53 protein-coding genes and 1 tRNA gene (2 of these 54 running past the window's edge) are annotated in these 56,121 nt (G+C 72.5%); 43 read left to right on the forward strand and 11 right to left on the reverse strand.

Annotated elements, in window-relative coordinates; translation table 11 throughout:
• Positions 1–807, reverse strand: the 5' portion of a protein-coding gene (gene galK, locus ACFP2E_RS01345; RefSeq protein ID WP_378521830.1) for a galactokinase. Its footprint begins 372 nt before the window's first position; the window shows 807 of its 1,179 coding nt (coding positions 1–807); it begins with the start codon at positions 805–807; its stop codon lies off the left edge, out of view.
• 85 nt (positions 808–892) lie between these two features.
• On the opposite strand from galK, the gene ACFP2E_RS01350 reads away from it, so the two are divergent.
• Positions 893–2,272: a GuaB1 family IMP dehydrogenase-related protein gene (locus tag ACFP2E_RS01350; protein ID WP_378522003.1), complete on the forward strand. Its 1,380-nt coding sequence runs from the start codon at positions 893–895 to the stop codon at positions 2,270–2,272.
• A 13-nt stretch (positions 2,273–2,285) separates the two neighbouring features.
• Here ACFP2E_RS01350 and ACFP2E_RS01355 read toward each other — a convergent pair whose 3' ends face one another.
• Positions 2,286–3,158 carry a DICT sensory domain-containing protein gene (locus ACFP2E_RS01355; RefSeq protein WP_378521831.1) on the reverse strand — a complete coding sequence of 291 codons (873 nt, stop codon included), beginning with the start codon at positions 3,156–3,158 and terminating at the stop codon, positions 2,286–2,288.
• A 62-nt stretch (positions 3,159–3,220) separates the two neighbouring features.
• Between ACFP2E_RS01355 and ACFP2E_RS01360 the strand changes: the two genes are divergently transcribed.
• Positions 3,221–3,457 (forward strand): hypothetical protein, encoded by a 237-nt coding sequence (locus tag ACFP2E_RS01360; RefSeq protein WP_378521832.1) that lies wholly within the window; start codon positions 3,221–3,223, stop codon positions 3,455–3,457.
• A gap of 2 nt (positions 3,458–3,459) precedes the next feature.
• Positions 3,460–4,314 carry an FHA domain-containing protein gene (locus ACFP2E_RS01365; protein ID WP_378521833.1) on the forward strand — a complete coding sequence of 285 codons (855 nt, stop codon included), beginning with the start codon at positions 3,460–3,462 and terminating at the stop codon, positions 4,312–4,314.
• Positions 4,315–4,328: 14 nt separating this feature from the next.
• Here the strand turns inward: ACFP2E_RS01365 and ACFP2E_RS01370 are convergent, their stop codons facing one another.
• On the reverse strand, positions 4,329–6,089 hold the full coding sequence (locus ACFP2E_RS01370) for a BCCT family transporter (protein ID WP_378521834.1): 1,761 nt from the start codon (positions 6,087–6,089) through the stop codon (positions 4,329–4,331).
• 194 nt (positions 6,090–6,283) lie between these two features.
• Positions 6,284–6,865 carry a LysR family substrate-binding domain-containing protein gene (locus tag ACFP2E_RS01375; protein ID WP_378521835.1) on the reverse strand — a complete coding sequence of 194 codons (582 nt, stop codon included), beginning with the start codon at positions 6,863–6,865 and terminating at the stop codon, positions 6,284–6,286.
• Between the two features lie 88 nt (positions 6,866–6,953).
• Between ACFP2E_RS01375 and ACFP2E_RS01380 the strand changes: the two genes are divergently transcribed.
• From ACFP2E_RS01380 to ACFP2E_RS01410, 7 genes are all read left to right on the forward strand, one after another.
• Positions 6,954–8,345 (forward strand): acyltransferase, encoded by a 1,392-nt coding sequence (locus tag ACFP2E_RS01380; RefSeq protein WP_378521836.1) that lies wholly within the window; start codon positions 6,954–6,956, stop codon positions 8,343–8,345.
• Between the two features lie 211 nt (positions 8,346–8,556).
• Positions 8,557–9,549: a zinc-dependent alcohol dehydrogenase family protein gene (locus ACFP2E_RS01385; protein ID WP_378521837.1), complete on the forward strand. Its 993-nt coding sequence runs from the start codon at positions 8,557–8,559 to the stop codon at positions 9,547–9,549.
• An 11-nt stretch (positions 9,550–9,560) separates the two neighbouring features.
• A complete protein-coding gene (locus tag ACFP2E_RS01390) occupies positions 9,561–9,725 on the forward strand; it encodes a hypothetical protein (protein ID WP_378521838.1) in 165 nt (54 codons plus the stop codon).
• A gap of 121 nt (positions 9,726–9,846) precedes the next feature.
• Entirely contained in the window at positions 9,847–12,207 is a 2,361-nt protein-coding gene (locus ACFP2E_RS01395; protein WP_378521839.1) for a response regulator, read from the forward strand.
• A 31-nt stretch (positions 12,208–12,238) separates the two neighbouring features.
• A complete protein-coding gene (locus tag ACFP2E_RS01400; RefSeq protein WP_378521840.1) occupies positions 12,239–13,486 on the forward strand; it encodes an NAD(P)/FAD-dependent oxidoreductase in 1,248 nt (415 codons plus the stop codon).
• Positions 13,483–13,896: a hypothetical protein gene (locus ACFP2E_RS01405; protein WP_378521841.1), complete on the forward strand. Its 414-nt coding sequence runs from the start codon at positions 13,483–13,485 to the stop codon at positions 13,894–13,896. The genes ACFP2E_RS01400 and ACFP2E_RS01405 overlap by 4 nt, the downstream gene beginning before the upstream one ends.
• A complete protein-coding gene (locus ACFP2E_RS01410) occupies positions 13,893–14,849 on the forward strand; it encodes an NAD(P)/FAD-dependent oxidoreductase (RefSeq protein ID WP_378521842.1) in 957 nt (318 codons plus the stop codon). Before ACFP2E_RS01405 ends, ACFP2E_RS01410 begins: the two co-directional genes overlap by 4 nt.
• Before the next feature lie 16 nt (positions 14,850–14,865).
• Here the strand turns inward: ACFP2E_RS01410 and ACFP2E_RS01415 are convergent, their stop codons facing one another.
• Positions 14,866–15,891, reverse strand: a complete 1,026-nt coding sequence (locus tag ACFP2E_RS01415) for a sodium:calcium antiporter (RefSeq protein WP_378521843.1) — start codon at positions 15,889–15,891, stop codon at positions 14,866–14,868.
• A 76-nt stretch (positions 15,892–15,967) separates the two neighbouring features.
• A tRNA-Leu gene (locus ACFP2E_RS01420) sits at positions 15,968–16,056 on the reverse strand.
• Positions 16,057–16,167: 111 nt separating this feature from the next.
• On the opposite strand from ACFP2E_RS01420, the gene ACFP2E_RS01425 reads away from it, so the two are divergent.
• Positions 16,168–17,508, forward strand: coding sequence for a M20/M25/M40 family metallo-hydrolase (locus tag ACFP2E_RS01425; protein WP_378521844.1), 1,341 nt, complete (start codon positions 16,168–16,170; stop codon positions 17,506–17,508).
• Positions 17,509–17,529: 21 nt separating this feature from the next.
• Here ACFP2E_RS01425 and ACFP2E_RS01430 read toward each other — a convergent pair whose 3' ends face one another.
• On the reverse strand, positions 17,530–17,751 hold the full coding sequence (locus tag ACFP2E_RS01430; protein ID WP_378521845.1) for a DUF5703 family protein: 222 nt from the start codon (positions 17,749–17,751) through the stop codon (positions 17,530–17,532).
• Between the two features lies 1 nt (position 17,752).
• Positions 17,753–18,700 carry an aldo/keto reductase gene (locus ACFP2E_RS01435; protein WP_378521846.1) on the reverse strand — a complete coding sequence of 316 codons (948 nt, stop codon included), beginning with the start codon at positions 18,698–18,700 and terminating at the stop codon, positions 17,753–17,755.
• A gap of 34 nt (positions 18,701–18,734) precedes the next feature.
• On the opposite strand from ACFP2E_RS01435, the gene ACFP2E_RS01440 reads away from it, so the two are divergent.
• The 5 genes from ACFP2E_RS01440 to mshC are packed head-to-tail and all read left to right on the forward strand — an operon-like array spanning position 18,735 to position 22,913.
• Positions 18,735–19,556, forward strand: coding sequence for an undecaprenyl-diphosphate phosphatase (locus tag ACFP2E_RS01440; RefSeq protein ID WP_378522004.1), 822 nt, complete (start codon positions 18,735–18,737; stop codon positions 19,554–19,556).
• Positions 19,557–19,587: 31 nt separating this feature from the next.
• The gene (locus ACFP2E_RS01445; RefSeq protein ID WP_378521847.1) at positions 19,588–20,298 is read left to right on the forward strand and encodes an MSMEG_4193 family putative phosphomutase; all 711 of its coding nucleotides are present in this window, start codon (positions 19,588–19,590) and stop codon (positions 20,296–20,298) included.
• 10 nt (positions 20,299–20,308) lie between these two features.
• Positions 20,309–20,887 (forward strand): DUF3090 domain-containing protein, encoded by a 579-nt coding sequence (locus ACFP2E_RS01450; RefSeq protein ID WP_378521848.1) that lies wholly within the window; start codon positions 20,309–20,311, stop codon positions 20,885–20,887.
• A gap of 47 nt (positions 20,888–20,934) precedes the next feature.
• On the forward strand, positions 20,935–21,648 hold the full coding sequence (locus ACFP2E_RS01455; RefSeq protein ID WP_378522005.1) for an SCO1664 family protein: 714 nt from the start codon (positions 20,935–20,937) through the stop codon (positions 21,646–21,648).
• Positions 21,649–21,671: 23 nt separating this feature from the next.
• On the forward strand, positions 21,672–22,913 hold the full coding sequence (mshC, locus tag ACFP2E_RS01460) for a cysteine--1-D-myo-inosityl 2-amino-2-deoxy-alpha-D-glucopyranoside ligase (protein WP_378521849.1): 1,242 nt from the start codon (positions 21,672–21,674) through the stop codon (positions 22,911–22,913).
• 3 nt (positions 22,914–22,916) lie between these two features.
• Here the strand turns inward: mshC and ACFP2E_RS01465 are convergent, their stop codons facing one another.
• The gene (locus ACFP2E_RS01465; RefSeq protein ID WP_378521850.1) at positions 22,917–23,765 is read right to left on the reverse strand and encodes a PAC2 family protein; all 849 of its coding nucleotides are present in this window, start codon (positions 23,763–23,765) and stop codon (positions 22,917–22,919) included.
• A 204-nt stretch (positions 23,766–23,969) separates the two neighbouring features.
• Here ACFP2E_RS01465 and metH point away from each other — a divergent pair, with 204 nt between their 5' ends.
• From metH to ACFP2E_RS01515, 10 genes are all read left to right on the forward strand, one after another.
• Entirely contained in the window at positions 23,970–27,662 is a 3,693-nt protein-coding gene (gene metH, locus ACFP2E_RS01470) for a methionine synthase (RefSeq protein ID WP_378522006.1), read from the forward strand.
• Positions 27,663–27,694: 32 nt separating this feature from the next.
• Complete coding sequence (locus ACFP2E_RS01475; protein WP_378521851.1) at positions 27,695–28,399, forward strand: HAD family hydrolase; 705 nt, start codon at positions 27,695–27,697, stop codon at positions 28,397–28,399.
• Positions 28,400–28,493: 94 nt separating this feature from the next.
• On the forward strand, positions 28,494–30,143 hold the full coding sequence (locus ACFP2E_RS01480) for an ABC transporter substrate-binding protein (protein ID WP_378521852.1): 1,650 nt from the start codon (positions 28,494–28,496) through the stop codon (positions 30,141–30,143).
• 47 nt (positions 30,144–30,190) lie between these two features.
• On the forward strand, positions 30,191–31,195 hold the full coding sequence (locus ACFP2E_RS01485; protein WP_378521853.1) for an ABC transporter permease: 1,005 nt from the start codon (positions 30,191–30,193) through the stop codon (positions 31,193–31,195).
• Positions 31,192–32,139: an ABC transporter permease gene (locus ACFP2E_RS01490; protein ID WP_378521854.1), complete on the forward strand. Its 948-nt coding sequence runs from the start codon at positions 31,192–31,194 to the stop codon at positions 32,137–32,139. The genes ACFP2E_RS01485 and ACFP2E_RS01490 overlap by 4 nt, the downstream gene beginning before the upstream one ends.
• A 5-nt stretch (positions 32,140–32,144) precedes the next feature.
• Complete coding sequence (locus tag ACFP2E_RS01495) at positions 32,145–33,179, forward strand: ABC transporter ATP-binding protein (RefSeq protein WP_378521855.1); 1,035 nt, start codon at positions 32,145–32,147, stop codon at positions 33,177–33,179.
• Entirely contained in the window at positions 33,176–34,222 is a 1,047-nt protein-coding gene (locus ACFP2E_RS01500; protein WP_378521856.1) for an ABC transporter ATP-binding protein, read from the forward strand. The genes ACFP2E_RS01495 and ACFP2E_RS01500 overlap by 4 nt, the downstream gene beginning before the upstream one ends.
• Before the next feature lie 148 nt (positions 34,223–34,370).
• Positions 34,371–34,766, forward strand: a complete 396-nt coding sequence (locus ACFP2E_RS01505) for a hypothetical protein (RefSeq protein ID WP_378521857.1) — start codon at positions 34,371–34,373, stop codon at positions 34,764–34,766.
• A gap of 22 nt (positions 34,767–34,788) precedes the next feature.
• A complete protein-coding gene (locus ACFP2E_RS01510; protein ID WP_378521858.1) occupies positions 34,789–36,069 on the forward strand; it encodes a sensor histidine kinase in 1,281 nt (426 codons plus the stop codon).
• The gene (locus tag ACFP2E_RS01515) at positions 36,066–36,707 is read left to right on the forward strand and encodes a response regulator (protein ID WP_378521859.1); all 642 of its coding nucleotides are present in this window, start codon (positions 36,066–36,068) and stop codon (positions 36,705–36,707) included. The genes ACFP2E_RS01510 and ACFP2E_RS01515 overlap by 4 nt, the downstream gene beginning before the upstream one ends.
• Here ACFP2E_RS01515 and ACFP2E_RS01520 read toward each other — a convergent pair.
• The gene (locus tag ACFP2E_RS01520) at positions 36,704–37,576 is read right to left on the reverse strand and encodes a RecB family exonuclease (RefSeq protein ID WP_378522007.1); all 873 of its coding nucleotides are present in this window, start codon (positions 37,574–37,576) and stop codon (positions 36,704–36,706) included. The two genes, ACFP2E_RS01515 and ACFP2E_RS01520, sit on opposite strands and share 4 nt — an antisense overlap.
• Positions 37,577–37,653: 77 nt before the next feature.
• On the opposite strand from ACFP2E_RS01520, the gene ACFP2E_RS01525 reads away from it, so the two are divergent.
• The 4 genes from ACFP2E_RS01525 to ACFP2E_RS01540 all read left to right on the forward strand — a co-directional run bounded on the left by ACFP2E_RS01525 (position 37,654) and on the right by ACFP2E_RS01540 (position 42,126).
• Complete coding sequence (locus ACFP2E_RS01525) at positions 37,654–38,835, forward strand: site-2 protease family protein (protein ID WP_378521860.1); 1,182 nt, start codon at positions 37,654–37,656, stop codon at positions 38,833–38,835.
• 69 nt (positions 38,836–38,904) lie between these two features.
• Positions 38,905–39,861 carry a tRNA (adenine-N1)-methyltransferase gene (locus tag ACFP2E_RS01530; RefSeq protein WP_378521861.1) on the forward strand — a complete coding sequence of 319 codons (957 nt, stop codon included), beginning with the start codon at positions 38,905–38,907 and terminating at the stop codon, positions 39,859–39,861.
• A 131-nt stretch (positions 39,862–39,992) separates the two neighbouring features.
• A complete protein-coding gene (arc, locus tag ACFP2E_RS01535; RefSeq protein ID WP_378521862.1) occupies positions 39,993–41,741 on the forward strand; it encodes a proteasome ATPase in 1,749 nt (582 codons plus the stop codon).
• 19 nt (positions 41,742–41,760) lie between these two features.
• Positions 41,761–42,126, forward strand: coding sequence for a hypothetical protein (locus ACFP2E_RS01540; protein WP_378521863.1), 366 nt, complete (start codon positions 41,761–41,763; stop codon positions 42,124–42,126).
• Here the strand turns inward: ACFP2E_RS01540 and ACFP2E_RS01545 are convergent.
• Complete coding sequence (locus ACFP2E_RS01545; protein WP_378521864.1) at positions 42,120–42,824, reverse strand: sulfotransferase; 705 nt, start codon at positions 42,822–42,824, stop codon at positions 42,120–42,122. The genes ACFP2E_RS01540 and ACFP2E_RS01545 overlap by 7 nt on opposite strands.
• A 69-nt stretch (positions 42,825–42,893) precedes the next feature.
• Here ACFP2E_RS01545 and dop point away from each other — a divergent pair, with 69 nt between their 5' ends.
• The 13 genes from dop to ACFP2E_RS01610 form a co-directional block, all read left to right on the forward strand.
• On the forward strand, positions 42,894–44,402 hold the full coding sequence (gene dop, locus ACFP2E_RS01550; protein ID WP_378521865.1) for a depupylase/deamidase Dop: 1,509 nt from the start codon (positions 42,894–42,896) through the stop codon (positions 44,400–44,402).
• A gap of 27 nt (positions 44,403–44,429) precedes the next feature.
• Positions 44,430–44,627, forward strand: coding sequence for a ubiquitin-like protein Pup (locus tag ACFP2E_RS01555; protein WP_378521866.1), 198 nt, complete (start codon positions 44,430–44,432; stop codon positions 44,625–44,627).
• 47 nt (positions 44,628–44,674) lie between these two features.
• Complete coding sequence (gene prcB, locus ACFP2E_RS01560; RefSeq protein WP_378522008.1) at positions 44,675–45,472, forward strand: proteasome subunit beta; 798 nt, start codon at positions 44,675–44,677, stop codon at positions 45,470–45,472.
• Positions 45,473–45,483: 11 nt separating this feature from the next.
• A complete protein-coding gene (gene prcA / locus ACFP2E_RS01565) occupies positions 45,484–46,311 on the forward strand; it encodes a proteasome subunit alpha (RefSeq protein ID WP_378521867.1) in 828 nt (275 codons plus the stop codon).
• A 50-nt stretch (positions 46,312–46,361) separates the two neighbouring features.
• A complete protein-coding gene (gene pafA / locus ACFP2E_RS01570; protein ID WP_378521868.1) occupies positions 46,362–47,723 on the forward strand; it encodes a Pup--protein ligase in 1,362 nt (453 codons plus the stop codon).
• 122 nt (positions 47,724–47,845) lie between these two features.
• Positions 47,846–48,796 (forward strand): FKBP-type peptidyl-prolyl cis-trans isomerase, encoded by a 951-nt coding sequence (locus ACFP2E_RS01575; RefSeq protein ID WP_378521869.1) that lies wholly within the window; start codon positions 47,846–47,848, stop codon positions 48,794–48,796.
• 51 nt (positions 48,797–48,847) lie between these two features.
• Positions 48,848–49,822 (forward strand): helix-turn-helix transcriptional regulator, encoded by a 975-nt coding sequence (locus tag ACFP2E_RS01580; protein WP_378521870.1) that lies wholly within the window; start codon positions 48,848–48,850, stop codon positions 49,820–49,822.
• Complete coding sequence (locus ACFP2E_RS01585; protein WP_378521871.1) at positions 49,819–50,790, forward strand: helix-turn-helix transcriptional regulator; 972 nt, start codon at positions 49,819–49,821, stop codon at positions 50,788–50,790. The genes ACFP2E_RS01580 and ACFP2E_RS01585 overlap by 4 nt, the downstream gene beginning before the upstream one ends.
• A gap of 46 nt (positions 50,791–50,836) precedes the next feature.
• Positions 50,837–51,133: a Sec-independent protein translocase subunit TatA gene (tatA, locus tag ACFP2E_RS01590; RefSeq protein WP_378521872.1), complete on the forward strand. Its 297-nt coding sequence runs from the start codon at positions 50,837–50,839 to the stop codon at positions 51,131–51,133.
• 88 nt (positions 51,134–51,221) lie between these two features.
• Positions 51,222–51,992 carry a twin-arginine translocase subunit TatC gene (gene tatC, locus ACFP2E_RS01595; RefSeq protein WP_378539249.1) on the forward strand — a complete coding sequence of 257 codons (771 nt, stop codon included), beginning with the start codon at positions 51,222–51,224 and terminating at the stop codon, positions 51,990–51,992.
• Positions 51,989–52,417: a hypothetical protein gene (locus ACFP2E_RS01600; protein ID WP_378521874.1), complete on the forward strand. Its 429-nt coding sequence runs from the start codon at positions 51,989–51,991 to the stop codon at positions 52,415–52,417. Before tatC ends, ACFP2E_RS01600 begins: the two co-directional genes overlap by 4 nt.
• 28 nt (positions 52,418–52,445) lie before the next feature.
• Entirely contained in the window at positions 52,446–53,327 is an 882-nt protein-coding gene (locus ACFP2E_RS01605; protein WP_378521875.1) for a diacylglycerol kinase, read from the forward strand.
• Positions 53,320–56,121: the 5' portion of a DEAD/DEAH box helicase gene (locus ACFP2E_RS01610; protein WP_378521876.1), read on the forward strand. Its footprint extends 6 nt past the window's final position; 2,802 of the gene's 2,808 nt are visible here — the first part of the coding sequence; its start codon is at positions 53,320–53,322; its stop codon lies beyond the right edge, outside the window. The genes ACFP2E_RS01605 and ACFP2E_RS01610 overlap by 8 nt, the downstream gene beginning before the upstream one ends.

Here is a 56,121-nt window from a genome sequence, read left to right on the forward strand (position 1 = left end):
GTCGTCGTCGAGCCGGTCGAGGTCGGCCTCCGACGCCTCGCGCAGCGAGCCCAGCCCGAGCGCCGCGGCGGCCTTCTCGCACGACGCCCGGCGCTCCGCGTAGCCGCCGTCGACCAGCGCGTGGGACACGCGGGTGTCGGTGACGAGGAGCGCCAGGTCGTCCTCGGCCAGCGGCAGCGGCACGTCGTGGGTCGAGTCGTCGTCGAAGTCGATCAGGAGCGCAGTGCCGGTGGAGGCCAGCATCGAGACCGTCTGGTCCATGCCGCCGGTGGGCGCACCGGCCACCTCCGACTCCGCGCGCATGCACGCTGCGGCGACCCGCCGGCGGGCGGTCACGTCGAGGTCGAGGCCGACCAGGTCGGCCACCGCCACGGCGACGGCGCACTCGAGCGCCGCCGAGCTCGACAGACCAGCGCCGAGGGGGACGGTGCTGTCGATGGCGAGGTCGAGGCCGGGCAGGTCGTGGCCCTGCTCGCGCAGCGCCCACAGCACGCCGCCGGCGTACGCCGCCCAGCCGGTCAGGCCGTCCGGGCCGAGGTCGGCGAGGCGCCCCTCCCACACGTCGGGCGACTGCCGCGAGGCCAGCCGCACCCGGTCGTCGTCGCGACGGCGGGCGGCGGCGTAGGTGGCGTGGGGGAGCGCGACCGGCAGGACGAGGCCGCGGTTGTAGTCGGTGTGCTCGCCGATGAGGTTGACGCGTCCGGGAGCCCGGCCGACCGTGGTCGGCGCGGCGCCGAACCGGGCCTCGAAGGCGTCGGCGACGGTGTCGGCGAGGCGGGCGGGGGAACCGGGGTCGAGCAGCGACATGGGTACACCTTATGGATAGCGTCACCGTGTGCAGTTCCTCCACGACGCGGCCCCGCCGCACGACCTGACCTACGACGACGTCTTCATGGTGCCGCGCCACTCCGGCGTCGGCAGCAGGTACGACGTCGACCTCGCCACCAGCGACGGGACCGGCGCCACGCTCCCCCTCGTGGTCGCCAACATGACAGCGATTGCGGGCAAGCGGATGGCGGAGACCGTGGCCCGCCGCGGCGGCCTGGCCGTCATCCCGCAGGACATCCCGCTGCCGGTCGTCGCCGACGTCGTCGCGTTCGTGAAGTCGCGCCACCACGTCTTCGACACCCCGATCGAGCTCGAGCCGCACCAGACCGTGGCCGAGGCGCTCGCGCTCATCCCCAAGCGGGCCCACCGCGCCGCCGTCGTGGTCGAGGAGGGTCGCCCGCTGGGCGTGGTCTCCGCTGCCGACTGCGAGGAGGTCGACCGCTTCGCGCAGGTGCAGCAGGTGATGAACCCATCGTTCGTGCAGATCTCGGCGTCCACCGACCCCCGCGAGGCGTTCGACGCGCTGGAGTCGGCCCGGGCGGGACTCGCGGTGGCGGTCCGGGTGGACGGCACCATGGCCGGCGTGCTGACGCCGACGGGCGCCCTCCGGGCGACGCTCTACCACCCCGCGGTCGACGACCAGGGCGGGCTGCGGGTCGCCGCGGCGGTCGGCGTCAACGGCGACGTCGCGGCGAAGGCCGCGGGGCTGCTCGACGCCGGGGTCGACTGCCTCGTGGTCGACACCGCCCACGGCCACCAGGAGCGGATGGTCGAGGCCCTCAAGGCCGTCCGGGCCCTCGACCCCTCGGTGCCGGTCGTGGCCGGCAACGTCGTCTCGGCCGAGGGCGTGCGGGACCTGGTCGCTGCGGGAGCCGACATCGTCAAGGTCGGCGTCGGGCCGGGCGCGATGTGCACGACGCGGATGATGACCGGGGTGGGCCGCCCACAGTTCTCGGCGGTGCTGGAGTGCGCGGCCGCGGCACGCGAGCTCGGTGCCCACGTCTGGGCCGACGGCGGCGTCCGCCACCCCCGCGACGTGGCGCTCGCGCTGGCCGCGGGCGCGTCCTCGGTGATGGTCGGCTCGTGGTTCGCCGGCACCCACGAGTCGCCGGGCGACCTGATGCACGACGCCGACGGCCGCGCGTTCAAGGTCTCGTTCGGCATGGCCTCCGCCCGCGCTGTCGCGGGACGGACAGCGACGGAGTCGGCGTACGACCGGGCGCGCAAGGGGCTCTACGAGGAGGGCATCTCGTCGTCACGGATGTACCTCGACCCGGCGCGTCCCGGCGTGGAGGACCTCGTCGACCAGATCTGCTCCGGGGTGCGGTCGGCCTGCACGTACGCCGGTGCCCGCACCCTCGAGGAGCTCCACGAGCGGGCGGTCGTGGGCGTGCAGTCGGCGGCCGGGTTCCACGAGGGACGGCCGCTGCCGACCGGCTGGTGAGCCGGCGGGTGGGTCAGGAGCCCATCCGGTCGACGTACGCCACGACACGGTTGAACAGGGTCGTCGCCCCCACGGGGTCGAGCGGCAGCGACGGCGGCTCCTCCGCGAGCTCGTAGAGCAGCGGCGTCGCCTCGGCGACCCCGGCGGCCTGCGCGACGCGACCGCAGACGCGGGCCGCGTCGCGGACCGCGCGCGGCTCCAGGGTCCACATCGCCTCGAAGAGCCGCTCCCGGTCGGGGACGCCCTCCTGGCCGGGGAGCTCGAACGCCGTGAGCATGGCGGGCAGGTCGGAGGCGTCGCAGACGACGGTCCACTCGCGGCGCATCGGCGCGTCCTCGTCGAGCGAGGCGAGGTGGACGCCCTTCTCCTCGCGGGTCCCGTCGGGGAAGTCGGCGAGGGCCACGGCGGCGCGCGCCACCCGCGCCAGCTCGTGCCAGCGGGCCGCGGCGGCGCGGTAGTAGCGCTCCTTCTGGAACGAGCCGATCAGCACCGGCCGGTCGGCCCGGGCGCAGCACTCGTCCTCGAGCGCCCACGACAGCGCCAGCAGCGTGGACTTGCGCAGCCGGTGGCGCTCGAGCTCGGGGTGCCGTCGCCGCATCTCGGCGAAGACCGACGGGGTGGCCGGCTCCGCACCGGCGAGGGCCTCGGCGATGGCGACGTCGAGCCGGACGCCCGCCTCGCGACGGCGCTGCACCTGGCTGACGAGGTCGACGGTGTCGGCGGGGTAGCGGCGGTGGCCGCTCTTCCTTCGCTCGGCCTGCGGGAACCCGTGCCGGGTCTCCCACATGCGCAGCGTCCCGGCCGCGACGCCGGTCTTGCGGGCCAGGTCGCCGATCGTGAGCGAATCCTGGCCAACCCCTTGCTTTTCGGTCCCGTTCGTGGTCATGCTGGCATCCTAACTTCAACAACCCGTTGAAGTAAATGTTGAAATTCAACCCGGAGGTTCCGATGTCAGTCAGCAGCCAGCCCCTCGGTGGCAACAGTGAAGAGGTCGTCGACTGGGCAGACCTGGGCCAGCGCATGTGGTCCTTCCTCACCGGCCGTGAGGCAGCCATCAACTACACCTTCCACGACATGTTCGTCGAGGTCCCCCGCGACACCGGTAGCAACGCGCCGCGGGCGACGTGGAAGATCGACGGCACGCTGACGATCACCAGCAGCGACGCCGTGTCGGGTCGGTCCTGATCATGGCCACCCTGGTCACGGCAGACCTGTCCTTCGCCCTGGAGACCCCTGCCGGCAAGCCGGTGCAGGGCACCCTCAGGGGCCGCGACAGCCGGCTCGAGCTCGAGGTCGACGACCCCGGTGCCTTCGCCGGCAGCGGGGACGCCGCGGCCATCGCGATGCTGGCCGACACCCTGGCCCGGCAGCGCGTCACGGTCCGCGTGGTCCACCGGGGACGCCACCTCGTCACGCTCGGCGACGTGGTGGCCCCCTGGTGGCAGCGGCGGGCGACGAAGTCGCGCCACGTGCGGCTCGGCAGCCTGCGCGGCGCCTGGACGTCCGCGAGGTCGCGGGCCCGGAAGACCGAGGCGGTGCTGCCCGAGACAGGTGTCGCACCGCCGACGACTCCCTGGCCGCCCGCCCCCACGTTCGCGCGCCGGATGCGCCGGCCGGTGGGGCTGACCCACGACCCGGCCCGCGGCGGCAGCCCGCGCCTCGTCCTCGTGAAGCAGGACGTCTGGGGAGGCGAGCGGCAGCCGGTGTACTGGCTGAAGGACGGCGTGACGACCATCGGCTCGGACCCGTCGTGCGATGTGGTCCTGCCCGGGCTCGCGCCCCACCACGCCACCGTCGAGCACGACGCGGACGACGAGTTCGTGCTGCACAGCCCCGACGCGCTCACCCGGGTGCACGGCGCTCCGGCGGAGCGGTCCATCCTGCGCACCGGCACCCGTGTCGAGCTCGGCGACCACCAGCTCGTCTACAGCCGGGAGGAGTGGGCCGACCACGGTCGGCCCTACGGCGGCCGCATCGGCGGCGAGCTGGGCCACCAGCGCCCCCAGCCGCCGCGCGAGCAGGTGCAGCGGCCGGGGGACTGAGGGTCAGGCGGACGTCAGGCCCGGTCGCCCTCGGTGGAGCTGCTGGCGGCCGGGTCCTTGTCGACCGCGATGACGAAGTCGTCACCGTGCTCGATGACACCGGTGATGACGGCCTGCTCGATCGCCTCCTCGGCGTACTGCTTGCGCACCATGAGCGGATCGGTCCGCAGGTCCTTCACCAGGGCCGCGGCGAGTCCGATCATGACGAGCACGAACGGCAGCGCGGCGACGATGGTGATCGTCTGCAGGCCCGAGAGCGCGTCGGCTCCGCCCACGAGGAGCATCACGGCGGCCACGGCACCGGTAGCGACGCCCCAGAAGATCACGGTCGGCCGCGACGGCTCGATGGTGCCGCGCTCGGACAGCGTGCCCATGACGATCGAGGCGGCGTCCGCGCCGGACACGAAGAAGATGCCCACGAGGACCATCACCAGGATGCTGGCGACCGTCGCGAAGGGGTAGGCCTCGAGGGTCGTGAAGAGCTGGGACTCCAGGCCGCCGGCACCGGCGACGTCGGTGCCCTTCTTCTGCAGGTCGATCGCCGCGCCGCCGAAGATGGCGAACCAGACAAGGCTCACCAGGCTCGGCACGAGGAGCACGCCGGTGACGAACTGGCGGATCGTGCGGCCGCGCGAGATGCGCGCGATGAACATGCCGACGAAAGGCGTCCACGAGAGCCACCACGCCCAGTAGAAGACGGTCCAGCCCTGCAGCCACTCGCTGGTGGCGACGCCCTCGGCGCTGGTGCGCGCCGACATCATGGCGAGCTCCTGCACGTAGCTGCCGAGCGACGTCGGGACCAGGTTGAGGATGAAGACGGTCGGGCCGACGAGGAAGACGAAGCCGGCGAGGACGACCGCGAGCACCATGTTGATGTTGGACAGCCACTGGATGCCCTTGGCCACGCCGGTGACCGCGGACAGCACGAAGGCGGCGGTCAGGACGGCGATGACGCCGATCAGCAGGCCGTTGCCGACGCGGCCGAGGCCGGCGACGAGCTGGAGGCCGTTGCCGATCTGCAGCGCGCCGAGGCCCAGCGAGGTGGCCGAGCCGAAGAGCGTCGCGAAGATGGCGAACATGTCGATGACCTTGCCGGCCGGGCCGTTGGCCCGCTCGCCGAGCAGCGGCGCGAAGGCCGCCGAGATCAGCTGGAGCCGGCCCTTGCGGTAGACGCCGTAGGCGATCGCGAGTCCCACGACGGCGTAGATGGCCCACGGGTGCAGCGTCCAGTGGAAGAGGGTGGTCGCCATGGCGTGCTGGACGGCCTCGGGGTTGCCGGCCTCGCCGGTGCCCGGCGGCGGGCTCACGAAGTGGCTGACCGGCTCGCTCACGCCGTAGAACATCAGGCCGATACCCATGCCGGCGCTGAACATCATCGCGATCCAGGAGACGGTGCGGAACTCCGGCTCCTCGTCGTCGCGACCCAGCGGGATGTTGCCGAAGCGGCCGATCGCCAGCCAGATGACGAACACCACGAAGGCGCTCGAGGTGAGGACGAAGAGCCAGCCGGCGTTGGTCATCACCCACGTGAGCGACCGGCCGGAGACGTCCGCCAGCGAGTCGGTGCTCACGAAGCCCCAGGCGAGGAAGACCATCGCGAGGGCGGCGCTGACGCCGAAGACCAGCTTGTCGAGGCCACGGGAGTGGCGGGCCTCCTCGACGGGCACGTCGAGGGCGGGGTGCGGGACGACGTCGTCCACGGGGCTCGTCAGCGCCTGCTTGACGCGGGAGGCCTTGTCGGCCTGCTGGGGCGGTTTCACGTCCTGGGTCGTCACGTGTGTCGGCAGCCTGGTGGGCCGCCGCCTCCTGTTCAGTTCGGGATCGGTCGACAGCTTCGAAAGAGGTCCCCCGCGCACGCGCCGGGGCCCGGGCAAAGGGCGCACAGTACCGAGGGTTCTCTTCCCTGCGCCAAAGCGGTGCAACCGTGATCCCGCCCACGTCCAGTCCGCTTCCGGACGCGGGATCCCGCTCAACGACGGGAGCTTCGGGCCGTCCGTCCTCGCACGACGCCGATGAAGGCCTGGACCCTCTCGTCCTCGTTGTCGACCAGCCAGGCCAGCCCGACCGTGGTGGTCGGCAGGTCGGACACCGGCCGGTGGGTGACGTCCTTGCGGTGCAGCAGCCGCGCCACGGACATCGGCATCAGCGCGACGCCCGTGCCGCTCGCGACCACCTCGACCGCCTCCTGCGACGTCATCGGCGGGAAGTCCAGCTGGTCGACGGCGGGCGTCCAGCCGGAGCGGTGCGGCGCCACCAGCTGCTCCTCGTCGAGGTCGGCCAGCACCACCTCGTCGGCGACGGTGACGAGGTGGTCGCGGGGCACGACGACGACCGCCACCTCCTCGTAGAGGGGGATGCAGTGCAGGCCCTCCCGGTCGACCGGCAGCCGGACGAGGCACATGTCGAGTGAGCCGTCACGCAGCAGCGGCTCCTGTTGCTCCTCGGTGACCGGAACGAGCTCGAGAGGCTTGCGGGGCTCGCGCTCGCGCCACGTGCGCGCCCACTTGTCGGGCGTCGCGCCGGTCACGAACCCGACCCGGAAGGGGTCCATGCGCTCACCGTAGGGCAGGAGCATCGGACCGGCGACTCCGGGCCTTCGGCCCTGTCGCCGCCGACGCGGCAGACGTCCAGCATGGGGCATGGACCGCAACCGGGTGGTCGACCTGCTCCGTGCCACGGCGCTGGTCGCGATGGTCCTCGGGCACTGGGTCATGGCCGGGTTGTACGTCGACCGGCCCGACGGGCCCGCCGGAGCTGCCGTGCTGCGCCGCGACAGCCTGCTCGCCCTGGAGCCGTGGACCCACCCCTTCACCTGGGTGCTCCAGGTGATGCCGGTGTTCTTCCTCGTCGGCGGCTACGTCAACGCCCTGTCCTGGCGACGCAGCCGGGCGCGGGGTGCGACGTACGGCTGGTGGCTGCGGGGCCGGGTCTCGCGGCTGGCCCGGCCGCTGGTGCCGTTGCTGGTCGCCTGGTCGGTGCTGCCGCTGGTCGCGCCGTACGCCGGGGTGGGCACCGACTGGGTCGGGATCGCGGCCCGGGCGGCGCTGGTGCCGACCTGGTTCCTGGCGATCTACCTCCTGGTGGTGGCTGCCGTGCCGATGACGCTCGCGGCCTGGGAGCGCTGGGGCTGGGGGAGCGTCGCGACGGGCGTCGTGGCGATGGCCCTGCTCGACCTGGCCACGCTGAACGGCGCGGTCCCCGGCGGGGAGGCGCTGGCGTCGCAGCGCGACACCATCACCGTCGTCGGCGCGCTCCTCGTGTGGTGCACCGTCCACCAGGTCGGCTACGCCTGGGTCGACCGCCGGCTGGGACGCGTGCCGCACCGGCTGGCGCTGGGACTGGGATCGGGGCTGGTGCTGGCGGTGCTGGTGGCGGTCGGTCCCTACGGTGTCTCCATGGTCGGGGTCGCCGGCCACGGGCTCGACAACACGGTGCCGCCGAGGGTCACGCTCGTGCTCCTCGGGCTGGCGCAGGCGGGGCTGCTGCTGGCGGCCGAGGGGCCGCTGCGGCGCCTCGTGGCCCGTGACGGCGTGTGGCTCCTGGTCGTCGCGCTCAACCGGCGCGTCATGACGACGTACCTGTGGCACATGACCGCCCTCGGCCTCGCGGTGGCGGCGGTGCTGGCGACCGGCCTGCCCGTGCTCGACGACGAGCCCGCGTCGGCGGCGTGGTGGTGGACCCGGCCGGTGTGGTTCGTCGCGCTCGGCGCCACGACCCTGCTGCTGGTCGCCCTGGTCGGCCGCTTCGAGGAGCCGGCCGAGCCCGCCCACCGCACCGGGGCGGTGCGACCGCTGCTCGGCGCGCTCGGGGTCGCCGCCGGGCTCGGCCTCGTCCTGGACCACGGCCTGCTCGGGGCCGAGGGGCAGGTCCGCTGGTGGCTCCCGCTGCTTCCGGTCCTCGCCGTGGCGCTGTCGGGAACGGGGTCGGCGCGGGGGCCGGGACCGAGGGTCACCCGACCGGGGTCCAAGGTCCCTGCCCCGCCCGCGCGCCCGCCGGGACAGTGGGGGATGCGGGGACACGTACGCCGGTGAGAGGGGAACCACGACCATGGCGTCACACGTCGCCCCGGCCGGCCTGCGTCGGCGGCTTGCCGCCGACCCCGTCCTGAGGGCGGTCACCCACCGGGTCGCCGGACCCGCGCGCCGGATGCGCCGGCGCCGTCACCGTCGTCGCGCACTCCACCTCGGCCGGCGGTGAGCCGTGGCCGCCGACGCCCTCCCGCGTGAGATGAGGGCCTGGGCGGTGGCGGGGCCAGGGGCCCCGGAGCGCCTGGTCGCGGAGACGCGCCCGGTCGCCCGACCGGACCCCGACGAGGTGCTCGTCCGGGTGCTGGCCTGCGGGGTCTGCCGCACCGACCTCCACCTGGCCGACGGCGACCTGGCGCCACGACGGCCGCGGACCGTCCCCGGGCACGAGGTCGTGGGTGAGGTCGTGGCGACGGGGGAGTCGGCGGGGCGGTTCACGCCCGGCGACCGTGTCGGGATCGCCTGGCTGCGGCGCACCTGCGGCGGCTGTGCGGCCTGCCGGTCGGGCCGCGAGAACCTGTGCCGGGGCTCGGAGTACACCGGCTGGGACGCCGACGGCGGCTTCGCGGAGTACGCCGTCGTCCCCGAGGCGTTCGCCTACGAGCTGCCCGAGGCGCTCACCGACCTCGCGGTCGCCCCGCTGCTCTGCTCGGGGATCATCGGCTACCGCGCGCTGCGGCGGGCGCAGCTGCCGCCGGGAGGACGGCTCGGCGTCTACGGGCTCGGCGCGAGCGGCCACCTGACCGCGCAGCTGGCGCTGGCCACGGGCGCGGAGGTCCACGTCCTGACGCGCGACCCCGAGGCGCGCGCGCTGGCCCTCGAGCTCGGCGCCACGAGTGCGGGGCCCGCCGACGGCTGCCCTCCGGTGGCGCTCGACTCGGCCATCCTCTTCGCGCCCGTCGGCGAGCTCGTCCCGGTGGCGCTCGCCGCGCTCGCCGACGGCGGCACGCTCTCGGTGGCCGGCATCCACCTCACCGACGTGCCGGCGCTCGACTACCAGCAGCACCTCTTCCGGGAGCGCACGCTGACGAGCGTCACCGCGAACACCCGCCGCGACGGCGAGGAGCTGCTGCGGCTCGCGCCGACGCTCGGCGTGCGCGCCCGGATCACGACGTACGCCTTCGACGACGCCCCGCGCGCGCTCGACGACCTCACGCGAGGTGGCCTGGCGGGTGCGGCCGTCCTGCTGATGGCATCAACCGACGACTGACAGGAGCAGACATGGGCATCCGGGTGGAGCCCGAGCCGACGGTCTTCGTGCAGCTGCGGCTCGCCGTGGAGTCGCTGATCTTCGTGACCCTGCTGGGGGTGCTGGCGGGGTCGGTCGTGGGGCTGGTGCTCGCCGGCGCGCTGAGCGCACTGCTGGGCCTGGTCGACGGCGGCTGAGGGACGACGCGCTCCGAAGCGCGGGAAAGCCCGGCCCGGGACGGGCCGGGGGCATACGGTGTGCCCGGGCGGCTTCCGGGGTCCGGTCCCGGTGGCGCCCACCGAGCAGAGGGGTTCCCGGGTGCCCGAGGTCGCAGCCGCCGGCGTCGTCGACGCCATCGCCGACGCCGTCGTCGTGATCGACGCCGACGGGCGGATCGCGCTGGCCAACGCCGCCACCGAGGTGCTCTTCGGCGTACCGTCCCGGAGCCTGCTGGGCCAGGACCACGGCCGGCTCCTCTCGGAGAGCTTCGGCGAGCACTTGCGGGCCGCCCTCGCCCGGCACCGAGGCGTCATCTCCGCCCACCGCGTCGGGGTCGAGCGGGACGTGCGCGGCCTGCGCAGCGACGGCACCACCTTCCCGGCCGAGGTGAGCTACACGGTGGCCACCCGGGACGGCGACGTCGAGGTCGTCGTCTCGGTCCGCGACGTCACCGAGCGGCTGCGCTCCGAGGCGGAGCTGCGCGAGGCGCTGTCCCTGCTGAGCGCGACGCTGGAGTCCACCGCCGACGGGATCCTGGTGGTCGACCGGCACGGTCGCATCGCCGGCGCCAACAGCCGCTTCAGCGAGCTGTGGCGGATCCCGCCCGAGCTGCTGGCCTCCGGCGACGACGAGCGCCTCCTCGGCTACGTGCTGGACCAGCTGGCCGACCCGCAGGTCTTCATCGACAAGGTCCAGGACCTCTACGAGCACCCGGCCGCCGAGAGCAGCGACACCTTGGAGTTCAAGGACGGTCGGGTCTTCGACCGTTACTCCCGGCCGCAGCGCATCGGCGACGAGGTCGTGGGACGGGTCTGGAGCTTCCGCGACATCACCGAGTCGCGGCAGCGGCTGCGTGAGCTCAACCAGGCGAGGCGCGAGGCGGTGGCGGCCTCGAGGGCGAAGTCCGACTTCCTCGCGACGATGAGCCACGAGATCAGGACCCCGATGAACGGCGTCATCGGCCTCACCGGGCTGCTCCTCGGCACCGACCTCGACGAGACCCAGATCCGGTACGCCACCGGCATCCGGGGCGCGGGCGAGGCGTTGCTGGCGATCGTCGACGACATCCTCGACTTCTCCAAGCTCGAGGCCGGGCGGATCCAGCTCGAGTCCGTGGAGTTCTCGCCGCGCCACCTCGCCGAGGAGCTCGGCGTGCTGCTCGCGGAGTCCGCGACGTCGCAGGGCCTGGAGTTCATCGTGCACTGCGACGACGACGTGCCCGAGGCCGTCGTCGGGGACCCGCGGCGCCTGCGGCAGGCCCTCATCAACCTGACCGGCAACGCGATCAAGTTCACGCCCCAGGGCGAGGTGGTCGTCTCGGTGACGGCCGGCCCCGAGAAGGCCCGACCGGGACACCGGACGACGCTGCGGTTCGAGGTCCGCGACACCGGTATCGGCATCGACCCGGAAGCGCTGCCGCGGCTCTTCGAGCCCTTCTCCCAGGCCGACGCGTCGACCACCCGGCGCTTCGGCGGCACCGGCCTCGGCCTCGCCATCACCCGCCGCCTCGTGGGCGCCATGGACGGCGACCTCGAGGTCGTCAGCACCCCCGGGGCGGGCAGCGCCTTCACGCTCAGCGTCCCGGTCCCGGTCGCCCTCGCGGCGCCGACCCCCCGGGAGCACACCGAGCTCGCCGGGCTCCGGGCGCTCGTCGTCGACGACAACGAGCTGAACCGGCAGATCCTCGCCGCGCAGCTGGAGGCCTGGGGTCTGGTGGCCGTCGACGAGGCCGCCGACAGCCGTGCGGCGTTGGCCAAGCTGACCAGTGCCGCCGCCGCGGGTGCGGCGTACGACGTGGCGCTGCTCGACCTGCTGATGCCGGACGGCGACGGCCTCGAGCTGGCGGAGCGGATCCACGCCGACGAGGCGCTGGCCGGCACGGCGTGCCTGCTGCTGACCTCCGGCGGCGACGTCGACGCCGAACGGGCCCAGGGCGCCGGCATCGGCGGCTGGGTGAGCAAGCCGATCCGCCCCGTCGAGCTCGCGGACGCCCTGCTCCGGCTGGTGGGGCCGGGCACGGCCCCCCAGCAGCCTGCCGAGCCCGGGGTCCCCGAGGAGCCACTGGCCGCGGGCGAGCTGCGGGGCCGGATCCTGGTGGCCGAGGACAACGCGGTGAACCAGATGGTCGCGCTCGGCTTCCTCCAGGAGCTCGGCTACGCCGCCGAGGTGGCGTCCGACGGGCAGGTGGCGCTAGAACGGCTCGAGGCGTCGTCGTACGACGCGGTGCTGATGGACTGCCACATGCCCGGCACGGACGGCTTCCAGGCCACCCGGGAGCTCCGGAAGCGTGAGGGCGACGGGCACCGGACCCCGGTCATCGCGATGACCGCCGGCGTCCTCGACGAGGACCGCGAGCGCTGCCTCGATGCCGGGATGGACGACTTCGTGGCCAAGCCGGTCAGCCTCGAGGCGCTCCGGGCCACGCTCGACCGGTGGGTCGCGGCCGGCCGGAGCGACTAGCCCGCTGGGACCCACCGACTACTGTCGCCGCGTGGACGCCGACGTGCTCGTGGTGGGTGCCGGACTGGCGGGGCTGCGCTGCGCGCAGGCGCTGCACGACGCCGGTCACGAGGTGGTGGTGCTCGAGGCCTCGGACGCCGTCGGCGGACGGATCCGCACCGAGCAGATCGACGGCTTCCTGGTCGACCGCGGCTTCCAGCTGCTCAACCCCGCGTACCCCGCCGTCCGCCGGTGGGTGGACGTCGACGCACTCGTCCTCCAGGGCTTCGGAGCAGGCGTCGCCGCCGTCACCGACTCGGGCACCGGCGCGAGGACCAGGGTGCTCGGCCACCCGCTGCGTGCGCCCCGGCTGCTGCCGGTCACGGTCGCGACCGCGGCGGTGCGTCCGCGCGAGGTGGCCGCCGTACTCCGGTGGGCCGCGCCCCTCCTGCGTCCGCGGCCGGGGACGACGCTCTCGGAGGTGCTGACCGGCCGCGCCGACGTGGACCGCGCCGCCGCCCTCGACCGCGCCGGCGTCGACGGGCTGCTCCGGCGGGTCGTCGACCGGTTCTTCGCCGGGGTGCTGCTGGAGGACGACGGCAGCACCGCCGACCGGTACGCCCTGCTCCTCACCTGGATGTTCGCCCGCGGCGTGCCGTCCCTGCCGGCCGGGGGCATGCAGGCCCTGCCCGAGCAGCTCGCCGCCCGCCTCGGCGACCGGGTCCGCCTCGGTCACCCCGTCGAGCGGGTCGAGGGGGCCGCGGTGGTCGCGGCCGGCCGGACCTGGCGGGCCCGGCAGGTGGTGGTCGCCGCCGACGGGCCCCGCGCCCGGGAGCTGGCCGGGGTCGAGGTCCCGCCCACCAAGGGCGTCGTGACCACCTGGTGGGCGGCGCCCGAGGCCCCCGACACCGACCTGCTGCACGTCGACGCCCGCCGCACACCGGGCGGACCGCTGGTCAACACCGCGGTGGTGTCCCGGGCGGCGCCGTCGTACGCGCCCGCGGGACGCCACCTCGTGCAGGGCTCGGCCCTGCTGGGCCCGGACCGGGTGCCCGGGGAGGCTGCCATGCGGCGCCACGCCGCGGACCTCCTCGGCGTCGATCCTGCGGGCTGGGAGGTGGTCGCCCGCCACGACGTGCCCGATGCGCTGCCGGCCCAGCCGGCACCGTACTCCGCGGCACGCCCGGTGCGCCTCGGCGACCTCGTCGTGTGCGGGGACCACCGCGACACCGGCTCGATCCAGGGCGCGCTGGTGAGCGGCCAGCGGGCCGCGGAGGCAGTCCTGGCAGGGCTGCGATGACGGCCGCCGTCGCCTTCGCCCTTGCGGCGTCGTTCCACGCGGGTTTCCAGCTGACGGTGACCGTGCTGGTCTACCCGGTGCTGGCCGAGCGGTCCCCCGAGGAGTGGCGGCCCACCCACGAGCGGCACTCGCGCGCCATCACCCCGCTCGTGGGCGCGGCCTACCTCGCGGTGCTGGTCTCGGGTGGTTTCCTCCTCGCCTCGGGACCGGACCTGGTCGGCTGGTCCGCACTCGTGCTGACCGGGTTGGCGCTCGCGACCACCGCCGCGGCGGCGGCCCCCACCCACGGCCGGCTGACGGCCAAGGACGACGCACTCGTCGCCCGACTGCTCGTGACCGACCGCTGGCGGTGCGCCTTCGCCGTGCTCGGCGCGGTCGCCGCGGTGGTCGCAGTGGGGACGGCCGGATGACGGGCGCGGAGGTCGTCGTGGTGGGCGCCGGGCTGTCGGGAGTGGCCTGCGCCCGGGAGCTGCGTGCCGCGGGCGTGCCGGCGCGGCTGCTCGACCGGGGTCGCCGGCCGGGGGGCCGGATGGCGTCGCGGCGGCTCTGGGACCGGCCGGTCGACCTCGGCGCGTCGTACCTCACCATCTCCGACGACGACTTCGGCGCGGTCGTGGCGGACTGGCACGGGCGCGGCCTGGCGCACCCGTGGACCGACACGTTCTGCGCGCTCGAGGCGGGGGAGCGCGCGGCCAAGGAGGGGCCGGTGCGCTGGGGCGCGCCGGGCGGGCTGCGCTCGCTCGTCGAGGACCTCGCCGCCGACCTCGAGGTCGTGCCCGCCGAGGTGGCGGACGTGGCCGGGCTGCTCGGACCCGGCACGGCGGTCGTGCTGGCCATGCCCGACCCGCAGGCCCGGCGCCTGGTCGCCGACGACCACCCGGTGGCTGCCTTGCTGGACCGTGACTACGAGCCCGTGCTGGCGCTCGCGGCTCGCTGGAGCCGCCGCACCTGGGACCAGGTCAGCCCGACCGGGCGCTTCGACGGCGCCTTCGTCAACGGCGACGACGTGCTGGCCTGGGTGGCCGACGACGGGCGGCGTCGCGGTGACGACGCGCCGGTGCTCGTGGCGCACTCGACCCCCGGCCTCGCGCGCCGGCACCTCGAGGACCCGGCGGCCGCCGGCCCGGCCATGGTCGCGGCCCTCTGTTCCCTGCTGGCGCTCCCGGAGCCGGAGGACGTCCACGTGCACCGGTGGACGTACGCGCGCCCGACGGGGGAGCGCCCCGCCACCCACGCGCTGGTCGACGCCCCTGACGGGCTGGTGGGCGTGTGCGGTGACGGCTGGGGTGCCTCGGCCCGGGTCGAGGGCGCCTGGCTGTCCGGGCGCGACCTCGGGCGGGCGCTCGTGCGACGGCTGGTGTGAGCGGTCGGGCTCTGGGTCAGCCGGCCACGACGACGGCCACGCCCAGCGCGTAGAGCGCGAAGATGGCGACGCTCTCGAAGCCGATGGCGGCCGGGCCCTTCCGCTCGCGGCGGATCAGGCCCATGAGCAGCACGGCGCTCATCAGCGTGCCCAGCGCGGTCCAGAACGCCACCTCGTCCGACACAGCGTGGTAGATCGAGCCCTCGGTGTAGGCGAAGTCGGAGAAGGCGGCGAAGAGGGTGTCGAAGGCGTTGCCGCCGATGATGCCGGCCACCGCGAGCGTCAGGGCGCCACGGCGGACCGCGGCGACCGTGGTGACGAGCTCCGGCAGCGAGGTCGCCACGGCCGTGAACAGCGTCCCGACGAGTGCCTGCCTCAGGCCGGTGTTCGTCACGATGGCGGAGGCAGCCTGCTCCAGGAGGTAGCCGGCGACGCCGATCGTGGCTGCGAGCGCCACGAAGGTCACGAGCTGACGGCTCAGCGGCTCGCGCTCGTGCTCCTCGTCGGGCTCGTCCTCCCGGGTCTCCTCCGTGTGCGCGGGACGCCACATGGGCTCCGACTGGGTCTGACGCGCCAGCCGCAGACCGTAGACGTAGGACAGAAGCAGCAGCGGCGTGACGACGTGGACGGGCCCGATGGTCCACTCCGGCATCGCGAAGGCGACCAGCAGCCAGGACAGCTGCACCATCAGCAGCGCGCCCTGGATCATGTTCCCGATCGAGGCAGCCGCGTGCTCGAGGTTGGCGCGACGGTAGGCCACGTCCGCGACGGCGAGGAACAGCGTCTGCACGGCGATCCCGCCGACGGCGTTGGAGAGGGCGAGGTCCGGGCGTCCCTCGGCGGCCGCGGAGACCGAGAGGACGCTGCCGCTCAGCGACGTGGTGAGGCCCATCAGCACCGCGCCGGTGATCGCCTCCCCGAGCCCGGTCCGGTCCGCGATCCGGTCGGCCAGGCCGGCCAGGCGCGTGCCGGCGAACCCGATGACCAGCGTGCAGGCGACGAAGAGCGCGATCGCAGCCTCGAGCGACAGGTCCTGCAGCATCGTGCTGGCTCCTCTCCGTCGGGGAAAGCGCGAAGCCCCTGACATCATCTCGATGTCAGGGGCTTCGCGGTGTTCCTGGTGTCCGAGGGGGGACTTGAACCCCCACGCCCTAATACGGGCACTAGCACCTCAAGCTAGCGCGTCTGCCAATTCCGCCACCCGGACGAGTGCGTGAGAACTGTAGCGCAGCAAGGGCGGAAGCCCCGCATCGGCCCCCCGGGTCCCCGAGGACCTGGACGGCAGGGCCGCCGAGCACGTGGATGACATGCTGGCTCCATGGGGAACACGAGCGAGGACCGACCGTACGACCCGGCCGCCGAGGTCGTGGAGCTGTGCCGCGACCTGATCCGGATCGACACCACCAACTACGGCGACGTCGAGGGCCCGGGGGAGCGCAAGGCGGCGGAGTACGTCGCCACGCTGCTCGACGAGGTGGGCATCGAGAGCCGGATCGTGGAGTCCGAGCCCGGGCGTGCCTCCCTGATCGCGCAGTGGGGCGGCCAGGGTGCCGGCCAGGAGGACCCGCGAGGCGGCCTGCTCCTCCACGGCCACCTCGACGTGGTCCCCGCGGCCGCCGAGGACTGGCAGGTCGACCCGTTCTCCGGGGAGATCCGGGACGGCTACGTGTGGGGCCGCGGCGCGGTCGACATGAAGGACTTCGACGCGATGCTGCTCGCGACGGTCCGCGCCCGGACCCGCGCCGGGCGGGTGCCGAGCCGCCCGATCACCCTCTGCTTCACCGCCGACGAGGAGGCGGGCGGCCACAAGGGCGCCGAGGTGCTCGTCGACCGGCACCGCGACCAGCTCGAGGGGTGCACGGAGGCCGTCGGCGAGGTGGGCGGCTTCTCGGCCACCGTCAACGGCCGCCGGCTCTACCTCATCGAGGCCGCCGAGAAGGGCATGGCCTGGATGCGGCTGACCTCCCGGGGCCGCGCCGGCCACGGCTCGATGATCAACCGCGAGAACGCCATCACCGACCTCACCGCCGCCGTTGCCCGGATCGGCGCGCACGAGTGGCCGGTCCGGTTGACGCCCACGATGAAGGTGCTGCTGGCCTCCGTCGCCGAGCTCGTCGGCACCGAGGCGACGCCCGAGAACGCCGAGTCGCTCATCGAGGAGTTCGGGGGAGCGGCGCGGATGCTGGGCGCGGTGATCCGCAACACCGCCAACCCGACCATGCTCGACGCCGGCTACAAGGTGAACGTCATCCCCACCGAGGCGACCGCCCACGTCGACGGCCGGTTCCTGCCCGGGTTCGAGGACGAGTTCTTCGCCACCCTGGCCGAGCTGTGCGGCGAGAACGTCGAGATCGACTTCGTCTCCCACCAGCAGCCGTGGGAGGTGCCCTACGAGGGCGAGATCGTCGACGCGATGACCCGCGCCCTGCTGGCCGAGGACCCCGACGCCGTCGTGGCGCCGTACCTCATGAGTGGCGGCACCGACGCCAAGCACTTCAACCGGCTCGGCCTGCGCTCCTACGGCTTCGCGCCGCTGCGGCTTCCGGCCGACCTCGACTTCACGGCGCTGTTCCACGGCGTGGACGAGCGGGTGCCCGTCGACGCGCTGGAGTTCGGCGCGCGGGTCTTCGACCGGTTCCTCGACGACGCCGCCGGCTGACCGCCGGCCCCGGGGACCGGCTCAGGCGGTGCGGACGGCCCGGATGATCTTGCGCCGCAGCACGACGCGCCGGGTGCCGTCGGCGGCGACCCGCACCCGGTCGAGCTCCCAGCCGCCGTGCTCGGCGCGTTCCACCAGCAGCTTCGTCACGACGTTGCGGGGGTACTCCCGCGAGAACGTCACCTTGTCGAACTCCCACTCGACCCGGCGGCCGAGTGGGCGGAGCGTCGCACGGGCAGCCACGTCACTCTCCTGAAACGTCGTCCAGCGCTTCCACGATCTCCTGCGGGAGGCACAACTCCTCGACCCCCAGCAAACCACGGAGCTGGGCGGCTGTCCGGGCTCCGACGATGGGAGCGCTGACTCCGGGACGGTCCCGGACCCAGGCCAGGGCCACCTCGGCGCACGACCAGCCGAGCCCGTCGGCGGCCCGCGCCACCGCCTCGACGATCCGGGAGGACCGGTCGGTGAGGTAGCTCTCCACGAAGTTGGCGAAGTGCGGCGATGCCGCCCGCGAGTCGGACGGCGTACCGGTGCGGTACTTGCCGGTGAGGACGCCGCGGCCCAGCGGGGACCACGGGAACACACCGAGGCCGAGCGCCCCCGCGGCCGGCATCACCTCGTGCTCGACGTTGCGGTTGAGCAGGGAGTACTCCACCTGGGTCGAGGCGAGGGTCGCGCGGCCAGGGACGGCCCGCTGCCAGGTGGCGGCCTGCGCCGTCTGCCAACCGGTGTAGTTGGAGATCCCGACGTACGACGTCCGCCCGCTGGTCACGGCGTAGTCGAGGGCCGACAGGGTCTCCTCGAGCGGGATGTCGTCGACCCAGGTGTGGACCTGCCACAGGTCGACGTGGTCGACGCCCAGCCGCTTCAGCGACGCGTCGAGCGTGGTGATCAGGTGGCCGCGCGAGACGTTGGTCTCGCGGACGCCGCGCCGGCGGGAGATGCCGGCCTTGGTGGCGATGACGACCTCGTCGCGGGCGACGACGTCGCCGATGAGGGTCGCGATCAGCTCCTCGGAGGCGCCGTCCCCGTAGCCGGCCGCGGTGTCGAGGAGGGTGCCGCCCGCCTCGGCGAAGGCGATGAGCTGGTCACGGGCCTCGTGCTCGTCGGTGTCACGTCCCCACGTGAGCGTGCCGAGTCCCAGACGCGAGACCTGGAGGCCGGTGCTGCCCACGGTGCGATGCTGCATGGGCAGAACCGTAGCCGTAGGGTTGCGCACCGTGGTGGACCTCCTCAAAGCCGTCTTCCTCGGGATCCTGCAGGGACTGACCGAGTTCCTGCCCATCTCCAGCAGCGCCCACCTGCGGATCTTCCCCGAGCTGTTCGGGTGGGGGGACCCGGGCGCGGCCTTCACGGCCGTGGTGCAGATCGGCACCGAGCTCGCCGTCCTCATCTACTTCCGCAAGGACATCTGGCGCATCGGCTCCACCTGGACGAAGTCGCTGTTCAAGGCGGAGTACCGCGGTCATCTCGACTCGCGGATGGGCTGGTTCATCATCATCGGCTCGCTGCCGATCGTGGTCCTCGGCATCCTGCTCAAGGACATCATCGAGAAGGACTTCCGCAACCTCTGGATCATCGGCACCACGCTGATCGCCCTAGGCCTGGTCCTCGGCCTCGCCGACCGCGTCGGCAGCAACCGGCGCCAGATCCGCGACCTGAGCCTGCGCGACGCGATCCTCATGGGCTGCGCCCAGGCCATGGCGCTGATCCCGGGCGTGTCCCGCTCGGGCGCGACGATCTCGATGGGCCGCTTCCTCGGCTACGAGCGGGCCGCGGCGACGCGGTACGCCTTCCTGCTGGCCATCCCGGCGGTGGTCGGGGCCGGGCTTTTCGAGCTGCCGGAGATCCCGCACGGCGACAACAGCTACGGCTGGGGCCCCACCATCCTGGCCACCGTCGTGTCGTTCGTGGTGGGGTACGCCGCCATCGCCTGGCTGCTGCGCTACGTCTCGACCCACTCCTACCTGCCGTTCGTGCTCTACCGGGTCGGCCTCGGCTCGCTGACCCTCGCCCTGCTCGCAGCGGGGGTGCTCTCGGCCTGAGTGGCCCCCCGAGTGCCCTAGGCTCCGCGGCATGGCAACCGTGATCCTCGTGCGCCACGGCCGGACCACCGCCAACGCCGAGGGCGTCCTCGCAGGCCGGCTCCCCGGCGTACGGCTGGACGACGTCGGCACGGAGCAGGCGCAGCACGTCGCCGAGCGGCTGGCCGGCGTCCCGCTGGCGGCGCTGGCGACCAGCCCCCAGGAGCGGTGCCGGCAGACCGCGAAGGCGATCGCGTCGGGCCACCCGGCCGCCCCACGGCTCGTCACCGACCGCGGGCTCAGCGAGTGCGACTACGGCGACTGGCAGGGCCGCCCGCTCAAGGAGCTCGCGAAGGAGCGGCTCTGGGGCACGGTGCAGGCCCAGCCGTCGGCCGTCACGTTCCCCGGCGGTGAGTCGATGCCGGCGATGCAGGCGCGCGTCGTCGCCGCCGTGCGCGCCCGCGATGCGGCCGCCGAGGCCGAGCACGGGCCCGGGGCGGTCTGGGTGGCCGTGACCCACGGCGACCTCGTGAAGGCTGTGCTCGCCGACGCGCTCGGCATGCACCTCGACCTGTTCCAGCGCATCCACGTCGACCCCGGGTCGGTGTCGGTGGTGCGCTACACCGGCTCGCGGCCGTTCGTGCTCGCGAGCAACACGTACGCCGGGGATCTCGGCTGGCTCGCCCCGCCGAAAGGCCGTCGGCGGCGTCGCAGCGACGACGCCGCGGTCGGGGGAGGGGCCGGCCCTTCCCGGCACCCCTAGGGTGGGTGCCATGCCTCCCCTCGTCCACGGCTTCGACCCGCCGGAAAGGTTCGTCACCGGCACCGTCGGGTCCCCCGGCCAGCGCACCTTCTTCCTCCAGGCACGCAGCGGCAAGCGGCTGGTCACCGTGGCCCTCGAGAAGCAGCAGGTGGCCGCGCTCGCGCAGCGGATCGACGAGCTCCTCGACGAAGTGATGGCCGCCCACCACGGCGACCCGGTCGTGCCGGCCGTCGCCCCCGTGGCCCTCGAGGACACCGACCCGCTCGAGCAGCCGATCGAGGAGGAGTTCCGCGCCGGCACCATGACACTGTCGTGGGACCCGGCCGACCAGCGCGTGGTCATCGAGGTCTTCCCCTTCACCGAGGCCGCCGTGGTCTCGCCGGAACAGGTCGACGAGGACTTCGAGGAGCCCGAGCCCGACGAGCTGCTGCTCGTGCGGATCTCGCCCGGCGCCGCCCGCGCCTTCGTCAAGCGGGCCGAGCAGGTGCTCGAGGCCGGCCGGCCGAGCTGCCCCTTCTGCGGCAACCCGATCGACCCCGACGGCCACCTGTGCGTGCGGGCCAACGGGTTCCGGCGCCAGGACCCGTGAGCGCGCCCGACCCCGGGGGCGGAGAGCTGGTCCTCCAGGGCCGGATCATGCCGGCGTCGAACGCCACGTTCGTCGCCGAGATCGACGGCGTGCGCGTCGTCTACAAGCCGGTCGCGGGCGAGCGGCCACTCTGGGACTTCCCCGACGGCACCCTCGCGCGGCGCGAGGTGGCGTCGTACCTCGTGTCCGAGGCGCTGGGCTGGGACGTCGTCCCGCGGACCTGGCTGCGCGACGGCCCGGCCGGCCTCGGGATGGTCCAGCTGTGGCGGGAGCCGGACGAGGGCCAGTCGGCGGTCGACATCGTGCCCGAGGGGCAGGTCCCGGCCGGCTGGCACCACGTGTTCGACGGGGTCGACGGCCACGACCGGCCCGTCTCGCTGGTCCACGAGGACACCGAGCCGCTGCGCCGGATGGCGGTGTTCGACGTGCTGGTCAACAACGCCGACCGCAAGGGCGGGCACGTGCTGGCCATGCCCGGCGGGCACCGCCACGGCGTCGACCACGGCGTGACCTTCCACACGGACCCCAAGCTGCGGACGGTGCTCTGGGGCTGGGCCGGGGCAGCGGTCCCGGACGAGGACCTGGCTCGGGTGCAGCACGTCCACGACGCGGTCGACGGCGAGCTCGGCGAGCGGCTGTGCGAGCTGCTCGACGAGCCCGAGGTGCGGGCGCTGGCGCGGCGCTGCTCGCGGCTGCTGGCCGCCGGGACCATGCCCGAGCCGCACGCCCACGGACCGGTCATCCCGTGGCCGCCGTTCTGACCACCCCCGGATAGGCTCCGCACATGCGTAGCTGGTCCGCCCCGGACGTCCCGGCCCTCCGCGTCCCCGGGCCGCCCGTCCGCCTCCACGACACCGCCACCGGCCGCCCGGTGACGACCCGGCCGGAGGGGCCCGCCCGGCTCTACGTCTGCGGGATCACGCCGTACGACGCCACGCACCTCGGCCACGCCGCGACGTACGTCGCCTTCGACCTGCTCAACCGCGCCTGGCGCAGCGCCGGCCACGCCGTGACCTACGTGCAGAACGTCACCGACGTCGACGACCCGCTGCTCGAGCGCGCCACCAAGGTGGGGGCCGACTGGGCCGAGCTGGCCGAGCGGGAGACCGAGCTCTTCCGCGAGGACATGGTGGCGCTGCGGGTGCTGCCGCCCGACCACTACATCGGCGCGGTCGAGTCGATCCCGCTCGTCGTCGAGCTGATCCACCGGCTGGAGGCCGCCGGCGCCGTCTACCGGGTCGAGGACGACCTGTACTTCTCGGTGACCGCCGACCCCGCGTTCGGCGAGGTGTCCGGCTGGGACCGCGACCAGATGCTCCGCATCTTCCCCGAGCGCGGCGGCGACCCCGACCGCGTCGGCAAGAAGGACCCGCTCGACTGCATCGTGTGGCGCGCCGAGCGGCCCGGCGAGCCGGCCTGGGACAGCCCGTTCGGCCGTGGCCGGCCCGGGTGGCACATCGAGTGCACGGCGATGGCCGTGGAGTTCCTCGGCAGCGCCTTCGACGTGCAGGGCGGCGGCAGCGACCTCGTCTTCCCGCACCACGAGATGTGCGCCGGTGAGGCGCAGGTGGCGGTGCCGGGGGAGCGGTTCGCCCAGGTCTACGCCCACGCCGGCATGGTCGGCTACGACGGCGAGAAGATGTCGAAGTCGCGCGGCAACCTCGTCTTCGTCTCCCACCTGCGGCGCAGCGACGTCGACCCGATGGCGATCCGGCTGGCCCTGATGCGGCACCACTACCGCAGCGACTGGGAGTACGCCGACCAGGAGCTGTGGGCGGCCGTCGACTCGCTCACCGAGTGGCGCCGGGCGCTGTCGCTGGGCGCGGGTGCGCCGGCCGGTCCGGTCGTCGCCGAGGTCCTCGACGCGCTGGCCGACGACCTCGACGCGCCGCGCGCGGTGGCCGCCGTCGACCGCTGGGTGGGCGCCACGCTCGGCCGTGACGGCCTCGCCGACACCAGCGACCCCGAGGCGGCGGTCACGCTGCTGCCGGTGCTCGACGCCGCGCTGGGCCTGTCGCTGCTGTAGCGGTCAGTCCTCGTCGTCGCGGCGCTTGAGGTAGCGCTCGAACTCCCGGGCGATGGCCTCGCCCGAGGCCTCGGGCAGGTCGGTCGTGTCCCGCGTCTCCTCGAGCGCCCGGACGTAGTCCGCGATGTCCTCGTCCTCCTCGGCGAGCTCGTCGACGCCGCGCTCCCAGGCCCGCGCCTCCTCGGGGAGGTCGCCCAGCGGGATGCTGATCTGGAACAGGTCCTCGAGCTGGCCGATCAGCGCGAGCGTGGCCTTGGGGCACGGCGGCTGGGCGACGTAGTGGGGGACGGCCGCCCAGTAGGAGACGGCCGGGATGTCGAGGCGCACGCACGCGTCCTGGAAGACGCCCACGATCCCGGTGGGGCCCTCGTAGGTGGACTGCTCGAGCTTGAGCCGGTCGACGAGGTCGGGCTCGGTCGCCGTCCCCGTGACCGGGATCGGCCGGGTGTGCGGCGTGTCGGCCAGCAGCGCCCCCAGGGTGACGACCAGCTCGCCGCCGAGCTCGTCGCAGGCCGCGAGGAGCTCGGCGCAGAACTGCCGCCAGCGCATGTTCGGCTCGATCCCGCGGACGAGGATCACGTCGCGGTCGAGGTCCGGCGGGGAGGCGATCGCGATCTGGGTGCTCGGCCAGGTGATGCGGCGGTGGCCGTTCTCGTCGGTGCCGACCACCGGGCGGTTGACCTGGAAGTCGTAGAAGTCCTCGGGGTCCATGGCCGCGACGGTCCTGGCGTCCCAGACCTTGATGAGGTGGTCGACCACCGAGGACGCGGCATCGGCGGCGTCGTTCCAGCCCTCGAAGGCGGCGATGACGACCGGGTCGACCAGGTCGGCTGTCTCCTCGATCTCGATCACGCGACCACCCTAGTTGCCGCACCGACCCGACCCCGGGCCGACCGGCCGACGATTTCGCGGCGCCGGTGGGGGCTGCCACGATGTGGGCACCCGTGCCAGCATGCGAAATGGGCGTCCACGTTCCGGACGCGTGTTCCTAGGCTGGTGGTTCACCGCCGCGAGAGGAGTGCCGTGTCCCAGTCGCTGCGTCCGGACGCCACCGAGATGCTCACCCGACTCCTCCGGGAGCGGGTGCTGCTGCTCGACGGCGGCATGGGCACGCTCATCCAGGGCTACGCGCCGGGGGAGGCGGAGTTCCGGGGGGAGCGGTTCGCCGACTGGTCCCACGACGTCAGGGGCAACAGCGACCTGCTGAACCTGACGCAGCCGGGGATGATCGCCGAGATCCACAGGGCCTACCTCGAGGCCGGGGCGGACATCCTCGAGACCAACACCTTCACCGCCACCTCGATCGCCCAGGCCGACTACGGCATGCAGGACCTCGCCTACGAGATCAACCTCGCGGGGGCGCGGCTGGCCCGCGAGGCCGCCGACAGCGTGGCGACACCGGACCGGCCACGCTTCGTGGCCGGCTCGATCGGCCCGACCAACCGGACCGCCTCGATCTCGCCGGACGTCAACGACCCCGGCGCCCGCAACGTCTCGTTCGACGACCTCGTCGCGGCCTACCTCGAGCAGGCCCGAGGCCTCGTCGACGGTGGCGCCGACCTGCTGCTGGTCGAGACGGTCTTCGACACGCTCAACGCCAAGGCGGCCGTCTTCGCGCTCGAGTCGCTCTTCGAGGAGCACGGCCGCCGCTGGCCGGTCATGATCTCGGGCACCATCACCGACGCCTCCGGCCGCACCCTGTCCGGCCAGGTCACCGAGGCGTTCTGGAACTCCGTGCGGCACGTCCGCCCGCTGGCGATCGGCCTCAACTGCGCGCTCGGCGCGGACGACCTCCGCCCGTACGTCGCCGAGCTGAGCCGGGTCGCGGACACGTTCGTGTCGGTGCACCCCAACGCCGGTCTGCCCAACGCCTTCGGCGAGTACGACGAGTCGCCCGAGCAGATGGCGACCACCGTCGGCGAGTTCGCCGCCAGCGGCCTCGTCAACATCGTCGGCGGCTGCTGCGGCACCACCCCCGAGCACATCGCCGCGCTCGCCGCGGCCGTGGCCGACGCCGAGCCGCGTACACCGGCCGACCCGCAGCCGGCCATGCGGCTCGCCGGGCTCGAGCCGCTCGCGATCACCGCCGAGAGCCTCTTCGTCAACGTCGGCGAGCGGACCAACATCACCGGGTCGGCGCGCTTCCGCAAGCTCATCAAGGACGCCGACTACGACACGGCCCTCACCGTCGCCGCGCAGCAGGTCGAGAACGGTGCCCAGGTCATCGACGTCAACATGGACGAGGGCATGATCGACGGCGTCGCCGCGATGGACCGCTTCCTCAAGCTGGTCGCGAGCGAGCCCGACATCAGCCGGGTGCCGGTGATGGTCGACTCCTCCAAGTGGGAGGTCATCGAGGCCGGCCTGAAGTGCGTCCAGGGCAAGCCGATCGTCAACTCCATCTCCCTCAAGGAGGGCGAGGAGGCGTTCGTCGCGCAGGCGGCGCTGTGCCGCAAGCACGGCGCGGCCGCCGTCGTGATGGCCTTCGACGAGGACGGCCAGGCCGACAGCCTCGCCCGCCGGACCGCGATCTGCGAGCGGGCCTACCGCATCCTGACCGAGCGGGTCGGGTTCCCGGCCGAGGACATCATCTTCGACCCCAACGTCTTCGCCGTGGCGACGGGCATCGAGGAGCACGCGTCGTACGGCCGCGACTTCATCGAGGCCACCCGCTGGATCAAGCAGAACCTCCCCGGGGCGCTGGTCTCGGGCGGCATCTCCAACGTGAGCTTCTCGTTCCGCGGGAACAACCCCGTCCGCGAGGCGATCCACGCGGTGTTCCTGTTCCACGCCATCGAGGCGGGCCTGGACATGGGCATCGTCAACGCCGGTGCGCTGGCGGTCTACGACGAGGTCGACCCCGAGCTGCGCGAGCGTATCGAGGACGTCGTCCTCGACCGTCGCGCCGACGCGGCTGAACGGCTCCTGGAGATCGCCGAGCGGTACAACCGCACCGGCGAGGCGGACGAGGCCGCCGAGGAGGAGTGGCGCTCGATGCCGCTCGGTGAGCGGATCACCCACGCCCTCGTCAAGGGCCTCGACGCCCACATCGAGGACGACACCGAGCTGCTGCGCGCGGAGATCGCGGAGCGGGGCGGCCGCCCGATCGAGGTCATCGAGGGCCCGCTGATGGACGGCATGAACGTCGTCGGCGACCTGTTCGGCTCCGGCAAGATGTTCCTCCCGCAGGTCGTGAAGTCGGCCCGCGTGATGAAGAAGGCCGTCGCCTACCTCATCCCGTTCATCGAGCAGGAGAAGGCCGCCGACCCGGCGCTCGCCTCGGCCAAGGACACCGACGGCACGATCGTCATGGCCACGGTCAAGGGCGACGTCCACGACATCGGCAAGAACATCGTCGGCGTCGTGCTGCAGTGCAACAACTACGAGGTGGTCGACCTCGGCGTGATGGTGCCGGCCCAGAAGATCCTCGACACGGCCGTCGAGATCGGGGCCGACGCCGTCGGGCTGTCGGGCCTCATCACCCCCTCGCTCGACGAGATGGTCAACGTCGCCTCGGAGATGCAGCGCCGCGGCCTCGAGATCCCGCTGCTCATCGGCGGCGCCACGACCTCCCGTGCCCACACGGCCGTGAAGGTCGACGGGAAGTACGACGGCCCCGTGGTCTGGGTCAAGGACGCCTCCCGGTCGGTGCCGACGCTGGCGGCGCTCCTCAGCGACGCCCGGCGCCCGGCCCTCCTGGACGGGATCCGCGAGGACTACGACGCGCTCCGACGCCGCCACGCCGCGAAGCACGACCGCCCGATGGTGACGCTCGAGCAGGCCCGCGAGCGGCGTACGCCCGTCGACTGGGAGGGCTACGTGCCGCCGGCGCCCAAGGCCCCGGGCGTGCACGTCCTGGCGGACTACGACCTCGCCGAGCTGCGCGAGTTCATCGACTGGCAGCCGTTCTTCAACGCCTGGGAGATGAAGGGGCGCTTCCCCGACATCCTCCACAACCCGGCCACCGGCGAGGCGGCGCGGTCGCTCTACGAGGACGCGCAGCGGATGCTCGACCGGATCGCGGAGGAGCGCTGGCTGACCGCCCGTGGTGTCTTCGGGTTCTTCCCGGCCGCCGGGGTCGGCGACGACATCGAGCTGTACGCCGACGACTCGCGCGAGCAGGTCCTGACGGTGCTGCACCACCTGCGCCAGCAGGGCGAGCACCGCGAGGGTGTGCCCAACCGCGCGCTCTCCGACTTCGTCGCGCCGCGCAGCAGCGGCCTGGCGGACCACGTGGGCGGCTTCGCCGTGACGGCCGGGATCGGGCTGCCCGAGCGGATCAGGGCGCTGAAGGAGGCGAACGACGACTACGCCGCCATCATGCTCGAGGCGCTGGCCGACCGGCTGGCGGAGGCGTTCGCGGAGCGGCTCCACCAGCGCGTCCGCACCGAGTTCTGGGGCTACGCGCCCGACGAGTCGCTGGACAACGACGCGTTGATCGCCGAGCGCTACAGCGGCATCCGGCCCGCCCCCGGGTACCCCGCGTGCCCGGAGCACACCGAGAAGCTCACTCTCTGGGAGCTGCTCGACGTGGAGCGCACGACCGGCATCGAGCTCACCGAGAGCATGGCCATGTGGCCCGGCGCGTCGGTCTCCGGCTGGTACTTCTCCCACCCCGCCTCGCAGTACTTCGTCGTCGGCCGTCTCGGCCGCGACCAGGTCGCCGACTACGCCGAGCGCAAGGGCTGGACGCTGGCCGAGGCCGAGAAGTGGCTCTCGCCCAACCTCGGCTACGACCCCGATGACTGAGTCGGCGGTCCCGGCGGGGATCATCGGCCGGGATGACTGACTACGCAGCCGTCCTGTGGGACATGGACGGCACCCTCGTGGAGACCGAGCCCTACTGGATCGCCGCGGAGTACGAGCTCGCGGAGAAGTACGGCGGCACCTGGAGCCAGGAGCACGCCCTCAACCTCGTCGGCAACGACCTGCTCGACTCCGGGCGCTACATCCGCGAGCACATGGGCATCGACCTCGAGCCCGCCGAGATCGTGGAGCAGCTGCTCGCCAGCGTCACCCGACAGGTGGAGCAGGCGGTGCCGTGGCGACCGGGGGCGCGGGAGCTGCTGGCCGACCTGCGCGCGCACGGCGTGCGCTGCGCCCTGGTGACCATGTCGTGGCGCACCTTCGTGGCGCCGGTGCTCGCGGCCCTGCCCGAGGGCACCTTCGAGGCGGTGATCACCGGGGACGTGGTCTCGCACGGCAAGCCCCACCCCGAGCCCTACCTCAAGGCCGCCCGCGACCTCGGTGTCGAGCCGGCCGACTGCCTGGCGGTCGAGGACTCCAACACCGGCGCCCGGTCGGCGGAGGCCGCCGGCTGCACCGTGCTGGTGGTGCCCAACCACGTCCCGGTGCTGCCGGGGGAGCGACGCGTGTTCGCCGACTCGCTGGCCGGGTTCACCGCCACCGCGCTGCCCGTCCTGGCACAGCTCCGCAGCCAGCCTCCCGGGCGCAGTGCACCGTGTGACGCGGGTCGCACCCCCTGACGCAATGTGGCCCGTACCACGTGTACGGTCGTGGGCACTTGTCCTCGGGTCCCTCAGGGGGCGCGATCAGTCATGACTGCGTGAGGTGGAGACAATGCGTCCATTCGGCAAGAAATTCCGGCTCGGAACGGTGGGGCTCGCGGCTGCGGCCGTGGTCCTGACCGGGTGCGCTGAGAGCGAGCGTGACGGCGGGGAGGGCGGCAGCGGCGAGTCCGGCGGCACCTTCGTGTTCGCCGGGGCTGCGGAGCCCGAGCTCCTCGACCCGGCCTTCGCCTCCGACGGCGAGAGCTTCCGGGTCGCCCGCCAGATCTTCGAGGGGCTCGTCGGCACCGAGCCCGGCACGGCCGACCCGGCCCCGCTGCTCGCGGAGTCCTGGGAGGTCAGCGAGGACGGCCTGACCTACGACTTCCAGCTCCGCAGCGGCGTGAAGTTCCACGACGGGACCGACTTCGACGCCGAGGCCGTGTGCTTCAACTTCGACCGCTGGTACAACTTCCCCGAGGGCGTCCAGAGCGACGACTTCGCCTACTACTACGGCAAGCTCTTCCGCGGCTACGCCACCGGCCCGAAGGCGGGCGAGGGGATCTACGAGTCGTGCACGACCGACGGCGACGACAAGGTCACCGTCGAGCTGAACAAGCCGTTCGCCGGCTTCATCGCCGCGCTGTCGCTGCCCGCGCTGTCCATCCAGAGCCCGACCGCCCTGGAGAAGTACCAGGACGACTCGGCCGGCAACGTCAACACGACCGAGTACTCCACGGCCCACCCGACCGGCACCGGCCCGTTCCAGTTCGAGTCGTGGGACCGCGGCAACCGGATCACCCTCGCCCGCTTCGACGACTACTGGGGCGAGAAGGCCCTCGTCGACAAGGCCGTCGTCGTCGCGATCGACGACCCCAAGGCCCGTGCCACCGCGGTCGAGACCGGCGAGGTCGACGGCGCCGACCTGATCGGCCCGGCAGACGTCGTGCCGCTCGAGGAGGCCGGCATGCAGATCCTGGCCCGCGAGCCGTTCACGGTGCTCTACCTCGGCATGAACCAGAAGACCCCGCTCCTGAAGGACATCAAGGTCCGGCAGGCGATCGCGCACGCGATCGACAAGGAGGCCGTCGCGGCGGCGTCGCTGCCGGAGGGTGCCGACCTCGCCACGCAGTTCATGCCCGACTCGGTCGTGGGCTGGTCCGACGAGGTCACCCAGTACGAGTACGACCCGGAGAAGGCGAAGCAGCTCCTCAAGGAGGCGGGCGCCGACGGGGCCACGCTCGACTTCAACTACCCGACCGACGTCAGCCGTCCCTACATGCCCTCGCCCGAGGACACCTTCAACGTGCTGCGCAGCCAGCTCGAGGCCGTCGGCCTGAAGATCAAGCCGGTCGCCGACGTCTGGTCCCCGGACTACCTCGACCGGGTCACCGGCTCCGCCGACCACGACCTGCACCTGCTCGGGTGGACCGGTGACTACAACGACTCCGACAACTTCGTCGGCGTCTTCTTCGGCACCGAGACCGCCGAGTTCGGCTTCAAGAACGAGGAGCTCTTCGACAAGCTGGCCCAGGCCCGCGGCGTCCCGACCATCGAGGAGCAGACCCCGCTCTACGAGGAGATCAACCAGGACGTCATGGACTTCCTGCCCGCCGTGCCGATCGCCCACCCCGCCCCGTCGCTGGCCTTCGGCCCGGACGTCGAGGGGTACGTGACGAGCCCGGTCAACGACGAGGTCTGGAACACCGTCACCGTCCAGTGACGGCTCCTGCCTCTTCCTCCTCCCCGTGGGGATAGTGAAGGACTGCGATGCTGCGCTTTGTCCTCCGGCGGCTGGCCCTGATGGTGCCGGTGCTCGTCGGTCTGTCGATCCTGCTGTTCGCGTGGGTCCGGGCACTGCCCGGCGACCCGGCGCGCGCGCTGCTCGGGCAGCGCGCGACGCCGGAGGGCATCGCGCGGGTCAACGAGCTCTACGGCTTCGACGACCCGCTGCTCACGCAGTACTTCACCTACGTCAAGGCCCTTCTCCAGGGTGACTTCGGCCGGTCCATCCGCACCGGTCAGCCCGTGACGGAGAGCTTCATCGAGAAGTTCCCCGGCACGGTCGAGCTGGGGCTCACCGCCCTGCTCATCGCGGTCCTGGTGGGCGTGCCGCTCGGCTACTACGCGGCACGCCACCAGGGCCGGTTCCTCGACACCGCCATCGTGTCCGGCTCCCTGCTCGGGGTCGTGACGCCGGTGTTCTTCCTGGCGATCCTGCTCAAGCTCGTCTTCGCGAACTGGCTCGGCTGGTTCCCCACGGCGCTGCGGCAGGACGCCCGGATCGACGCCACGCACATCACGAACTTCTACGTGCTCGACGGGCTCCTGACACGGGAGTGGGATGCCGCCTGGGACGCGCTCGTGCACCTCGTGCTCCCCGCGATGGCCCTCGCCACCATCCCGCTCGCGATCGTCGTGCGGATCACCCGCGCCGCCGTCGCCGACGTCCTCAACGAGGACTACGTCCGCACGGCCCGGAGCAAGGGCCTGTCCACGCAGACGATCTCCCGACGCCACGTCGTGCGCAACGCGCTGCTGCCGGTGGTGACCACCATCGGCCTGCAGGCGGGCCTGCTGCTGTCGGGGGCGGTGCTCACCGAGACGGTCTTCGCGTGGAACGGCATCGGCAGCTTCCTGTTCGAGGCGATCGGTCAGCGCGACTACCCCGTCCTCCAGGGCTACATCCTCTTCATCGCCCTGATCTATGCCCTCATCAACCTTGCCGTGGACGTCGCCTACGGCGTGATCGACCCCCGGGTGCGTGTGTCATGACCGTCTCCCTCCCTCCCGCGTCCGGACCGGCCGCGGCGGGTCCCACGCTCGACGAGGCCCCCGGCGAGAGCCTGTGGCGCGGAGCGTGGAAGCGCCTGCGCCGCAACCCCAGCGCCATCGTCGGCGCGATCCTGGTGCTGCTGTTCGTGCTGGTGGCGCTTCTGGCGCCGCTGCTCACGCCGTACGAGCCCGGCTCGGCGCAGTGGTCCGGTCAGGTCACGCCGTCCTCCGTGCCCGGCCCGAGCGCCGAGCACCAGCTCGGGCTCGACCGATTCGGTTCGGACCTGCTGACGCAGATGGTCTACGGCGCCCGCCAGTCCCTGGTCTACGGCGTCGTCTCGACCGCGATCGGCCTCGTCGCCGGCCTGACGCTCGGCGCCGTCGCGGGCGGCTTCGCGAGCGTCGGCGGCCGGGTGGGCGGCTGGGTCGACTCCGCGGTGATGCGGCTGGTCGACATCATGCTGTCCATCCCGAGCCTGCTGCTCGCCGTCAGCATCGCCGCGGTCCTCGGCCAGAACCCCTACGCCGTGATGATCGCCATCGGCGCTGCCCAGGTCCCGATCTTCGCCCGCCTGCTCCGGGGCTCGATGCTCGGCCAGGGCAAGTCCGACTACGTGCTCGCCGCGGGTGCCCTCGGCATCCGCAAGCGGCGGATCGTGATGGGCCACGTCCTGCCCAACAGCATCGGTCCGACGATCGTGCAGGCCACGCTCAACCTCGCCACCGCGATCATCGAGGTCGCGGCGCTGAGCTACCTCGGCCTCGGCCAGAGCGACCCGGCGGTCGCCGAGTGGGGCCGGATGCTGGTGGCGGCCCAGGACCGCTTCGAGGCGGCGCCGCAGCTGGCGCTGCTCCCCGGTGCGGCGATCGCGATCACGGCGCTCGGCTTCACCCTCTTCGGTGAGGCCCTGCGCGAGGCCCTCGACCCGCGCTCGCGGAGGTGACCCGGATGACCCAGCCAGGAACGCGCCCCGGGGCTGCCCATCAGCCCCTCCTCTCGGTGCGCGACCTCAGCGTCACCTTCGGCCTGCGCGGCGGCACTCCGGTGCGCGCGGTCGACGAGGTCTCCTTCGACATCCGTCCCGGCCAGCACGTCGGTCTGGTGGGGGAGTCCGGCAGCGGCAAGTCCGTGACGTCCCTCGCCGTCATGGGCCTGCTGCCGACGCGCGGCGTGAAGGTCGCCGGCACGGTCGAGTACGCCGGCCGCAACCTGCTCGACGTCCCCGACAGCGAGATGGCGCGGCTGCGCGGTCCCGAGCTCGCCATGGTCTTCCAGGACCCGATGACCTCGCTCAACCCGGTCGTCACCGTCGGTGTGCAGATCGGCGAGGTGATCCGGCGGCACATGTCGGTCTCCCGCAAGGAGGCGCGCGACCGGGCCGGCGACCTGATGAAGCGGGTCGGCATCCCCGACCCGCTGCGTCGCCTCAAGGAGTACCCCCACCAGCTCTCCGGCGGCATGCGCCAGCGCGTCCTGATCGCGATCGCGCTCGCCTGCAACCCCAAGCTGCTGATCGCCGACGAGCCCACCACCGCCCTCGACGTGACCATCCAGGCACAGGTGCTGGAGGTGCTCAAGGAGCTGGTGGCCGACACCGACGCCGCGCTGCTGATGATCACGCACGACCTCGGCGTCGTCGCCGGCCTCTGCGACGAGGTCCACGTCATGTACTCCGGCCGGATCGTCGAGTCGGCGCGTCGCGACGACCTGTTCGCCGAGCCACGTCACCCCTACACCGGGGGGCTGCTCGAGAGCATCCCGCGCCTGGACTCGCCGCGCGGAGCGCCGCTGCAGCCGATCCCGGGCTCCCCGACGCAGACCCTGCCGTGGCCCGAGGGCTGTGCCTTCGCACCCCGGTGCGGGCACCGGATCGAGGCCTGCACCTCCGGGCCCCCGGAGCTCCACGACGTGGGCGGCCGTCGGCTGCGCTGCGTGAACCCCCTGACCGCCGACGAGCCTGCCGGAACGGCGGTGACCCGATGAGCGACACCACCAACACCCTGGTCCGCGTCCGCGACCTCAAGGTCCACTTCCCGATCCGCGACGGCCTGCTGCTCAACCGGCAGGTCGGGGCGGTCAAGGCCGTCGACGGGGTCGACCTCGACATCGCCGAGGGCTCGACGCTCGGGCTCGTCGGGGAGTCCGGCTGCGGCAAGTCGACCCTCGGCCGGGCGCTGCTGAGGCTCACGCCGATCACGTCCGGCACGGTCGAGTTCGACGGCGTGGACGTCGCCTCGCTCAAGGGCGAGGAGCTTCGACGGCGCCGGCAGGACATGCAGATGGTCTTCCAGGACCCCCTCGCGAGCCTCAACCCGCGGCAGAGCGTCGAGACGATCCTGACCGAACCGCTGCGGGCCCACGGGATCCCCTACGACAAGCGCACCCGGGTGCGCGAGCTGCTCGACCAGGTGGGGCTGCCTGCTGCGGCGGCACGGAAGTACCCGCACGAGTTCTCCGGCGGTCAGCGCCAGCGCATCGGCATCGCCCGCGCCCTGGCGCTCGAGCCGCGGTTCATCATCGCCGACGAGCCGGTCTCCGCGCTCGACGTGTCGATCCAGGCGCAGGTGCTGAACCTGCTCGAGGAGCTCCAGACCGAGCTCGGCCTCACCTACCTCGTCATCGCCCACGACCTCGCGGTCGTCCGGCACGTCTCCGACGAGGTCGCGGTGATGTACCTCGGCGGCGTCGTGGAGCAGGCGCCGTCGGACGTGCTGTACGACGACCCGCAGCACCCCTACACGAAGGCGCTGATGTCGGCGGTCCCCGTCCCGGACCCGGTGGTGGAGACCACGCGGGAGCGGATCCTGCTGCAGGGCGACCTTCCCTCGCCGTCCAACCCGCCCACGGGCTGCCGCTTCCACACCCGCTGCCCCTACCGGCAGCCGACGCGCTGCGACACCGAGCGGCCGGAGCTGCGCGTGGTGTCGTCGGGGCACCGGGTGGCCTGCCACTGGGCCGAGGAGATCGCTGCCGGGACCGTCCAGCCGCACGCCGTGACGCCCGAGGAGGCCGCCACACCCACGTGACGGTCCAGGCCGGTCTGGTCCCGATGGGTCAGACCGACTAGTCAGGGGTCGTAGTACCACCGGACAATGGCGGGATGCACCCGTCGGCAAGCAGGATCGGTCCGCGCGGGGGTTCAGCGGCCCTCCGCGGCATCAGGAAGAGGGTCACATGACTGTCCGACGTGGGCTCGCCATCATGCTCAGCGGTGTGCTGGGTGCAGCGGCCCTCGTCCAGGCGCCAGGCGCCTGGGCGGGAGATGGCGAGCCCGCGAAGGACAAGACCACCTGCTCCGCCTCCAGCACGGTCAAGCTCCGCGTTCAGGAACAGGCCGACGGCCGGCTCGAGACCGTCGGGATCGTGTGGAGCGACGACGACGACTGGTGGGACTGGAAGTTCAAGCACGACGGCGACCTGTCCGACGAGGGCTCGGTCAAGGCCAAGGACGCGGACAGGTCGTTCCGGATCGTGCGGACGATGGTCAACTTCGCCGGCCCGGACAACGTGATGTTCCGCGCGGAGAACCGCAGCACCGGCGAGGTGTGCAAGATCGACCTCTACTACTGAGGTTCCCCTCTATCCTCCCCGCGTGAGCCTCTTCAGGAATCCCCTAGCGCAGTTCCTGGCGATCTCCCTCCTGCTGCTCGTCCTCATCAGCTCCGTCACCGGCTACCTCGCCGAGCGGGCGGCCGAGCGCGAGGCGATCAGCGAGGCGCTGACGATCCACGAGCTCGCCGCCAGCTCGGTCATCGAGGCCGACCTGACCCGTCGGGTACTGACAGGCAGTCGTGGCGCGATCGACCAGTACGACCGCGAGGTCCTCAGCCGGCTGCAGGTCGACTCGCTGCTGGGGGTCAATCTCCGCGACGAGTCCGGCAGGCTTCGCTACAGCAGCCGCGGCATCCTGATCGGTGACAGCTTCGAGTTCAGCCAGCAGCAGCGAGAGGTCCTGAGCGAGGGAGGCACGGGCTACGACATGCCCGGTGCGGACGCCCCGATCGCCTCCCCGCCCGAGGCGACTCGCGATGTCGTGCAGATCTACACCCGAGTCGCTGGGCCGGGTGACCGCCAGCTGCTCTTCGAAGGCTACTACCGGCTCGAGGACATCGAGCAGCGTCGCGCGCAGATCCTGTCGTCGTTCCGATGGATCACCCTCGGCGGGCCGCTGCTGATCGTGCTGCTCACCACCCCGATCCTGTGGGCGCTGACCCGCCGGCTGACCCACGCCGGCCGTGAGCGGGAGCGGCTGCTCCACGCCCTCCTTGACGCCTCCGACGCCGAGCGGCGGCGGATCGCGCGGGACCTGCACGACAGCGTGGTCCAGGACCTCGCAGGCACCGCCTTCTCGATCTCCGCCGTCGCCCGGGACCCGGTCACCCCGCCGACCGCCCGGGAGCGGCTCGACGACGCGGGCGGGTCGCTGCGCGTCAGCCTCAAGGGGCTCCGCTCGCTGCTCGCGGAGATCCACCCGCCCGACCTGCAGGCGGAGAGCCTGCCGGCGGCGCTGGAGGACCTCATCGCCCCCGCAGCGGGGGCCGGAGTACAGGCCTCCCTGAGCGTTGCGGGGGTCGACGACGTCCCCGACGCGTGCGCAGCGCTGGTGTGGCGCGTGGCGCAGGAGGCCGTGCGCAACGCGTTGCGGCATGCTGAGGCCTCCACGCTGGACGTGACCGTGCGCGGTGACGGACGGCTGCTCGTGCTCGACGTGGTCGACGACGGGGTGGGCTTCGAGCCCTCTCGCGCTGCTGCGGGGGACAGCTTCGGCCTGCGTGGGCTGCGCAGCCTCGTCTCCGAGGCGGGCGGGACGTTGGAGGTGCGCTCGGCCCCCGGGGAGGGGACCCGGGTGCGGATGGAGGTGGAGGTCCGATGACCAGCAGGGCGATCCGGGTCGTCCTCGTCGACGACCACGCGGTGATCCGCGCGGGCCTCGAGCAGCTGCTGTCCGGGACGGGGGACATCGAGGTCGTCGGCACCGCCGAGGACGGGGCCCGCGCCCTCGAGGTGGTCCGCCGCGAGCGTCCCGACGTCGTGCTCATGGACCTGCAGATGCCCGGCGTGGACGGCGTGGCCGCGACCCGGATGATCATGGCCGAGGGCGGACCGACCGACGTGCTGGTGCTGACGTCGTACTCCGACGCCGAACGGATCGTCGCGGCCCTCGACGCTGGAGCCGTCGGCTACCTGCTCAAGGACGCCGACCCCGAGGACGTGCTGGAAGGGATCCGTGCCGTCAGCCGGGGCGAGTCGCCCATCCACCCACGGGCGGCGCGCCAGCTGCTCGGTGCCCGGTCCGGGGGTGTACGTCCCGCGTCAGCGCAGCCGCAGCTGACCGCCCGGGAGTCGGAGGTGCTCACGCTCGTGCGCGAGGGCCTGGCCAACAAGCAGATCGCCCGTAGGCTCGATATCAGCGAGCGCACCGTCAAGGCGCACCTGACATCGGCGTTCGCCCGGATCGGCGTCGCGGACCGCACCCAGGCCGCGCTCTGGGCCCAGCGGCACGGGCTCTAGCCGCCCTCCGGCTCGGTCCCGCCGGCCTCCGGCAGCGGCGGGGGAGTGCCGCCGAACTCGGGGCACAGCGCCTGATGGGCGCACCAGTCGCACAGTCGCGACGGGCTGGGGCGCCAGTCGCCGGTCTCCTGTGCCTGCTGGATGGCGCGCCAGATGGCCTCGACCTTCCGCTCGGTGGCGAGCAGGTCGGCCTCGTCGGGGACATAGCGGACGATCTCGCCGTTGCCGAGGTAGACCAGCTGCAGCATCGCCGGGACGATGCCGCGCGTGCGCCAGATGACCAGGGCGTAGAACTTCATCTGGAAGAGCGCCTTGGCCTCGAACATCTCGCCGGGGGAGCGGCCGGTCTTGTAGTCCACGACCCGGACCTGCCCGGTGGGCGCCACGTCGACCCGGTCGATGAACCCCCGCAGCAGCAGCCGCGACTCCAGCAGCGCCTCGACGTAGACCTCCCGCTCGGCCGGCTCGAGCCGGCGCGGGTCCTCCAGGGTGAAGTAGCGGTCGAGCACCGTGGTGCAGGAGGCCAGCCACGCGGCGACCTCGGCCCCCTCGCCGGCGCCGCCGGGGAACATCGTGGCCAGCTCGGGCTCGTCGGCCAGCAGCGCCTGCCACGCGGGCTCGAGCATCGCCCGGGCCTGCTCCGGCGTGCGGCCGGCGGCCGGCAGGTCGAAGAGGTCCTCGAGCACCTTGTGGACGACCGTGCCGCGGACTGCGTCCGGCGAGAACGGCTCGGGCAGCCGGTCGACGGTGCGGAAGCGGTAGAGCAGCGGGCAGGTGAGGAAGTCCCCGGCGCGGCTGGGAGAGAGCGAGCCGAGGACCTCGACGCCGTCGACAGCGGTCGAGTGGTGGTCGGCCGGGGACTGCTGCACGCTCACGTGGACAACCCTAGGCGAGAGCACCGACGGGCCCGGGCGTCGGTTCCGGTCGCGTCGGATAGATTCGAGGCGTGGCCAGCAGTGACCCCGACACCCGTCCCGGCGGGGACCTCCCACCGGGCGAGCACCGCGGGCGCGAGCCCCGGCCCCCGGGCACCTTCCGCGTGGGGTCGATCGCCGGCACCGACGTGCTCGTCAGCGGCTCGTGGTTCCTGGTCGCCGGCCTGATCGCGGTCCTGGTCGCCCCCGCCGTGGACGCCGTGGCCCCTGGCCTCGGCACCTGGAAGTACGTCGCGGGGCTGATGTTCGCGGTCCTCCTCTACATGTCCGTGCTGCTCCACGAGGCGTCGCACGCGATCATGGCGAAGCGCTACGGCTTCCCGGTCAGCTCGATCACGCTCCACTTCCTCGGGGGCATGACGGCCATCGAGGGGGAGGCCCGCAAGCCGCGGCAGGAGCTGCTGATCGCCGTGGTGGGTCCGCTGACCTCCGTCGCCGTGGGGCTGGTGGCGGGCGCCGCCTGGCTGGCGCTGCCCGACGGCCTGCTGCGGCTGGCGTTCGGCGCGCTCGCCTTCGCCAACCTGCTCGTGGGCGTCCTCAACCTCGTCCCGGGCCTGCCGCTCGACGGCGGCCGGGTGCTCAAGGCTGCGGTGTGGGGGATGACCGGCGACCCCCACCGCGGCACGCTGGTCGCGGGCTGGGGCGGGCGGCTCACCGCCGTGGCCGTCCTGAGCTGGCCGGTCCTGCAGGAAGTGACGACCGGGACCCCGGCGACGGTCGTCGACTTCGCGCTGGCCTTCATCATCGCCCTGTTCCTGTGGTCCGGGTCCACCAACGCCATGGCCGCGGCCCGGCTGCGGCGCCGGTTGCCCAGCCTCGTGGCGCGCGACCTGGCCCGACGCACCCTCACCGTCCCCGACGACCTCCCGCTCGGCGAGGCCGTGCGGCGCGCACAGGAGGCGGAGGCCGGCGGCATCGTGACCGTCACCAGCGGCGGCCGGCCGGTCGGCCTCGTCAACGAGGCGGCGCTGCTCGCGACCCCCGAGGACCGGCGCCCGTGGGTGGCGGTCTCCACGGTGGCCCGCACCCTCGAGCAGGGCCTCACCCTGCCGGCGAAGCTGTCGGGCGAGAACCTGGTCCTCGCCATCAGCCGCACACCCGCCTCGGAGTACCTCCTGCTCGAGGACGACGGCTCCGTCTACGGCGTGCTGGCGACGGCGGACGTGGACGCCGCCTTCCGCGCGTCGCGCTGAGCCGGCCGCCTGACGGGCGTCCGGCCCTCGTTTTCCGGGTGGCAGCGGCCCGCGTCTAGGGTTCGGCCCATGCTCGACGACGTGTCACCCGAGGCCTGGTCCGGCGTCCACCGGGGCCCGCTCCGGGCAGGGGAGTGGATCAGGCTCACCGACTCCAAGGGCCGGCGCCACAACATCTGCCTCGAGCCCGGCAAGCGGTTCTTCTCCAACCGGGGCCACATCGAGCACGACGAGCTCATCGGTCGCGAGGAGGGCTTCACGGTCGCGTCGTCGGCCGGTGGCGAGTACCTCGTCTTCCGCCCGCTGCTGTCGGAGTTCGTGGTGTCGATGCCGCGCGGCGCGGCGGTCGTCTACCCCAAGGACGCCGCCCAGATCGTCGCCATGGCCGACATCTTCCCCGGGGCCCACGTGGTCGAGGCGGGCGTCGGGTCCGGCGCCCTGACCTGCTCGCTGCTGCGCGCGGTCGGCCCCCACGGCAAGGTGCTCTCCTACGAGCGGCGCGAGGAGTTCGCCGACGTCGCCAGGCGCAACGTCGACCAGTTCTTCGGCGCCGAGCAGCACGGCTCCCACCCCGCGTGGAACCTCCAGCTCGGCGACCTCGCCGAGGAGCTGCCCCACCTCGAGGACCCCGTCGACCGAGTCATCCTCGACATGCTCGCCCCTTGGGAGTGCGTGGACGCCGTCGCCGGCGCCCTGCGTCCCGGTGGACTGCTGTGCGCCTACGTCGCGACGACCACCCAGCTCTCGCGCTTCGTCGAGACCGTCCGGGCGCACGGCGGGTTCACCGAGCCGCAGCCGTGGGAGACCCTGGTCCGCGACTGGCACGTCGAGGGGCTCGCCGTCCGGCCGGGCCACAAGATGATCGGCCACACGGCGTTCCTCGTGACCGCCCGGCGGATGGCGCCCGGCGAGCGGCCGCCGGTCAAGAAGCGTCGTCCGGCGCCCGGTGCCTACGGCGCCGACTACTCCGGCCCGCGGCCCGCCGACCTGCCGCCGCAGGTGCTGGACGAGCGCTTCGACCAGTAGTCCGCAACCGCCTCACACCGGGCTGGCACCGTCCGACACCGCGCCCTCACCAAATCGTGACCAACACGTCAGCAAGGGTCCTTCACTCCCTGTGATGGACGGGTAGGGTCACAACGGAGGAGGTGGCGTCCATGTCAGCGTCCGAGAGCGGTGCCGGCGACCGAAGCCGGGACGAGCTGGTCAGCCAGGTGCGTTTCCTCGAGGCGGAGGTCGGTGACCTGCGCCGCCGCCTGAGCGAGTCGCCCGGCCACTCCCGGGGCCTCGAGCTCCGGCTGGCCGACACCCAGCGGTCCCTCGCCGCGGTCACCTCCCAGAACGAGCGGCTCGCGCAGACCCTGCGCGAGGCCCGCGACCAGATCATGAAGCTCAAGGAGGAGGTCGACCGGCTCGCCCAGCCGCCGGCCGGCTTCGGCACCTTCCTGGCCCGCCACGAGGACGGCTCGATCGACGTCTTCACCGGCGGCCGCAAGCTGCGGGTCAACGTCAGCCCGGCCGTCGAGGTCGAGGAGCTCGTGCGCGGCCAGGAGGTCATGCTCAACGAGGCCCTCAACGTCGTGGCCGCCCTCGACTTCGAGGAGGTCGGCGAGGTCGTGATGTTCAAGGAGCTGCTCGCCGACGGCGAGCGCGCCCTCGTCATCGCCAACGCCGACGAGGAGCGCGTGGTGCGCCTCGCGGAGCCGCTGCACGGCATCACGCTGCGTGCCGGCGACTCGCTGCTGCTCGACTCGCGGGCCGGCTACGTCTACGAACGGGTCCCGAAGTCCGAGGTCGAGGAGCTCGTGCTCGAGGAGGTGCCCGACATCGCCTACGAGTCGATCGGCGGGCTCGGGGGCCAGATCGAGCAGATCCGCGACGCGGTGGAGCTGCCCTACCTCTACCCCGACCTGTTCAAGGAGCACGAGCTCAAGCCGCCGAAGGGCGTCCTGCTCTACGGCCCTCCCGGCTGCGGCAAGACGCTGATCGCGAAGGCCGTCGCCAACTCGCTGGCCAAGAAGGTCGCCGACAAGACCGGCCAGGAGGGGAAGTCGTACTTCCTCAACATCAAGGGCCCCGAGCTGCTCAACAAGTACGTCGGCGAGACCGAGCGCCACATCCGGCTGGTGTTCCAGCGGGCTCGCGAGAAGGCCAGCGGCGGCACCCCCGTCATCGTCTTCTTCGACGAGATGGACTCCCTGTTCCGCACCCGCGGCTCGGGTGTCTCCTCCGACGTGGAGAACACCATCGTCCCGCAGCTGCTCAGCGAGATCGACGGCGTCGAGCTCCTCGAGAACGTCCTCGTCATCGGTGCGTCCAACCGCGAGGACATGATCGACCCGGCGATCCTGCGCCCGGGGCGTCTCGACGTGAAGATCAAGATCGAGCGTCCCGACGCCGAGGCGGCGCGCGACATCTTCAGCAAGTACCTCACCACGTCGCTGCCGCTGCACGCCGACGACCTGTCCGAGTTCGGCAACGACCGGCAGGCCTGCGTCGAGGGCATGATCCAGGCGACCGTCGAGCGGATGTACACCGAGACCGAGGAGAACCGATTCCTCGAGGTGACCTACGCCAACGGCGACAAGGAGGTCCTGTACTTCAAGGACTTCAACTCCGGCGCCATGATCCAGAACATCGTCGACCGCGCCAAGAAGATGGCGATCAAGGACTTCCTCGAGCACGACCAGCACGGGCTCCGGATCTCCCACCTGCTGCAGGCGTGCGTCGACGAGTTCAAGGAGAACGAGGACCTGCCCAACACCACCAACCCCGACGACTGGGCGCGGATCTCCGGCAAGAAGGGCGAGCGGATCGTCTTCATCCGGACGCTCATCACCGGCAAGCAGGGCACCGAGCCCGGCCGCTCGATCGACACCGTGTCCAACACCGGCCAGTACCTCTGACCGGAGGCGGGTGCGTCCCGTGGGCGAGGAGGAGCTCGAGCGGAGCGAGCTCGAGGCGCTGCTGGAGACCCGGCGCGAGCTCGGCGCGTCGTACGACGCGGCGCTCGTCGACTCCTTCGCCGACCGTATCGAGCGGGCGGTCGAACGACGCTACGGCGCCGAGGTCGGCGCCCGAGCCGCCGCGGACCGGGTCCGCGACTCCGCGGGGCGCCGGCAGACGGCGCTCGGCATCTCGTCGGTGGCGATGGGCATCCCGATCAGCGCGATCGCCCTCGGGGCCGGCGACAGCGGCTTCACCGGGTTCGCCAGCCTGGTGGTGGCCTGGGCCGGCATCGTCGGCGTGAACGCCGCGCACGCCCTGCAGGGCAGGGGCTGGCGTCAGTAGGAGTGCCGGACGTCGAGGACGGCGCGGACCCGTGCCTCGTCGAACTCCTCGCCCAGCCAGTCGAACAGCGGCCGCAGCGCCCCGGGGGCGGCCCCCCACTCGTCGTACCGCACCCGGAACGCCGCGTCGCCGAGCCCGTTCGCGGCGGCGAGGATCCGCGCCTCCTCGGTGGCCAGCTGCTCGGCGGCGTCCGGGGTGTCGGCCCACCACTTGCTGCGCCCGACGGCCTTCAGGTCCCGGGTGTTCACCACGAACCGGGCGCCCGGGAAGACCCGGCACAGCCAGGTCAGGTGGTCCTCGAGGTCCTCGTGGCGGCCCCAGCGGATCTCCTTGAAGCCGGTGACCCGGGTGTCCGGACCGGGACGCAGCAGCGTCGCCAGCGCCAGCTCGCGGATCCCCTCGAGGGAGGCCTTCACGGGGAAGCCGTCCAGGCCGTAGAACGGGTGCTCCGCGGTGCTGCTGCCCTCGTCGTCCCCGCGCTTGCGCTGCTGCCGGCGCTGCGAGCGCCGCTCCTTGGCCAGCACCTGGTGGTAGCGCTGCAGGTGGCCCAGCGCCCAGCGGTTCTCGCCGCGGACCAGGTAGCCCGGGATGGCGTTCAGGACGCCCTGGAGCAGGGTGGAGCCCGACCGGCCGTAGGTCATCACGAACACGTAGCCGAGGTCCGGGGAGCCCGGCGAGGGGCTGGTCGGGTCGGGCATGCGGAAGCGGCCTCCTCGTGGGTCGCGACATTCAAGCACGCGGAACCGGCGACCCCGTACGCTCGCCCTATGAGCGTGCGACGGGTCATGGGCACCGAGGTCGAGTACGGCATCTCGGTCCAGGGCCAGCCCACGGCCAACCCGATGGTGGCCTCCTCGCAGGTCGTCAACGCCTACGCGTCGGCGACCGTGAAGGCGCGCCGCGCGCGCTGGGACTTCGAGGAGGAGTCGCCGCTGCGCGACGCCCGCGGGTTCGACATGTCGCGCCAGGTCGCCGACCCCTCCCAGCTCACCGACGAGGACATGGGGCTGGCCAACGTCATCCTCACCAACGGCGCCCGGCTCTACGTCGACCACGCGCACCCGGAGTACTCCACGCCCGAGGTCACCACGCCGCTGGACGTGGTCCGCTGGGACAAGGCGGGCGAGCTGGTCATGCTCGACGCGAGCCGGCGCGCGGGGCAGCTTCCCGGCGGCGCGCCGATCGTGCTCTACAAGAACAACACCGACAACAAGGGCGCGTCGTACGGCGCCCACGAGAACTACCTGATGCGGCGATCCACGCCGTTCGGCGACATCGTGCGCCACCTGACGCCGTTCTTCGTGTCCCGGCAGGTCGTGTGCGGCGCGGGCCGTGTCGGCATCGGCCAGGACGGCCGCGAGCACGGCTTCCAGATCAGCCAGCGCGCCGACTTCTTCGAGGTCGAGGTGGGCCTCGAGACGACCCTCAAGCGGCCGATCATCAACACCCGCGACGAGCCGCACGCCGACCCGGAGAAGTACCGCCGGCTCCACGTCATCATCGGCGACGCCAACCTCTCCGAGGTCTCGACGTACCTCAAGGTCGGCACCACCGCCCTCGTCCTGTCGATGATCGAGGACCGTTTCCTCGGCGACGACTTCACCCTCGAGGGGGCTGTGGGGGCACTGCGGGCCGTCTCGCACGACCCGACGCTGCAGCACCGGGTCACGCTGACCAGCGGTCGCAAGCTGACCGCGGTGCAGCTCCAGCGCGAGTACCTCGACCTGGCTCGCAAGTACGTCGAGGACCGCTTCGGCAGCGACGCCGACGCGCAGACGCTGGACGTGCTGGCGCGCTGGGAGTCCGTCCTCGACCGCCTCGAGCGCGACCCGATGGAGTGCGCCAGGGAGCTCGACTGGGTGGCCAAGCTGAAGCTGCTCGAGCACTACCGGCAGCGCGACGGGCTCGCCTGGGACGACGCCAAGCTGCAGCTCATCGACTACCAGTACTCCGACATCCGGCCGGAGAAGGGCCTGTACCACCGACTGCTGGGCATGGGGCGCATGGAGCGGCTCCTCGACGACGCGTCGGTCGAGGTCGCCATGCACGACCCGCCGGAGGACACCCGGGCCTACTTCCGCGGCCGCTGCCTGGAGAAGTACGCCGACTCCGTGGCGGCCGCCTCGTGGGACTCGGTGATCTTCGACCTGCCCGGCCGGGAGTCCCTGCAGCGGGTGCCGACCATCGACCCGCTGCGCGGCAGCCGCGCCCACGTGGGCCGGCTGCTCGACGACTGCGAGACGGCCGAGGCGCTTTTCGCCGCGCTCACCCGGTGACTGGTCAGGACTGGATAGGGTCTGGACATGGCACAGGAGCAGAAGCAGCCGAAGAAGTCCTCGGAGCAGGAAGAGGCTCCCGAGGCCACCGCCGAGTCCGACGTCAGCGAGCGCAAGGAAGCCCTGGACGACGACGTCGACGCGATCCTCGACGAGATCGACGACGTGCTGGAGACGAACGCCGAGGACTTCGTGAAGTCGTTCATCCAGAAGGGCGGCCAGTGAGGTCGGACGGCCACGGCGACAGCCCCCGGCTGCCGTCGGCCTACCTCATGCCCGGAACCTCCTCCTTCAGCGACTTCCTCGCGGCCCAGGCGCCCGACCTGCTCCCGTCGCGCCGCGCCGTCCCGCAGGGGCACGCCGGCGACCTCGCGCCGCACGGCACGACCATCGTCGCCGCCACCTTCCCCGGCGGCGTCGTGATGGCCGGTGACCGCCGGGCGACGATGGGCAACGTCATCGCCCAGCGCGACATCGAGAAGGTGTTCCCGGCCGACGAGTTCTCCGCGGTGGGCATCGCCGGCTCCGCCGGGCTCGCCGTCGAGCTGGTCCGGCTGTTCCAGACCGAGCTCGAGCACTACGAGAAGATCGAGGGCACCACGCTCTCGATGGACGGCAAGGCCAACCGCCTCGCCGCGCTGATCCGGGGCAACCTCGGCATGGCCATGCAGGGTCTCGCCGTGGTGCCGCTGTTCGCCGGCTACGACCTGGCCGCCGGCCAGGGACGGATCTTCAGCTACGACGTGACCGGCGGCCGCTACGAGGAGACCGCGTTCCACGCCGTCGGCTCCGGCTCGCTCTTCGCTCGTGGGTCGCTCAAGAAGCTCTACCGCGACGACCTCGGCGCCGAGGAGTGCGTGCTCGCCGCCGTGCAGGCGCTCTACGACGCTGCCGACGACGACTCCGCCACCGGCGGGCCGGACCTCACCCGCCGGATCTTCCCGGTCGTCCACGTGATCACCGCCGAGGGCGGCCGCCGGCTGCCCGACGAGGAGGTCGCCGACGTGGCCGACCGGATGATCGCCGGCCGGATGACCCGACCCGACGGCCCCGCCGCCCCGCTGAGCTGAGGGAGAGCACCATGAGCATGCCGTTCTACGTCTCGCCCGAGCAGCTGATGAAGGACCGGGCCGACTTCGCGCGCAAGGGCATCGCCCGCGGCCGGTCGGTCGTCGCGGTCCAGTACGCCGACGGCGTCCTGTTCGCGTCCGAGAACCCGTCCCAGGCCCTCCACAAGGTCTCGGAGATCTACGACCGGATCGCCTTCGCCGCGGTCGGTCGCTACAACGAGTTCGAGAACCTCCGGATCGCCGGGGTCCGGCTCGCCGACATGCGCGGGTACGCCTACGACCGGCGCGACGTCACCGGCCGGGGCCTCGCCAACGCCTACGCCCAGACCCTGGGCACGATCTTCTCCAGCGGCGGCGAGAAGCCCTACGAGGTCGAGATCTTCGTCGCCGAGATCGGGGACCGGCCGGAGGAGGACCAGCTCTACCGGCTGACCTACGACGGCCAGGTCGCCGACGAGCACGGCTACGCCGTGATGGGCGGCGCCGTCGACACGGTCGTCGAGTACCTCCGCGACCGCTACGAGGCCGGGGCCACGCTCGACCAGGCCGTCCACCTCGCCGTCGCCGCGCTGGGCCACTCCGACACCGGCGACCGGGTGATCCCCGTCGACGACCTGGAGGTGGCGGTCCTCGACCGGACCCGCACCCAGCCGCGGAAGTTCCGCCGGCTGCGCCCCGACGCGCTCGCCGCACTGCTCGCCGACCGGGGGCCCGAGGAGGCCGCGCCCGAGGCGCCGGTGTCCGAGCCCCCGGCAGCGCCCGAGGAGCCCACGTCCGGAGAGCCGACGTCCGAGGGGCCGCCGGAGGACGAGCCGCCGATCGCGCCTCCGGTCAGCTGACCGGTCGCAAACTCCCCGGTCCGTGACCTGACTGCCACTACGCTGTCGAAATGGACCGGCGGATCTTCGGGATCGAGAACGAGTACGGCGTCACGTGCACGTTCCGCGGCCAGCGCCGCCTGAGCCCGGACGAGGTGGCGCGCTACCTCTTCCGGAAGGTCGTGAGCTGGGGGCGCAGCAGCAACGTCTTCCTGCGCAACGGTGCGCGGCTCTACCTCGACGTCGGCAGCCACCCCGAGTACGCCACGCCCGAGTGCGACGACGTGCTCGAGCTGGTCACCCACGACAAGGCGGGGGAGCGGGTCCTCGAGGGCCTGCTCCTCGACGCCGAGCAGCGGCTCCACGACGAGGGCATCGCGGGGGAGATCTACCTCTTCAAGAACAACACCGACTCCGCCGGCAACTCCTACGGCTGCCACGAGAACTACCTCGTGGGCCGTGCCGGCGAGTTCACCCGGCTGGCCGACGTGCTGATCCCGTTCCTGGTGACCCGGCAGATCGTGGTGGGCGCCGGCAAGATCACGCAGACGCCGCGTGGCGCGACGTACTCCGTCTCGCAGCGGGCCGAGCACATCTGGGAGGGCGTCTCCAGCGCCACCACCCGCAGCCGGCCGATCATCAACACCCGCGACGAGCCCCACGCGGACGCCGAGAAGTACCGCCGCCTGCACGTCATCGTGGGCGACTCCAACATGAGCGAGACGACCACGATGCTCAAGGTCGCGAGCTGCGACCTCGTGCTGCGGATGATCGAGGAGGGGGTCGTGATGCGCGACCTCACCATGGAGAACCCCATCCGGGCCATCCGCGAGATCTCCCACGACGTCAGCGGTCGCCGCAAGGTGCGGCTCGCCAACGGCCGGGAGGCCAGCGCGCTGGACATCCAGCAGGAGTACCTCTCCAAGGCGCGCGACTTCGTCGACCGGCGCGGCATCTCCACGCCGGTCATCGAGCGGACGCTGGACCTGTGGGAGCGCGGGCTCAAGGCGGTCGAGTCCGACGACCTCGGGCTCGTCGACCGCGAGATCGACTGGGTCATCAAGTGGAAGCTCATCGACCGGTACCGCGCCAAGCACGGACTGCCGCTGGGCCACCCGCGGATCGCCCAGCTCGACCTCGCCTACCACGACATCCACCGCGGCCGCGGTCTCTACTACCTGCTGGAGAAGCGCGGGGCGGTGGCCCGGGCGACGACGGACCTGCAGATCTTCCAGGCCAAGTCTGTGCCACCGCAGACCACGCGGGCCCGGCTGCGCGGGGAGTTCATCCGCAAGGCCCAGGAGCGGCGCCGCGACTTCACCGTGGACTGGGTCCACCTCAAGCTCAACGACCAGGCCCAGCGGACGGTGCTGTGCAAGGACCCGTTCCGTGCCCACGACGAGCGCGTCCAGCGACTGATCGACGGGATGTAGCCCGCCCCGGCCCGCCTGTGGGGAGCCTGCCGGATCCTCTCAGGCACGGCGGATAAGGTGTGGCGCTGCTGCCCGCCTGCACGGCCGGCAGCCGTTCCAGCCCCGACCTGTTAGGTGTGACCGTGTTCCGACGCACCCTGCGTGCCCCGCGGCTCGTGCTGCCGCTCGCCCTGCTCCTCGGCCTCGGCCTGTCCTCGTGCGGCGAGGAGGACACCTCCGGCGAGGCCCCGACCTTCGAGGCGGTGACCGTCGAGGGTGAGCCCGGCTCCGAGCCGAAGGTGGAGATCGAGAAGAACGTCGACACCTCGGAGGTCTCGACCGAGGTCCTCGTCGAGGGCGAGGGGGAGGTCGTCGAGGCCGGTGACCAGGTCCTCGCCCACCTCTGGCTCGGCAACTTCTTCGACCAGCAGAAGGCGTTCAGCACCTACGACACCGGCACGCCCGAGCTGGTCACCGTCGACGAGGAGACGCTGAGCCCGGTCTTCGTCGAGGGCCTCGAGGGGCAGACCGTCGGGTCCCGGGTCGCCGTGACCGCGCCCGCCGACGAGGCGTTCGGCGAGGGCGGCAACCCGCAGTTCAACATCGGCAACAAGGACACCATCCTCGTCGTCATCGACCTGATGAGCACGGTCCTCGACGAGCCGGCCGGCGAGTCCGGCAAGGCCCCGGGCTGGGCGCCCGAGATCGTCGAGAAGGACGGTGTCCCCGCGAGCCTCGACTTCTCCGACGCGCCGAAGCCCGGCAAGGACCTTCGCTCGGCCACCCTCGTCGAGGGCGAGGGCGCCACGGTCGAGAAGGGTCAGACCATCGTGGTCGACTACCTCGGCCAGGTGTACGGCGGCAAGAAGCCGTTCGACGACAGCTACAGCCGCGGCGAGCCGGCGTCGTTCCAGATCGGCACCGGCAACGTCGTCAAGGGCTGGGACCGCACCCTCGTGGGCGCCACGGTCGGCAGCCGCGTGATGATCGCCATCCCGCCCGCCCTCGGCTACGGCAAGGCGGGCAACCCGCAGGCAGGCATCGAGGGCGACGACACGCTGTACTTCGTGGTCGACGTGCTCGCCGCAGGCTGACGGCAGGATCAGCAACGACGCCGGCACGGGCCGGCACCGGAGAGGGGCGGCATGGCCAGCAGTGACAAGACCGAGCGTCTGCTCAACCTGCTGATCATGCTGCTCGTCCAGCGCCACTGGGTCTCCAAGGAAAGGATCCGCACGATCCTCTACCCGGGGTCGGGGGACGACGCGTTCGAGAAGATGTTCGAGCGCGACAAGGACGACCTGCGCAGCCTCGGTATCCCGATCGAGGTGGGCCAGATGGACGCCTACTTCGACGACGAGCCCGGTTACCGGATCCGTCCGGGCGAGCTGCAGCTCCCCGACATCAGCCTCGAGGCCGACGAGGCCGCCGTCGTCGGCCTCGCGACGCGGGTCTGGGACAACGCCCGGCTGGCCGACGCCACGACGGAGGCGGTCCGCAAGCTGACGGCCTTCGGCGTCGACGTCGACGAGTCGGCGCTCGACCTGGTCCAGCCCCGGCTGACCGCCGAGGAGCCGTCGTTCGACGACTTCTGGGAGGCCACGCAGGAGCGCACGCCGGTCGAGTTCGACTACGCCCGGCCGGGCGACCAGCCGACCCCCCGTCACCTCCAGCCGTGGGGCGTCGTGCGCTACTCGGGCCGCTGGTACGTAGTTGGGCTCGACATCGATCGCCGTGCCGAGCGGGTGTTCCGCCTGTCGCGGGTCCAGGGCCGGCCGCGGCGTACCGGTGAGCCGCGGTCCTACGACGTGCCCGCCGGCGTGGACGTCCACGAGGTTGCCCGTCGGCTCGCACCGGCCGCGGTCGACGAGCCGGTGGTGCTGCTCGTGCGCGAGGGGACCTGCCCGCGGCTGCGCCGGGGCGCCGCCGGCGTCGAGCAGGATGTCGCCGGGCCCGACGCCCGGTCACGCTGGGACCGGCTCACCCTGGACCGGGGCGGGGTCGACCTCGCCGACGAGCTCCTGAGCCACGGGGCCGACCTGCTGGTCGAGGCCCCCGAGGTGCTGCGCAAGACGGTGGTCTCGCGGCTCGAGGCCGCGGTCGGGAAGGGGAAGCGGTGAGCGGCGCCAAGGACCAGGTCGCACGGCTGCTGCGGCTGGTGCCCTACCTGTACGCCCGCGGGTCGGTCCGGCTCGACGAGGCCGCCACGGACCTCGGCACCGCCCCCGCGCAGCTGCTGCGCGACCTCAAGGTGCTCTTCATGTGCGGCCTGCCGGGCGGCTACCCCGACGACCTGATCGACGTCGACCTCGACGCCCTCGAGGGCGAGGAGGGCGACGGGGTCATCCGGGTCTCCAACGCCGACTACCTCGCCCGGCCGCTGCAGCTCACCGCCACCGAGGCCACGGCGCTCATCGTGGCTTTGCGCGCGCTGCGCAACGGCGCCTCCGACACGACCCGCGAGGTCGTCGACCGCACCCTGGCCAAGCTGGAGGCGGCGGCGCAGGGCCGCGCGGAGCCGCGCGTCGACCCCGGCACCGACCCGGTGGCCGACGAGGCCGCCCGGTTCCTCCCGCTGCTCGAGCGCGCCACCTCCGAGGGCCGGCAGGTCGAGATCGCCTACTACGTGCCGGCGCGCGACGAGGAGTCCCGCCGGGTCGTCGACCCGCGCGGCGTGGTGCGTGCCCACGGCTTCTCCTACCTCGACGCCTACTGCCACCACGCCGAGGCGCCGAGACTGTTCCGGCTCGACCGGATCCAGGAGGCCACGGTCCTCGACACGCCGGTCCAGAGCGAGCCGGCCGCCCCGCGTGACCTCGCGGACGGGATCTTCCAGCGGTCGGCCGCGACCACGGTCGCCACCCTCCGGCTGGACCCCGAGGCGGCCTGGGTCGTCGAGTACTACGCGTTCGACGACGTGCGGCGCCGTCCCGACGGCACGCTGGAGGCCGACCTGATGGTCGCGGACCCGCGCTGGCTGCAGCGGCTGCTGCTCCGCCTGGCCCCGCACGCCCGGGTGGTCGCTCCCGCCGAGGTGTCCGACCTGTTCACCACCGAGGCGCGAGCCGCTCTGCGGCTGTACACCTGAGGCGGCGTAGGATGGACACCGACCGACAGCCGGATGTGAGGAAGTCATGATCCACTCGCTCGTCGCCATTCCCGGCGGCTGGGAACTCGTTCTCATCGTTCTCGTGATCCTGCTGCTGTTCGGCGCCAAGAAGCTCCCCGAGCTGGCCCGCGGCAGCGGTCGCGCCCTCCGGATCTTCAAGGCCGAGACCAAGGGGCTCGTCGACGACGACGATGACGAGCAGGACCAGGCGGACCGCCCCGCCCAGGGCCAGCTCGAGCCCCCGCGCACCCAGCCCCAGCCGCCCGTGAGCGACCCCTCCGAGCCCGTGGTCCGCGACCAGGGCGACAACCGGACCAGCTGAGCCTGGCCCCACCACGCGCGTGTCCGTCTCCGGCATTGTCGGCCTCTTCGCCGGCAAGCCCCATCACCCGGTGGGCCCGGACGGCCGGATGGCCCTCTCCGACCACCTCCGCGAGCTGCGCGGACGGGTCCTCAAGAGCGTCACGGTCATCCTGGTCGTCCTGATCGCGTCGCTGTTCTTCTTCGACCAGGTCTTCGAGCTGGTCCTGCGGCCCTACGAGGCCGCCGTCGAGCAGCTCCCCGACGACGTCGCCTCGCAGGCGACGGTCGCGGGCGCGGGCGGTCCGCTCATGCTCTACCTGAAGCTGTGCGGGCTGGTCTCGGTCGTGCTCACGAGCCCCTACTGGCTCTACCAGATCTGGGCGTTCATCCTGCCGGGCCTGCACGACAACGAGCGGCGTTGGACCCGCGTGTTCGCGGCCATCGCGGGACCGCTGTTCCTGGCCGGCGTCACCCTCGGCTACTACACGCTGCCCAAGGGTCTCGAGCTGCTCATCGGGCTGACCCCCGGCAGCCTCGTCAACCTCGTCGAGTTCGGTGACTACCTCACCTTCCTGATCCGGACCCTGCTGGTCTTCGGGATCGCCTTCGAGATCCCGGTGTTCGTGGTGCTGCTCAACCTCGCCGGCGTGCTGCGCGGCGAGTCGCTGGGGACCCACCGGCCCTGGGTGGTCATCGGCACCTTCGTGTTCGCGGCCATCGCGACGCCGTCGACCGACCCGTTCACGATGCTCTTCCTCGCGATCCCGATGGTCGCCCTCTTCGGCATCTCCGAGGTCATCGCCCGGTTCCTCGACCGCCGCCGCGACGCCCGCTCCGGCCTGACCGGCCTCTCCGACGACGAGATCTCGGCGCTGTGACCGCTCCTGACCCGCTGCCCGCCGTGGACCCCTTCGACCTGCCCGAGTGGCTGGGCGAGGGCGAGGTCACCTGGTCGGCCGAGACCGGCGTACGCCGTGGCCACCGGGTGCCCGGTGAGCTGGCCGGCGAGCGCGGCGACCGGCTGCCCTGCGACCTGCTGGCCGTCGACCACGCCCACCCGGCGCCCGTCGCCGACGACACCACCCGCACCGAGACCCACCTGGCGTGGCGGCACGGCCAGATCCTGCTGGTCGAGAGCGAGGGGCGGCTGACGCTCGCCGTGCCCGGCTCCGGATTCACCGCCGACCTCGTCCTCGACGCGGTGGGCCGGCTGGCCAAGGCGGTAGGCGCTCCGCCCGACCACTACGTGGCCCGGCTGCGCATCGCCGCGGACGGCCCGACGTGGGAGGGTTCGCCCCTCTGAGGTCAGGGCGGGCGGATAGGGTCGGCCCGTGGCCGGCAACTCGCGCGAGATCGCGCTGCTGACGAATCCCACGGCCGGCAAGGGGCGTGGTGCCCGTGCGCGGCTGGCGGCCCGTTCCCGCCTGCGGCAGGCGGGGTTCGTCGTCCGCGACCTGGTCGGCCGGGACGCCGACGAGGCGCTCGACCTCGCGCTCTCCTGCGTGGCCGACCGGGTCGAGGCCCTGGTCGTCGTCGGCGGCGACGGGATGGTGCACCTCGCGGTGCAGGCGCTCGCCCAGAGCGCCACCTCGCTGGGGATCATCCCGGCCGGCACCGGCAACGACGTGGCTCGCTACCTCGACATCCCGCGCAAGGACCCGCTCCGTGCCGCCGACCGCATCATCGCGTCGCGGCGACGCCGGATCGACCTCGCACGGAGCGGCTCGAAGTGGTTCGTCACCGTGCTCGCGGCCGGCTTCGACGCCGTGGTCAACGAGCGCGCCAACCGGATGACGTGGCCGCGCGGCCAGATGCGCTACAACCTCGCGACCGTCGCCGAGCTGCGGACGTTCGAGCCGCTGCCCTACACCCTCGAGCTCGACGGCGTCACCCACCGGCTCGACGCGATGCTCGTCGCCGTCGGCAACGGGCCGTCGTTCGGCGGTGGGCTCCGCATCACCGAGGGCGCGGTGCTCGACGACGGGCTCCTCGACGTCGTCGTGATCAAGCCGATGTCCAAGCCCGAGCTGGTGAGGACGTATCCCAAGCTGTTCACCGGACGCCACGTGACCCACCCGCAGTACGAGCACCACCGGGCCCGTAACGTCACAGTGGCGGCACCTGGCATCGTGGCGTACGCCGACGGGGAGCGCTTCGGCCCGCTGCCACTGACCATCGACTGCGTCCCTGGAGCCCTGAGCGTCCTTGCCTGAGACCGAAGACCTGACCCCGGCCGAGCGCTACGCGAGCTACCGGCGCGACCGCGACAACCCCGTGCTGCGTGACTTCGTCGCCCACTACGACTTCGAGCTCGACGAGTTCCAGGAGCATGCCTGCCGCGAGATCGAGGACGGCAAGGGCGTCCTGGTCGCGGCGCCGACCGGGTCGGGCAAGACCATCGTCGGCGAGTTCGCGATCCACCTCGCCCTCGCGACCGGCCGCAAGTGCTTCTACACGACCCCGATCAAGGCGCTGTCGAACCAGAAGTACCACGACCTCGTGCGCCGCTACGGCGAGGACCGGGTCGGCCTGCTGACCGGCGACAACACGATCAACGGCGAGGCGCCCGTCGTCGTGATGACGACCGAGGTGCTGCGCAACATGCTCTACGCCGGGTCGCGCACCCTGCTCGGGCTCGGCTTCGTCGTCATGGACGAGGTCCACTACCTCGCCGACCGCGACCGCGGAGCGGTCTGGGAGGAGATCATCATCCACCTCCCCGAGTCGGTGGCGCTGGTCTCGCTGTCGGCGACGGTGTCGAACGCCGAGGAGTTCGGCGAGTGGCTGGAGACCGTGCGGGGCGACACCGTCACGATCGTCGAGGAGCGGCGCCCGGTGCCGCTCTTCCAGCACGTCATGGTCGGCCGGCGGCTGCTCGACCTCTTCGCCAGCTCCGACGTCGACGCGTCCGCCGGGTTCGTCCGGGAGGGTGCCCCCGTCAACCACGAGCTGGTGCGGGTGGCGCGCGACGACTGGGCCAGCAGCCGGCTGATGCGCGACCGGCGTTCCCCCCGCAAGGGCAAGCCGGGGTCGTCCCGCAACCCCCGCAGCGTCGGCAACGGCCGCCGGGTGTGGCTGCCCAGCCGGGTCGACGTGCTCGACAAGCTCGACCGACAGGGGCTGCTCCCGGCGATCGTCTTCGTCTTCAGCCGGGTCGGCTGCGACGCCGCTGTGACGCAGTGCCTCGACGCGAACGTCCGGCTCACCACGCCCGAGGAGCGCGACGAGATCTACGAGTTCGTCGAGGAGAGCTGCCGCCACCTGCCCGACGAGGACCGTCACGTCCTCGGCTACCACGACTTCCTCGACGGCCTGACGCGCGGTGTCGCGGCCCACCACGCGGGCATGCTGCCGGTCTTCAAGGAGTGCGTCGAGCAGCTCTTCGTCCGGGGGCTGTGCAAGGCGGTGTTCGCCACCGAGACGCTCGCCCTCGGCATCAACATGCCGGCCCGCACGGTCGTCATCGAGAAGCTCACCAAGTGGAACGGCGAGACCCACGCCGACATCACCCCGGGGGAGTACACCCAGCTCACCGGGCGTGCCGGCCGCCGGGGCCTCGACGTCGAGGGCCACGCCGTCGTCCTGTGGCAACCGGGGATGGACCCGCGCGAGCTTGCCGGCCTCGCCTCGACCCGCACCTACCCGCTCCGCTCGTCGTTCCGGCCGTCGTACAACATGGCCGTCAACCTCGTGCACCAGTTCGGCCGCGAGCGCGCCCGGGAGCTGCTGGAGCAGTCCTTCGCGCAGTTCCAGGCCGACAAGGCGGTCGTCGGGCTCGCCCGGCAGCTGCGCAAGAGCGAGGAGGCCCTCGAGGGCTACCGCGACGCGGCGGCCTGCCACCTCGGCGACTTCATGGAGTACGCCGGTCTCCGGCGCCGCATCAGCGACGCGGAGAAGTCCGCCAGCAAGGCGCGCCGGGCGGACCGACGCGAGGAGGCGATGGCCTCGCTCGCGGCCCTCAAGCCGGGTGACGTGATCCAGGTGCCGACGGGGAAGTTCGCCGGCTACGCCGTCGTCATCGACCCGGGCTTCTCACCCGAGGGTCCCCGGCCTTACGTCGTCACCGCCGACCGGCAGGCGCGCCGACTGGCGATGATCGACTTCCCGGTGCCGGTGACCGCGCTGACGCGGCTGCGGGTGCCGCGCAACTTCAACGGGCGCAACCCGCAGATGCGTCGAGACCTCGCCTCCGCGCTGAAGGCGCGCACCCACAACCTGACCCCGCCGCCGCCCGGCCGCAGCGACCCCCGCCGCGGTGGTGGCAGCCGGCCGAACCGCCTCGACGACGAGATCGACCAGCTTCGTGCCGAGATGAAGGCGCACCCCTGCCACCAGTGCCCCGAGCGGGAGGACCACGCCCGCTGGGCGGAGCGGTGGTTCAAGCTGGACCGGGACGCCCGCACGCTGCGGCGTCGCGTCGAGCAGCGCACCAACACCGTGGCGCGGCAGTTCGACCGGGTCTGCGAGGTGCTGCAGGACCTCGAGTACCTCACCGGGGACGAGGTCACGGAGCGGGGCCGCCGGCTGATGCGGCTCTACTCCGACATGGACCTGCTCGCGGCCGAGTCGCTGCGCCACGGCGTCTGGGACGACCTCGACGCCTCCGGGCTGGCGGCGGCGATGTCGGTGCTGGTGTTCGAGGCGCGCCGCCCCGACGACTCCGTCTCGCCGCGGCTCCCGGGTGGCGCCGTCAACGAGGCGATCACCGCGATGGTCCACCTCTGGGCGGGCCTCGACGCCCTCGAGAAGGAGCACCGCCTCGACTTCCTGCGCGAACCGGACCTCGGCTTCGCGTGGGCGGCGTACCGCTGGGCCGAGGGCGACGACCTCGACTCGGTCCTCCACGTCACCGACCTCGCGGCCGGCGACTTCGTGCGCTGGATGAAGCAGCTGCTCGACCTGGCGGGGCAGGTGGCGGACGCCGCCGCCGGCACCCCGCTGCGCGAGACCGCTCGTGAGGTCGTGAAGCGGGTGCGCCGCGGGGTGGTCGCCTACTCCTCGCTCGAG

The organism is Nocardioides sp. GCM10027114, from assembly GCF_042659625.1.
In the GTDB taxonomy this organism is placed as follows: domain Bacteria; phylum Actinomycetota; class Actinomycetes; order Propionibacteriales; family Nocardioidaceae; genus Nocardioides.

Bases quoted from the DNA above. Each gene is read 5' to 3' on its own strand.
- metH (WP_378522006.1), top strand. From the start codon at position 23,970: ATGCTCACCCGACTCCTCCGGGAGCGGGTGCTGCTGCTCGACGGCGGC.
- tatA (WP_378521872.1), top strand. From the start codon at position 50,837: ATGATCCACTCGCTCGTCGCCATTCCCGGCGGCTGGGAACTCGTTCTC.
- ACFP2E_RS01365 (WP_378521833.1), top strand. From the start codon at position 3,460: ATGGCCACCCTGGTCACGGCAGACCTGTCCTTCGCCCTGGAGACCCCT.
- ACFP2E_RS01475 (WP_378521851.1), top strand. From the start codon at position 27,695: ATGACTGACTACGCAGCCGTCCTGTGGGACATGGACGGCACCCTCGTG.
- ACFP2E_RS01480 (WP_378521852.1), top strand. From the start codon at position 28,494: ATGCGTCCATTCGGCAAGAAATTCCGGCTCGGAACGGTGGGGCTCGCG.
- ACFP2E_RS01515 (WP_378521859.1), top strand. From the start codon at position 36,066: ATGACCAGCAGGGCGATCCGGGTCGTCCTCGTCGACGACCACGCGGTG.
- pafA (WP_378521868.1), top strand. From the start codon at position 46,362: ATGGACCGGCGGATCTTCGGGATCGAGAACGAGTACGGCGTCACGTGC.
- ACFP2E_RS01485 (WP_378521853.1), top strand. From the start codon at position 30,191: ATGCTGCGCTTTGTCCTCCGGCGGCTGGCCCTGATGGTGCCGGTGCTC.
- ACFP2E_RS01500 (WP_378521856.1), top strand. From the start codon at position 33,176: ATGAGCGACACCACCAACACCCTGGTCCGCGTCCGCGACCTCAAGGTC.
- prcA (WP_378521867.1), top strand. From the start codon at position 45,484: ATGAGCATGCCGTTCTACGTCTCGCCCGAGCAGCTGATGAAGGACCGG.
- ACFP2E_RS01415 (WP_378521843.1), bottom strand. From the start codon at position 15,891: ATGCTGCAGGACCTGTCGCTCGAGGCTGCGATCGCGCTCTTCGTCGCC.
- ACFP2E_RS01350 (WP_378522003.1), top strand. From the start codon at position 893: ATGGTGCCGCGCCACTCCGGCGTCGGCAGCAGGTACGACGTCGACCTC.
- ACFP2E_RS01445 (WP_378521847.1), top strand. From the start codon at position 19,588: ATGGCAACCGTGATCCTCGTGCGCCACGGCCGGACCACCGCCAACGCC.
- ACFP2E_RS01380 (WP_378521836.1), top strand. From the start codon at position 6,954: ATGGACCGCAACCGGGTGGTCGACCTGCTCCGTGCCACGGCGCTGGTC.
- ACFP2E_RS01505 (WP_378521857.1), top strand. From the start codon at position 34,371: ATGACTGTCCGACGTGGGCTCGCCATCATGCTCAGCGGTGTGCTGGGT.
- dop (WP_378521865.1), top strand. From the start codon at position 42,894: ATGAGCGTGCGACGGGTCATGGGCACCGAGGTCGAGTACGGCATCTCG.
- mshC (WP_378521849.1), top strand. From the start codon at position 21,672: ATGCGTAGCTGGTCCGCCCCGGACGTCCCGGCCCTCCGCGTCCCCGGG.
- ACFP2E_RS01435 (WP_378521846.1), bottom strand. From the start codon at position 18,700: ATGCAGCATCGCACCGTGGGCAGCACCGGCCTCCAGGTCTCGCGTCTG.
- ACFP2E_RS01410 (WP_378521842.1), top strand. From the start codon at position 13,893: ATGACGGGCGCGGAGGTCGTCGTGGTGGGCGCCGGGCTGTCGGGAGTG.
- ACFP2E_RS01530 (WP_378521861.1), top strand. From the start codon at position 38,905: ATGCTCGACGACGTGTCACCCGAGGCCTGGTCCGGCGTCCACCGGGGC.
- ACFP2E_RS01545 (WP_378521864.1), bottom strand. From the start codon at position 42,824: ATGCCCGACCCGACCAGCCCCTCGCCGGGCTCCCCGGACCTCGGCTAC.
- ACFP2E_RS01455 (WP_378522005.1), top strand. From the start codon at position 20,935: ATGCCGGCGTCGAACGCCACGTTCGTCGCCGAGATCGACGGCGTGCGC.
- ACFP2E_RS01495 (WP_378521855.1), top strand. From the start codon at position 32,145: ATGACCCAGCCAGGAACGCGCCCCGGGGCTGCCCATCAGCCCCTCCTC.
- ACFP2E_RS01580 (WP_378521870.1), top strand. From the start codon at position 48,848: ATGGCCAGCAGTGACAAGACCGAGCGTCTGCTCAACCTGCTGATCATG.
- ACFP2E_RS01360 (WP_378521832.1), top strand. From the start codon at position 3,221: ATGTCAGTCAGCAGCCAGCCCCTCGGTGGCAACAGTGAAGAGGTCGTC.
- arc (WP_378521862.1), top strand. From the start codon at position 39,993: ATGTCAGCGTCCGAGAGCGGTGCCGGCGACCGAAGCCGGGACGAGCTG.
- prcB (WP_378522008.1), top strand. From the start codon at position 44,675: ATGCCCGGAACCTCCTCCTTCAGCGACTTCCTCGCGGCCCAGGCGCCC.
- ACFP2E_RS01490 (WP_378521854.1), top strand. From the start codon at position 31,192: ATGACCGTCTCCCTCCCTCCCGCGTCCGGACCGGCCGCGGCGGGTCCC.
- ACFP2E_RS01425 (WP_378521844.1), top strand. From the start codon at position 16,168: ATGGGGAACACGAGCGAGGACCGACCGTACGACCCGGCCGCCGAGGTC.
- ACFP2E_RS01450 (WP_378521848.1), top strand. From the start codon at position 20,309: ATGCCTCCCCTCGTCCACGGCTTCGACCCGCCGGAAAGGTTCGTCACC.
- ACFP2E_RS01375 (WP_378521835.1), bottom strand. From the start codon at position 6,865: ATGGACCCCTTCCGGGTCGGGTTCGTGACCGGCGCGACGCCCGACAAG.
- ACFP2E_RS01555 (WP_378521866.1), top strand. From the start codon at position 44,430: ATGGCACAGGAGCAGAAGCAGCCGAAGAAGTCCTCGGAGCAGGAAGAG.
- ACFP2E_RS01355 (WP_378521831.1), bottom strand. From the start codon at position 3,158: ATGACCACGAACGGGACCGAAAAGCAAGGGGTTGGCCAGGATTCGCTC.
- tatC (WP_378539249.1), top strand. From the start codon at position 51,222: ATGGCCCTCTCCGACCACCTCCGCGAGCTGCGCGGACGGGTCCTCAAG.
- ACFP2E_RS01390 (WP_378521838.1), top strand. From the start codon at position 9,561: ATGGGCATCCGGGTGGAGCCCGAGCCGACGGTCTTCGTGCAGCTGCGG.
- ACFP2E_RS01405 (WP_378521841.1), top strand. From the start codon at position 13,483: ATGACGGCCGCCGTCGCCTTCGCCCTTGCGGCGTCGTTCCACGCGGGT.